The 57,671-nt window shown below is 63.6% G+C and carries 48 protein-coding genes and 1 pseudogene (1 of these 49 running past the window's edge); 22 read left to right on the forward strand and 27 right to left on the reverse strand.

Translation table 11 applies throughout. The annotated features are described in order from the left end of the window. The 3 genes and pseudogenes from ACP15K_RS00005 to ACP15K_RS00015 form a co-directional block, all read right to left on the reverse strand. A pseudogene (locus ACP15K_RS00005) lies at nucleotides 1-359 on the reverse strand (IS5 family transposase); the annotation flags it as partial. A 121-nt stretch (nucleotides 360-480) separates the two neighbouring features. Further along, nucleotides 481-1,740 carry an agmatinase family protein gene (locus ACP15K_RS00010; protein WP_424989507.1) on the reverse strand — a complete coding sequence of 420 codons (1,260 nt, stop codon included), beginning with the start codon at nucleotides 1,738-1,740 and terminating at the stop codon, nucleotides 481-483. Nucleotides 1,741-1,773: 33 nt separating this feature from the next. After that, nucleotides 1,774-3,003, reverse strand: coding sequence for a carbohydrate porin (locus tag ACP15K_RS00015; RefSeq protein ID WP_424989508.1), 1,230 nt, complete (start codon nucleotides 3,001-3,003; stop codon nucleotides 1,774-1,776). A 118-nt stretch (nucleotides 3,004-3,121) separates the two neighbouring features. Between ACP15K_RS00015 and ACP15K_RS00020 the strand changes: the two genes are divergently transcribed. Next, on the forward strand, nucleotides 3,122-4,645 hold the full coding sequence (locus ACP15K_RS00020; RefSeq protein WP_424989509.1) for a hypothetical protein: 1,524 nt from the start codon (nucleotides 3,122-3,124) through the stop codon (nucleotides 4,643-4,645). Nucleotides 4,646-4,842: 197 nt separating this feature from the next. Here the strand turns inward: ACP15K_RS00020 and ACP15K_RS00025 are convergent, their stop codons facing one another. Beyond that, on the reverse strand, nucleotides 4,843-5,853 hold the full coding sequence (locus ACP15K_RS00025; RefSeq protein ID WP_424989510.1) for a helix-turn-helix domain-containing protein: 1,011 nt from the start codon (nucleotides 5,851-5,853) through the stop codon (nucleotides 4,843-4,845). 200 nt (nucleotides 5,854-6,053) lie between these two features. Between ACP15K_RS00025 and ACP15K_RS00030 the strand changes: the two genes are divergently transcribed. From ACP15K_RS00030 to ACP15K_RS00040, 3 genes are all read left to right on the forward strand, one after another. Then, nucleotides 6,054-7,457: a metal-dependent hydrolase family protein gene (locus ACP15K_RS00030; RefSeq protein ID WP_193139043.1), complete on the forward strand. Its 1,404-nt coding sequence runs from the start codon at nucleotides 6,054-6,056 to the stop codon at nucleotides 7,455-7,457. 228 nt (nucleotides 7,458-7,685) lie between these two features. After that, nucleotides 7,686-8,879 (forward strand): carbohydrate porin, encoded by a 1,194-nt coding sequence (locus ACP15K_RS00035; protein WP_424989511.1) that lies wholly within the window; start codon nucleotides 7,686-7,688, stop codon nucleotides 8,877-8,879. Nucleotides 8,880-8,889: 10 nt separating this feature from the next. Further along, nucleotides 8,890-9,900 carry a metallophosphoesterase family protein gene (locus ACP15K_RS00040; RefSeq protein WP_424989512.1) on the forward strand — a complete coding sequence of 337 codons (1,011 nt, stop codon included), beginning with the start codon at nucleotides 8,890-8,892 and terminating at the stop codon, nucleotides 9,898-9,900. A 303-nt stretch (nucleotides 9,901-10,203) separates the two neighbouring features. Here ACP15K_RS00040 and ACP15K_RS00045 read toward each other — a convergent pair whose 3' ends face one another. The 6 genes from ACP15K_RS00045 to ACP15K_RS00070 form a co-directional block, all read right to left on the reverse strand. Next, a complete protein-coding gene (locus ACP15K_RS00045; protein WP_193139047.1) occupies nucleotides 10,204-11,040 on the reverse strand; it encodes a DUF2189 domain-containing protein in 837 nt (278 codons plus the stop codon). 289 nt (nucleotides 11,041-11,329) lie between these two features. Next, a complete protein-coding gene (locus tag ACP15K_RS00050; protein ID WP_424989513.1) occupies nucleotides 11,330-12,415 on the reverse strand; it encodes a hypothetical protein in 1,086 nt (361 codons plus the stop codon). Nucleotides 12,416-12,573: 158 nt separating this feature from the next. Further along, nucleotides 12,574-12,864: a hypothetical protein gene (locus tag ACP15K_RS00055; protein WP_193139051.1), complete on the reverse strand. Its 291-nt coding sequence runs from the start codon at nucleotides 12,862-12,864 to the stop codon at nucleotides 12,574-12,576. Nucleotides 12,865-12,993: 129 nt separating this feature from the next. Continuing rightward, nucleotides 12,994-15,381: a zinc-dependent metalloprotease gene (locus ACP15K_RS00060; RefSeq protein WP_424989514.1), complete on the reverse strand. Its 2,388-nt coding sequence runs from the start codon at nucleotides 15,379-15,381 to the stop codon at nucleotides 12,994-12,996. Nucleotides 15,382-15,602: 221 nt separating this feature from the next. After that, complete coding sequence (locus ACP15K_RS00065; protein ID WP_193139055.1) at nucleotides 15,603-16,397, reverse strand: patatin-like phospholipase family protein; 795 nt, start codon at nucleotides 16,395-16,397, stop codon at nucleotides 15,603-15,605. Between the two features lie 263 nt (nucleotides 16,398-16,660). Beyond that, nucleotides 16,661-18,022, reverse strand: coding sequence for an arylsulfotransferase family protein (locus ACP15K_RS00070; RefSeq protein WP_424989515.1), 1,362 nt, complete (start codon nucleotides 18,020-18,022; stop codon nucleotides 16,661-16,663). 294 nt (nucleotides 18,023-18,316) lie between these two features. On the opposite strand from ACP15K_RS00070, the gene ACP15K_RS00075 reads away from it, so the two are divergent. The 3 genes from ACP15K_RS00075 to ACP15K_RS00085 are packed head-to-tail and all read left to right on the forward strand — an operon-like array spanning nucleotide 18,317 to nucleotide 23,471. Continuing rightward, the gene (locus tag ACP15K_RS00075; RefSeq protein WP_424989516.1) at nucleotides 18,317-21,823 is read left to right on the forward strand and encodes an AMP-binding protein; all 3,507 of its coding nucleotides are present in this window, start codon (nucleotides 18,317-18,319) and stop codon (nucleotides 21,821-21,823) included. Nucleotides 21,824-21,865: 42 nt separating this feature from the next. Beyond that, on the forward strand, nucleotides 21,866-22,387 hold the full coding sequence (locus tag ACP15K_RS00080; RefSeq protein WP_424989517.1) for a hypothetical protein: 522 nt from the start codon (nucleotides 21,866-21,868) through the stop codon (nucleotides 22,385-22,387). 13 nt (nucleotides 22,388-22,400) lie between these two features. Then, nucleotides 22,401-23,471 (forward strand): ketopantoate reductase family protein, encoded by a 1,071-nt coding sequence (locus ACP15K_RS00085; RefSeq protein WP_424989518.1) that lies wholly within the window; start codon nucleotides 22,401-22,403, stop codon nucleotides 23,469-23,471. Here ACP15K_RS00085 and ACP15K_RS00090 read toward each other — a convergent pair. Together ACP15K_RS00090 and ACP15K_RS00095 are read right to left on the reverse strand one after the other, a co-directional pair. Then, nucleotides 23,468-25,513 carry an FAD-dependent oxidoreductase gene (locus ACP15K_RS00090; protein ID WP_424989519.1) on the reverse strand — a complete coding sequence of 682 codons (2,046 nt, stop codon included), beginning with the start codon at nucleotides 25,511-25,513 and terminating at the stop codon, nucleotides 23,468-23,470. The genes ACP15K_RS00085 and ACP15K_RS00090 overlap by 4 nt on opposite strands. A gap of 8 nt (nucleotides 25,514-25,521) precedes the next feature. Continuing rightward, the gene (locus ACP15K_RS00095; RefSeq protein WP_193139067.1) at nucleotides 25,522-27,096 is read right to left on the reverse strand and encodes a trimethylamine methyltransferase family protein; all 1,575 of its coding nucleotides are present in this window, start codon (nucleotides 27,094-27,096) and stop codon (nucleotides 25,522-25,524) included. Between the two features lie 81 nt (nucleotides 27,097-27,177). On the opposite strand from ACP15K_RS00095, the gene ACP15K_RS00100 reads away from it, so the two are divergent. Next, nucleotides 27,178-27,804 carry a TetR/AcrR family transcriptional regulator gene (locus ACP15K_RS00100; RefSeq protein ID WP_424989520.1) on the forward strand — a complete coding sequence of 209 codons (627 nt, stop codon included), beginning with the start codon at nucleotides 27,178-27,180 and terminating at the stop codon, nucleotides 27,802-27,804. 84 nt (nucleotides 27,805-27,888) lie between these two features. Here the strand turns inward: ACP15K_RS00100 and ACP15K_RS00105 are convergent, their stop codons facing one another. The 10 genes from ACP15K_RS00105 to ACP15K_RS00150 all read right to left on the reverse strand — a co-directional run bounded on the left by ACP15K_RS00105 (nucleotide 27,889) and on the right by ACP15K_RS00150 (nucleotide 37,179). Beyond that, nucleotides 27,889-28,197 carry a hypothetical protein gene (locus tag ACP15K_RS00105; protein ID WP_193139071.1) on the reverse strand — a complete coding sequence of 103 codons (309 nt, stop codon included), beginning with the start codon at nucleotides 28,195-28,197 and terminating at the stop codon, nucleotides 27,889-27,891. A gap of 69 nt (nucleotides 28,198-28,266) precedes the next feature. Then, nucleotides 28,267-29,208 (reverse strand): SH3 domain-containing protein, encoded by a 942-nt coding sequence (locus ACP15K_RS00110; protein ID WP_424989521.1) that lies wholly within the window; start codon nucleotides 29,206-29,208, stop codon nucleotides 28,267-28,269. Nucleotides 29,209-29,677: 469 nt separating this feature from the next. Then, a complete protein-coding gene (otnK, locus tag ACP15K_RS00115; protein ID WP_424989522.1) occupies nucleotides 29,678-30,949 on the reverse strand; it encodes a 3-oxo-tetronate kinase in 1,272 nt (423 codons plus the stop codon). Nucleotides 30,950-30,975: 26 nt separating this feature from the next. Then, nucleotides 30,976-32,097, reverse strand: coding sequence for an isocitrate/isopropylmalate dehydrogenase family protein (locus ACP15K_RS00120; RefSeq protein ID WP_193139077.1), 1,122 nt, complete (start codon nucleotides 32,095-32,097; stop codon nucleotides 30,976-30,978). A 13-nt stretch (nucleotides 32,098-32,110) separates the two neighbouring features. Then, nucleotides 32,111-32,758 (reverse strand): aldolase, encoded by a 648-nt coding sequence (locus ACP15K_RS00125; protein WP_193139079.1) that lies wholly within the window; start codon nucleotides 32,756-32,758, stop codon nucleotides 32,111-32,113. Next, nucleotides 32,755-33,552, reverse strand: coding sequence for an N-acyl homoserine lactonase family protein (locus ACP15K_RS00130; protein ID WP_424989523.1), 798 nt, complete (start codon nucleotides 33,550-33,552; stop codon nucleotides 32,755-32,757). The genes ACP15K_RS00125 and ACP15K_RS00130 overlap by 4 nt, the downstream gene beginning before the upstream one ends. Next, nucleotides 33,549-33,839: a putative quinol monooxygenase gene (locus ACP15K_RS00135; RefSeq protein ID WP_193139084.1), complete on the reverse strand. Its 291-nt coding sequence runs from the start codon at nucleotides 33,837-33,839 to the stop codon at nucleotides 33,549-33,551. The genes ACP15K_RS00130 and ACP15K_RS00135 overlap by 4 nt, the downstream gene beginning before the upstream one ends. Continuing rightward, entirely contained in the window at nucleotides 33,839-35,350 is a 1,512-nt protein-coding gene (locus ACP15K_RS00140; RefSeq protein WP_424989524.1) for a tripartite tricarboxylate transporter permease, read from the reverse strand. The genes ACP15K_RS00135 and ACP15K_RS00140 overlap by 1 nt, the downstream gene beginning before the upstream one ends. A gap of 1 nt (nucleotide 35,351) precedes the next feature. Next, nucleotides 35,352-36,101 carry a hypothetical protein gene (locus tag ACP15K_RS00145; protein ID WP_226925623.1) on the reverse strand — a complete coding sequence of 250 codons (750 nt, stop codon included), beginning with the start codon at nucleotides 36,099-36,101 and terminating at the stop codon, nucleotides 35,352-35,354. Between the two features lie 70 nt (nucleotides 36,102-36,171). After that, entirely contained in the window at nucleotides 36,172-37,179 is a 1,008-nt protein-coding gene (locus tag ACP15K_RS00150) for a Bug family tripartite tricarboxylate transporter substrate binding protein (protein WP_424989525.1), read from the reverse strand. 170 nt (nucleotides 37,180-37,349) lie between these two features. Here ACP15K_RS00150 and ACP15K_RS00155 point away from each other — a divergent pair, with 170 nt between their 5' ends. The 8 genes from ACP15K_RS00155 (at nucleotide 37,350) to ACP15K_RS00190 (ending at nucleotide 45,092) form a co-directional block, all read left to right on the forward strand. Then, nucleotides 37,350-38,381, forward strand: coding sequence for a Gfo/Idh/MocA family protein (locus tag ACP15K_RS00155; protein ID WP_193139090.1), 1,032 nt, complete (start codon nucleotides 37,350-37,352; stop codon nucleotides 38,379-38,381). Next, the gene (locus ACP15K_RS00160; RefSeq protein WP_424989526.1) at nucleotides 38,378-39,055 is read left to right on the forward strand and encodes a GntR family transcriptional regulator; all 678 of its coding nucleotides are present in this window, start codon (nucleotides 38,378-38,380) and stop codon (nucleotides 39,053-39,055) included. Before ACP15K_RS00155 ends, ACP15K_RS00160 begins: the two co-directional genes overlap by 4 nt. Before the next feature lie 55 nt (nucleotides 39,056-39,110). Further along, entirely contained in the window at nucleotides 39,111-40,049 is a 939-nt protein-coding gene (locus tag ACP15K_RS00165; RefSeq protein WP_424989527.1) for an aldo/keto reductase, read from the forward strand. Nucleotides 40,050-40,158: 109 nt separating this feature from the next. After that, nucleotides 40,159-41,175 (forward strand): helix-turn-helix transcriptional regulator, encoded by a 1,017-nt coding sequence (locus tag ACP15K_RS00170; protein ID WP_424989528.1) that lies wholly within the window; start codon nucleotides 40,159-40,161, stop codon nucleotides 41,173-41,175. 161 nt (nucleotides 41,176-41,336) lie between these two features. Beyond that, nucleotides 41,337-42,896 (forward strand): hypothetical protein, encoded by a 1,560-nt coding sequence (locus ACP15K_RS00175; protein WP_424989529.1) that lies wholly within the window; start codon nucleotides 41,337-41,339, stop codon nucleotides 42,894-42,896. 35 nt (nucleotides 42,897-42,931) lie between these two features. Next, on the forward strand, nucleotides 42,932-43,456 hold the full coding sequence (locus ACP15K_RS00180) for a hypothetical protein (protein ID WP_193139099.1): 525 nt from the start codon (nucleotides 42,932-42,934) through the stop codon (nucleotides 43,454-43,456). Between the two features lie 158 nt (nucleotides 43,457-43,614). Next, nucleotides 43,615-43,767 (forward strand): hypothetical protein, encoded by a 153-nt coding sequence (locus ACP15K_RS00185; RefSeq protein WP_193139101.1) that lies wholly within the window; start codon nucleotides 43,615-43,617, stop codon nucleotides 43,765-43,767. After that, nucleotides 43,764-45,092, forward strand: a complete 1,329-nt coding sequence (locus ACP15K_RS00190) for a carbohydrate porin (protein WP_424989530.1) — start codon at nucleotides 43,764-43,766, stop codon at nucleotides 45,090-45,092. Before ACP15K_RS00185 ends, ACP15K_RS00190 begins: the two co-directional genes overlap by 4 nt. Nucleotides 45,093-45,101: 9 nt before the next feature. On the opposite strand, the gene ACP15K_RS00195 is transcribed toward ACP15K_RS00190, so the two are convergent. Genes ACP15K_RS00195 through ACP15K_RS00205 form a run of 3 tightly spaced genes read right to left on the reverse strand, consistent with a single transcriptional unit; the run spans nucleotide 45,102 to nucleotide 48,174 of the window. Next, a complete protein-coding gene (locus ACP15K_RS00195; RefSeq protein ID WP_193139104.1) occupies nucleotides 45,102-46,244 on the reverse strand; it encodes an ABC transporter permease in 1,143 nt (380 codons plus the stop codon). Next, entirely contained in the window at nucleotides 46,241-47,209 is a 969-nt protein-coding gene (locus ACP15K_RS00200; protein WP_424989531.1) for an ABC transporter ATP-binding protein, read from the reverse strand. Before ACP15K_RS00200 ends, ACP15K_RS00195 begins: the two co-directional genes overlap by 4 nt. Beyond that, entirely contained in the window at nucleotides 47,206-48,174 is a 969-nt protein-coding gene (locus ACP15K_RS00205; RefSeq protein WP_424989532.1) for an HlyD family secretion protein, read from the reverse strand. The genes ACP15K_RS00200 and ACP15K_RS00205 overlap by 4 nt, the downstream gene beginning before the upstream one ends. A gap of 220 nt (nucleotides 48,175-48,394) precedes the next feature. On the opposite strand from ACP15K_RS00205, the gene ACP15K_RS00210 reads away from it, so the two are divergent. The 3 genes from ACP15K_RS00210 to ACP15K_RS00220 all read left to right on the forward strand — a co-directional run bounded on the left by ACP15K_RS00210 (nucleotide 48,395) and on the right by ACP15K_RS00220 (nucleotide 51,581). Continuing rightward, nucleotides 48,395-49,399 (forward strand): Bug family tripartite tricarboxylate transporter substrate binding protein, encoded by a 1,005-nt coding sequence (locus tag ACP15K_RS00210; RefSeq protein ID WP_424989533.1) that lies wholly within the window; start codon nucleotides 48,395-48,397, stop codon nucleotides 49,397-49,399. A 110-nt stretch (nucleotides 49,400-49,509) separates the two neighbouring features. Next, entirely contained in the window at nucleotides 49,510-50,073 is a 564-nt protein-coding gene (locus ACP15K_RS00215; RefSeq protein ID WP_424989534.1) for a tripartite tricarboxylate transporter TctB family protein, read from the forward strand. Beyond that, nucleotides 50,073-51,581 carry a tripartite tricarboxylate transporter permease gene (locus tag ACP15K_RS00220; protein ID WP_424989535.1) on the forward strand — a complete coding sequence of 503 codons (1,509 nt, stop codon included), beginning with the start codon at nucleotides 50,073-50,075 and terminating at the stop codon, nucleotides 51,579-51,581. Before ACP15K_RS00215 ends, ACP15K_RS00220 begins: the two co-directional genes overlap by 1 nt. A 67-nt stretch (nucleotides 51,582-51,648) precedes the next feature. Here the strand turns inward: ACP15K_RS00220 and ACP15K_RS00225 are convergent, their stop codons facing one another. Both ACP15K_RS00225 and ACP15K_RS00230 read right to left on the reverse strand, forming a co-directional pair. Next, on the reverse strand, nucleotides 51,649-52,893 hold the full coding sequence (locus ACP15K_RS00225) for an L-rhamnose isomerase (RefSeq protein WP_424989536.1): 1,245 nt from the start codon (nucleotides 52,891-52,893) through the stop codon (nucleotides 51,649-51,651). A gap of 28 nt (nucleotides 52,894-52,921) precedes the next feature. Next, the gene (locus tag ACP15K_RS00230) at nucleotides 52,922-55,024 is read right to left on the reverse strand and encodes a bifunctional rhamnulose-1-phosphate aldolase/short-chain dehydrogenase (protein WP_424989537.1); all 2,103 of its coding nucleotides are present in this window, start codon (nucleotides 55,022-55,024) and stop codon (nucleotides 52,922-52,924) included. 187 nt (nucleotides 55,025-55,211) lie between these two features. Here ACP15K_RS00230 and ACP15K_RS00235 point away from each other — a divergent pair, with 187 nt between their 5' ends. From ACP15K_RS00235 to ACP15K_RS00245, 3 genes are all read left to right on the forward strand, one after another. Then, entirely contained in the window at nucleotides 55,212-56,015 is an 804-nt protein-coding gene (locus ACP15K_RS00235) for a DeoR/GlpR family DNA-binding transcription regulator (protein WP_193139116.1), read from the forward strand. Between the two features lie 38 nt (nucleotides 56,016-56,053). Further along, entirely contained in the window at nucleotides 56,054-57,055 is a 1,002-nt protein-coding gene (gene rhaS, locus ACP15K_RS00240; RefSeq protein ID WP_424989538.1) for a rhamnose ABC transporter substrate-binding protein, read from the forward strand. Nucleotides 57,056-57,139: 84 nt separating this feature from the next. After that, nucleotides 57,140-57,671: the start of a sugar ABC transporter ATP-binding protein gene (locus ACP15K_RS00245; protein ID WP_424989539.1), read on the forward strand. It continues 995 nt past the right edge of the window; the window shows 532 of its 1,527 coding nt (coding positions 1-532); its start codon is at nucleotides 57,140-57,142; its stop codon lies off the right edge, out of view.

Consider the following 57,671-nt stretch of genomic DNA (forward strand, 5'->3'; position numbering starts at 1 on the left):
GGTTCGGCCGATCAGGCGGCCACGCCCCCCTTTTTAACGCCCAGGCTGGACGCGGTGCGGTGTGCCTTCAGATACGTCGCGTCGATCATCACGGTCTTTTCTTCACTGTGTTCGGCGGCCAGCCCAGCCATCATCCTCGCGAAAACACCTTTGTCACTCCACCGCTTCCAGCGGTTGTACAAGGTCTTGTGCGGACCGTATGCGGCGGGCGCATCCCGCCAACGTAAGCCATTGCGGTTGATGAAGATAATTCCGCTCAACACGCGCCGATCATCGACGCGGGGCTTGCCGTGAGACTTGGGAAAGAAAGGCGCAAGCCGCGCCATCTGCGCGTCGCTAAGCCAGAAGAGATCAGACATGTCACCGCTCGTTTTTCGAACGGTGAATCACGCTGATCGCCGGAAATCAATGGGTCCTGAGCCTAGCCGCCGCATCCAGCCGGTCAGGCGCCACGGGCGCCCGCCCCGGCGTAGCGTGGTTTCACTTGCCGTCATCGACCAGATCCGGGTGCAGATAGTTGTCGGGCAAACCGTTCTTGGCCATGGCAATGCCGTTCAGGCACTGGCGCAGGACCGCTTTGGAGTTGAGAACGCTCGTGTAGCCTGGATCGCGCTCGGGGCGGAGTTCGACGATTTCCATGCCCACCAGATTGTTTTCGGCGCAGATCCGACGCACCAGCGGCAGCACTTCGCGCATGTAGAGCCCGCCCGGCTCGGGCGTCGAGGTGCCGGGAATGAACGCCGGGTCCACCACGTCGATGTCGAAAGACAGAAACAGCGGCTTGCCGTTGGCGCGGGCTTCGGCAAGCACATCATCGACCACAGGTTGCCAGCCGCGGCGTTCGATCTCGGCCATCATGTGATAGCGCAGGCCCGCGGACCGATTCCAGGCGACACCGTTCATGTCGGTCGAATTCGGACCACGCAAACCGATCTGGATGATGTCCTCACCATTGACCAACCCTTCTTCCACAAGTTTCCGGACAGGGTTTCCGTGCGTGTTGAAAACCCCGAATCCCACCGGTGCCTGATCGGCATGAGCATCGAAGTGAACGATCGTCAGGTTACCCTTGCCATAGACGTCAGCAAGCCCCGCAGCGTCCGGATACATCAGCACGTGTCCGCCACCGATGATGATCGGAATGGTTCGCTTTCCATTTTCCAGTTCAACCCCCGCCACCTCGGCGACCATCCTGCGCACCTCGGGGATGGATTTCTCCATGCTGAGCGGATGAACCGGAGCGTCGCCGTAGTCGACAACGGTCAGTTCTTCGAGGGCCGCAAGCCCGGAGTCGAGCTCCGGCATCGTGAAGGCCCCCCACATGTGGTAGATCTCGGACTTCATCGGCGCGCGCATTTCCATCGGGCCGTAGGATTGCACTCGCATCCCGTTGTACATTTCGGCACCGAAAATCGCGACTTCCACCTCTCCGGCCTTCAGGTCTGCCGGGGTCAGGGCAACGGGCAGATGGAAGAACGTGGGAATACCGACCCAAGGGAACCCGCCGACGTATCGCTGCACGTTGATTGGGCCCGGCTCGCGCCCGCTGGACAGGTCGTCTCGCATCTTGCGCCAGACATCATAGCTGGGGTCGTCCTTGTTCAATCGGATCAACGGCTCTTCGCCCTCGTTGATCGGATCTATTTCCGCGGGTGTGTCGGCAGCTCCCATCATCTGGGCGAACGCCGTTTCCGGCAGCAGAAGTCCGGCAAGCAGAAGGACTGTCAGGGGGTGTTTCATTGCGTTTCCTTGTTCGAATTCGAAGACTGAAAGTTAAAGCACGAGCCGGAAGCGCAGGCCGAAGACGACCTCGCTGTCGGCGCCGGACAGGGCGGGGTTGGCAATGTACTGAATGTCCGGGGTGATCTCGAAGGCACGTGAGACCTGGGCGCGGTAGTAGGCCTCGAAGCCGCGCTCCATGCCGAGGTTTTCGTCCGTGGGATCGCCCTGCCAGACCCCGACGCCGATCCGGTCATAGCGGAACCCGAAAGGTGTCTTGACCTGGAAACCGATGGCGGTGCGTTCCCGAAAGGCGCGGAAGGTATCCTCGGCCACCGAATACCGGAAGAAGGCACCCAGCCGATCGCCGATGTCCTGATCGAAACTGGCGGACAGGCTGCGGACTTCGGACTGGGTGTCGGTGGCCGTGTCCAGCGACCAGGTCAGGCGGTATTCGCCATAGCCGAGCCCGGGAATGGCAGGTTGCAGCGCCGCCTCGATCACGTACTCCCGATTGCCGTCCTGCAAGGCTTCAAGGCTGAGACCCGTCTCCACATCCGGCGCCCGCACCACGCCGGAGAGATACCAGGTCTCGGCCTTCCACTGCGCGAAGATGCCGTTTCCAAGCAAGGCGGTGTAAGGCACCACCGGGTTGTTGCCGAGCATGGGAGAGAAGAACATCTCGCTGTCGCCATGCGCATAGCGGTTCAGGTTGACCAATGTCCGCATGGCCAACTTGCCAATCTGAAACCGAAAGCGCTCGTCCGCCGTGATGTGTTCCAGCGCCAGCATCTGCAGGATCTCGACGGAATTGTCCGGCCCGCCGTTTCCGCCATTCAACGGCGACAGGATTCCGAGATCGGACTGGAACTGGCCAGCCGTGTTGCCCCCCAGGCTGTTGGCGAACTGCCCCCAGATGTTGAGCGAAGTGTGCCCCGGGGCGTCGCCGGCGAAATCAAGTCGGGCGATCACGTTCAACTCGTTGTCATTGATCCTGGATCCGTCAGCCCATTGGTTGATCAGGCGATCCTCGATCACCCAGTAGAACCCTGCCTCGTCCTGTACGCGCTCCTTGAACTCGAAATATTGCAGCCCTGCCCGACCGACCGCCCCGAACGAAAGATAGCCGTCGCGCGCGACCGGGTTCTCGAACACCACGCCAAACTCGCCGTAGTCGAAATCCGGTGCATCGGTCTGCTCTTGGGACGTTGCTGCAAAGGGAAAGGCGACGCAGGTCAGGCATGCGAGCAAACGCAGATCTGCCGGGCAGTCGATGCCTTTCATCGCTGGTCCTTCCCATTGTTTGCGCAATCGTCCCAAACGCGTAGCACCGGCGCCGAACAGGTGGTAAGTAACTAACGTAACGGAAATCCTGAGCCGCACCGGGGGAGGACACCGCTGGATGAACGGACCCGACGGCCTGATCGAAACCGAAGGCGTGAAGGCGCTTGCGCGACGTGTCGCCCGAGATCCGGTGTTTCAGGCGTCCGACCGATTGCGCAGGCTGCTGCTTTTCATTGCCGACACGTCGGATGATCCGGAAGGGGCTGGCACCACCCAACAGCAGATTGCATGCAAGATCCTCGGCAAGGGCCCCGATTTCGATCCGGCAATCGACCCCCATGCGCGTATCGAAGTAGGTCGCCTGCGGACCGCCCTGAAGCTTTATTTCGCCGACCAGCCCGCCGGCGCACAACGGCTGGAGATTCCCAAGGGAAAGTACCTGCTTTGTCTGGCTGCATCCCGGCAATCACTGGCAGCAGTTGAACCCAGACCTGGTGGTTTGAGGGTTCAGTTCAGTCTTTCGGGATCCGGACAGCCGGATCGTGAAGACGCGCTGCTTGCCGCGATCCTGTGCCGATCTGCCAGGTCTCCGCTTTTGCTGGACGGTGCCCTCGTGCTGTGCCCGGCAACTGCGACGAGCGCGGCGCAAGCCTGCCATGAGGCCCGGAAAAATGCCTGCCATATCTCGGCACATCTGCATCTTTCACCGTCCGACCCCGGGCCCTCCAGAGCTTGGCTGACGCTCTGCCGGACAGATCGTGAGGCGCTTGTTGCCGGAATCGAACTGCCCATGACGGTTGGTCATTCCCCCGGACAGCCCGAGGACCCTCTCGTGCAACTGGTTGCGGACGCTTTGGCCGATCCGGCAAGCGGTCTGGTTCCGAACCAGGCCGCGCGGATCTGGCCGAGTTCCCGCCTTGCGCTGATCCTGCTGGCCTACCGCTTCATGTGCACCCAGTCCTCTGTCTGGGCGGAACGGGCGATGAATGCCTTTGCGGCGCTGGAAGGCACCGGATACCGGTCCGCGACCACCCTGGCGTTGAAGGCGGACATGTGCCGGATCAGCGAGGTCTTTGCGATCGGCCCGGAAAGCGGAGGATGCAGTCGCGCCCTGGAGATGGCCGCGGCTGCCGTTGAATGGGAACCGTACAACGCAGCCGCGGTGCTGTCGCTGGGATACGCCTGCCTTGCCACAGATCAAAAGACAGCGGCCCGACAGGCAGCCTGCAGTATTCCGGCAGCGGTCAGCCTGTCGGGAATCGATGCGGATGTCGTGCTACTTCGATCCTTGTGTCGCCTTCCGATGCGGAACAGGGATGTCCTTGATCCGGAAAAATCCTTCTTTGCCACGGCGTCCGAAATCGTGTCCCTGTTTGATGCCGCTGATTGGGAAGCACTGGCCGTCCGAACCCGCTCTTCCGCGTTCCGATCGAACTTCTGGCTTCCGTTGTTCGACAGTGTTGCAAGCGTGGCGCTCGGGGACCGGCCCGGATTGGACGCCTGCGCGGACGAAATCCGGTGCGCCTTGCCAAATTCCAAGGTCGTCCTGCCACGAGCCGTCCACGCAATGTTTGTCGCCGATACGGACCGGGGCGTTTTCGGTGACGCCCTTTCGCGAATGGGCTATCAGCCGAGCATCTGACCCATGCGCAGTGTCCCGGCTTGAGTGCGCGCGCGTGAACGGCCCGATCCCGACCTCGGGCACCCTTTCATATTGCTGCGGTGCGGCCCGTCGAAGGCGCCCTTCGCAGCACGCGCAAACCCGGATGGGGTCGACCGCACAGATCGCGGAGCTCTGCGGTCGATGCATGTGAGGCGATGCATGCAAGGTTCGGTGACCTATTCAGCGGATCCGTCCTTCTGGGTTCTTTGCAGGCTTCGGTACGTGGTTGGTGTCATGTCGTTTGCGCGGCGAAAGGCTCGGGTGAAATTGGCAACGTCCGTGAAGCCCAATGCAGTGGCGATGTCAGAGATGGACCGGTTGGTCTCGAAAAGGGCGGCACGGGCATATTCTTGCCGGACAAAGTCGATCTCCTTGCTGATCCCGGTTCCTTCGGCAGCAAGGCGGCGTTTCAGTTTCTGCTGGCTCATCGATGCGAGGACGGCACAATCCGCGGCGCTCAGGGCGCCTTGCCCAATGTAGGCGCGCACCACTTGCCGAAAGGAATGCACGAATTCGCCGACATCGGCGTCGCGCCGCTGCATCGGGGTCAGATCGGGAGAACGTGCATCGAACGATGACGACAACCACGCAGTCGGAAAACGAATGCTGAACCCCATCCGGTTGCCTTTCACCAGGTGCATCAGGTCGAACTCCGGGGGAAGGACCGATGGATCGCTGACAACAACGGTCACTTTCGAGGGGTCGATCCCGTCCCGAAGTGCCCGCTGGAGGATGGCCCAGCCCAGCGCCAGCATGAACACGTCGTTCTGTGCCGGCAGGATCGTCGGCTTGAAGGTTCGTCTTTCGCCCAAGGTCGCAGTTTGACCGGAAATATTGAGATACTCAGTGGCCGAACTTGAAACCTCGTTGGCGCCCGCGATGAAGATCGAAAGGTAGTCTCCGGCGGTGGTCGCCCGGGCTTCCGCATCTGCAAGAATTGGCCAGCCGCCGAGATCAAGCTTGGCGCCCACGCGCGCGCCGAGAAACCGATCGTTGGCCACGTCCGCCGCGTTCTCGACAAACTGGGTGGCAACCATGACATGAACGGACAGATCCGGGTCAAGGGTTGCTTCTTCGGTCAGGCCTACGCTGTCGAAGACCGGTTCCGGGTCGATGCCGCGCGCATGGAATTCACCCACAAACGGACGAAGAAGGCTCAGTTTGACGAGTGGCAGTCTGTGTGTCATTGGCTTGATATCCGCACGCCCCTTGTCACGCAGCGTAGCGTCTGACAGCCGCGGGAATAGGAAAAACTCTCAAGAACAGTCTGGATGGGTAAAAAACCCGTTCCTCGTGACCCTGAAAGACAAGAGAAGCAATATTCTAGCGCTATAGTGTTTCCCACTCAAACGCCCCGCATCGGGGTCTGATCCAATGGGAGATATATATGATGAGATTCCTTGCCTCGGCTGCAAGCATTGCGCTGGCCGCTGGGTTTGCGACCGCCGCCTTCGCGCAGGACAACGCCCCGCGCCAGGTGCTCTTCACCAACGTCAATATTTTCGATGGAATGAGCGATGCCCTGATCGAGAACGGCTCGGTCCTGGTCGAAGGCAATCTCATCTCGCAGGTGTCCGCCGATGCCATCGACGCCCCGGATGCCGTCATGGTGGATGGCGAAGGGCGCACGCTGATGCCCGGCCTGATCGACATGCATTCGCACTTGTGCATCCGGAACGGCATGCTGGAGTTTCGCGACAATTACGACCAGATGGCCAACGGCGCCTACACCGGGCTGGTCCTGCAAGACTATCTCGACCAGGGCTTCACCACCGCGCGCGACGCGGGCTGCAACATCCTTGGCATTGCGAAGGCGGTGAACAACGACATCATCCCCGGACCGCGCCTTTACCCCAGCGGAGGCTTCCTGAGCCAGACCGGCGGCCACGCCGACACCGGATCGTTCAACGATGTTCCCGGCGACGTGGATGACCTGGAAGCCCATATGTTCGGCTTCATCGCCGATGGCGTTCCCGAGGTGATCCGCGCGGCGCGTCACAACCTGCGCGCCGGGGCCACCCAGATCAAGGTCATGGCGGGCGGCGGCGTTGCCAGCGAATTCGATCCCCTGCACACGACCCAGTACTCGCCAGAAGAGCTTGAGGCGATCGTTGGCGTTGCCGAAGACTACGGCACCTACGTGCTGGTGCACGCCTATCACGACCGGTCGGTCAACCGCGCGATTGACGCCGGTGTCCGCGTGATCGAACACAACTTCCTCGTCTCGGAAGATACCATCATCCGCATGAAGGAAGAGGGCGTCGCCCTTTCCGTTCAAGCGGTCCAGTCGCTGGAAGCTTTCGGCGATCCCGAGAGCATCACCTTCTTTAACGCCGACCAGAAAACCAAGGCCGCCCAGGTCAATGCAGGCGCACAGCAGATGATGGAATGGGCGGTCAAGCATGACCTGCTGATGGTCACCGGCGGCGACATGTTCGGACCCGACGTGGTGCGTCAGGCCGACAACATCATCTGGTTCAACGACAAGGTTGTAAACAACACGCTTCTGTCCCTGAAAACCGCAACCAGCAATGCCGCCGAAGTGCTGTCCTGGTCGGGCGGCATGAACCCCTACAAGGAGGGCACCCTGGGCACGATCGTCGAAGGGGGCTACGCCGACATCATTCTGGTCGATGGCAACCCGCTGGAGGACATCAATGCCATCTCGCGCGACCGGGTGGATTTCGTGATGAAGGATGGGGACGTCTACAAGAACTGGCTGCCCGGCAAAAACGCCCCGGCCTTCAAACCCGCCGAACCAAGCCGCGACGCATATTTCGGAAACCTCTGAGCGCAGGGCCGCACCCCGGTTGATCCGACCGGGGTGCGTGCACCTTGGCTTTGGCAGACACTGTCGGGGACCGGTCAAAGGCGATGCGGTTTTCGGCACTGAATGTCACGGCACTGTCGGCGACCGACTGTTCGGTTGCGATCGACCAGACCGATCTGGCACGCACGCTTGTGACCGATGCGCAAAGCTGAAAGCGAACCAAGCCAAAACCGGCAAGCGGGAGACCCCATGTCGAGATTCATTTACGCGGGGGCAATGCTGCTGGCCCTGACGCTTCTACCGCATGCCGCATGGGCCCAACAGGGCCTTTCTGGCCCGTCATCCGTCGAGGCGGACCTGACACCCGGCGACGGGCTCACCGATCCGCAGCCGCGCACAGACTTTCCACGCAACGTGCTGCCGGGGTACTTTGCCTGGAAAGACGGGCTGGCCGACAATGGCTTGCGGTTCAACATCGACTACCTTGCGCTCGGCCAGAGGAGCGACAGCGACCTGGGCGAAGGACAGGCCGGCGGTGGCATCCTCCGATTCTATGGCAATTGGCAGGCCACCGAAAACGGGTCGCTGACCTTCAAGGTCGAAAACCGGCACGCCTACGGCACTGTCGCGCCCCAGTTCTTTGGCTTTGATTCCGGCGCAATGTCGATCACCGGCACTGGCTTCAACGACAACGGCACGATGCTGACGAACCTTTTCTGGTCCCAGCGGGATGCAAAGGGGCGATGGACATTGCAGTTCGGTCAACTTGACCTGACCGATTTCGTGGATGTCTATGGCCTTGTCAGTCCCTGGACCTCGTTCCAGAACCTGGCATTCAACACCAATCCCACGATCAACGCGCCCAATCCCGGCCTGGGGATTGCGGGCGGTGCGAAGTTGGGAGAGAACTTCTATGTTGTGGGTGCGGTGGCCGATGCGAACGGGGACCCGACCAAGCCGAGTTTCGATGTGTTCGAAACCGGTGAAACGTTCAAATCCATCGAGATCGGCTATACCAGCGGCATCGACCGGATCTATTTCGACAATGTCCACCTGACCGTCTGGCAATCGGACGAGGCCGAGGATGGCAGCCGGGCCGAAGACAAGGGTGCCGCCTTCTCTGCCGCCTGGTTCTTCGAAAATACATGGATGCCGTTCTTGCGGGCCGGCGTTGCCGATGGCACCGCCTCGCTTTACCAACGGTCTCTTTCCACCGGTCTGGGCTGGTACCGACGGAACACTGACCTTGCGGGTATCGGCCTCAACTGGGCCGAGGCGAAAGATATCGATGACACCCAGTTCACCACCGAAGTCTTCTACCGCTTCAATATCTCACCGGATCTCCAGATCACGCCCTCGATCCAGTATATCAACAACCCGCTGCTTGATCCCGGTCAGGACGACCTGACCATCCTCAGCCTGCGGGCACGGATCGTGTTCTGAGGACACAAGTATGAAACACCTGGTCGCCGCAACAGCCACTCTCCTCCTTTCGGCCGTGTCCATTGTCGCCCAGCCGTTTTCGCACGGCATCGCGGATGGCCCCACCCCATGGACCGACAAGGTCTTTGACGTTGGAGAAGACCGGTTCATGTTCGCAATCCATTCCGACCTGACAGGCGGCGAGCGACCCCAAGTGTTCGAAATCGCCATGGCGCAGTTGAATCTGCTGCGCCCCGAATTTGTAATCAGCGTCGGCGACCTGATCGAAGGCGGTGACGTGGACCGCGACCAGCATCTGCGTGAATGGGAGGACTACGACCGCAGAGTGGAGGCGTTGAAAGCACCGATCTTCTACGTGGGGGGCAATCACGACCTGTCGACGCAACTGTCGCAGGACATCTGGCAGGCACGGCTCGGGCCAAGCTTTTACCATTTCCGCTACAAGGATGTCCTGTTTCTGGTACTCGACACCGAAGACAACACCCCGTCCCGGATAGACGAGATCGCGGCCGCCCGTGCACAAGCGGTTGAAATCTACAAGACAGAAGGGCCCAAAGCCTTCGCGGCGACCGAATACAACCAGATGCCGGAACGCGCTTCGGGCACGATCAGCGCCGGACAGGCCGCGTATTTTCGGGCGGTCATTGCAGACAATCCAGATGTCCGTTGGACCTTCCTGTTCGTTCACAAACCGGCCTGGAAACGGGAGGGAGATGTGGCTTTCTCGTCCATCGAAGCCGCTTTGTCCGACCGGTCTTACACTGTTTTCAACGGCCACGAGCATGTCTACGACTATAGACAAAGACACGGGCGGGATTACATCCAACTCGCCACAACAAGTGGCGAGCAATTTCCGGATCTCGGGATGTCGGAAGACCATGTAACCCTGGTGACCGTATCTGGCGAGGAGGTCGATATCGCTACGCTGATGCTTTCAGGAATCCGGGACAGGACCGGATCCATTCCCTTGGGTGGAGACGAGGTGTGCTTTGCCGCAGTCGAGTGCGCAGCAGAGCAGTAGATCGTTTCGCCTGACACCTCGGTGGGCAGTTGCAAACCCGGACTATCGCGACCGTCGAAAGATCTGATCACAACCGGCTCCAAGTCGGCTTTTGGCGGTGCCGAGATCATCTTGGATTCACGCGCATATGGCTGTCGGCCTGCCTTGGAAACGTACAGCCGATTGTTCCGGCCGCTTTCAGGACAGGCGAACTACGCGTTCACAGTTTGCTGTACTTGCACAATTCCGGCGGTCCGGGGACGCGCTCCCCAATGACCTTTTTTCGGACTTTTCTTCCCGTCACTCGAAAAGGCACCTAGCCAGTCAGAGGGATGGCTGCACGGACTCCCCCTCCGCCGGGGCCACCGCCCGCTGATAAAGATGCCAGGTGGTGTGGCCCAGGATCGGCAGGGTGAAGATCAGGCCCAGAAACGCCGGAACCAGCGATAACAGCATGGTCACGGTGATGATTGCCGCCCAGGTGAGCATGACCGCCGGGTTTTCCACGACGACGCGAACGGAAGTGATCATGGCGGAAACGAAATCCATGTCCCGGTCGAGCAGCATGGGCATGGCCACAACGGTCACCGAGAACAGGACCGCAGACAGCAATGCCCCAACGCAGGCCCCGATCGCAAGAAAGGTCCAGCCCTGCGGCGTGAACAACACGGTGTGCAGGAACCCGTCCAGATCCGAAAAGGATGAATCCTTCAGGACAATCACCAACACGGTGCGGAACTGGTAAAACCAGACCCACAGGATGAACAGGGTGACGAAGGCCATCCAGCCCATCTCGCGCTTGCGCTGATTGGCCATGACGGTGAGGATTTCAGACCAGCCGAAGCTCTCCCCTGCCTCCAGCCGGCGGGACATTTCATACAGCCCGGCAGCCGCGAAAGGCGCGACCAGCGGAAAGGCGACCACCGCGGGAACGATCATCCAGAGCATGTCGAGCCAGACCAGGCACCAGACCAGCAGCAGTCCAAACACCGCGTAGAACAGGCCGAAGAAGCCGCTCATGACGGGGCGCGCCAGAAAGTCGGAAAACCCTTCTTTCAGCGACGCGGTGATATCATCCGCCGTCACCTTGTTCACCTTGGGCAGGCCCCGTTGCGGCGCCTGATTGTCCGGTGGTGTGGACCCTTCGATCTTTGATGTCATGACACACTCCTCCCAAAGCAGGGTTCCGCGCATGTCCGGTGTCCTACAGACCCAGCAGCAATACAGACATCCCGGCCCCGCCTATAAATCTGTATCAGGTAAGGACCAAAGGCAAGGAATGGGATCATGGCCGTCAGATCCGCCGACTTGCTCGTGGTGCCCGCCGCTGGTTCGCACGCGCAACGCCGCGCCCCTGCAAGCGGCACACCCGTGAGAACGCGTCTGTGGCAGGCGGCGTTCCCACAACCATCTGTTATGGAATTTAACCCACGCGCGGGAATGGCAGCCACTAGCGCGCGCGCAATTGCCGACGCAGCGCGGCAACCGCCGACGGAAGATCGTCCTCGAAACCGGGAAGGAACGCCTGCTGGATTGCAGCATTCAACGCGTCGTCGGCAGCGGCCTCGCCTGCGGATGACGACCCCACAAGGGCTTCGATCTCCTCGAAGGCTTCAAGGAGCAGAAGCGGCTCGCGCAGGATGCCCTGAACCGTCATGCTGATCGACATATGCTCGATCTGGTTGTTGTTCTCGGGCGGGCCTACGAACACGGGCGCAAAGCCGGAAACGCCCCAGATCGTAGAGTTGTCCTGAGCAATCCCGGTGTCGTATTGCCAGATCGTTCCGACGTGGAACCGCGTGGTGAAGCCATGGTTGAACAACTTGATATGTGTCAGCGGGTTGCGGCGCGACGAGCCCACGACCAGTTGCTGCCAAAGGTAAAGGGCCGCCTGTTCCTTTCCGCCAATGAACTCAGACGTTTCCAGCATATGCTCCGGCGGCACCGCATCAATCAGGTCGTTGGCGGGCTCGAACAGGTCCAGCGCCGTGTCGAGCGCCGTATCATCGGTGTCGGCCCCCGACAGATCAGCCAGCTTGAAGGCGTGAAACCGGGTGTAGGCCGCGCCAAGCGCCGCAAGATAGGGTTCGCCCTCTGCCGAGGCAAGCGCTTCGACAACGCCATAGGCGTCCCAACCATCTGCGCGCAACTGGTCGGTATCCACGTCCCAGAACGCGGATGGAATCTGGCGGCCGGCGTCGCCGGTTCGAAGCGCGAGAACCCTGAGCCCATCCGCATATTCCATCAGTTGCGCGGATGTGACCGCACCCTCATCAAGCCGGGCGAGATGGCCGGCGATGGAAATGTCCCCCAGAAGCGGCTGTTCGCTCAGCCCCGCGTCCCGCAACGCCTGGTGCACTTCATTTCGGGACACCTCGGCCACCGGCGCCGGGCCTGTTTTCCCCTCGGAAATCGGACTTCCTTCCAGCCGTTTTTCCGGAAGCCCGAAGAACAGGAACCGAACCTGTGGAACCGCCAAAACGACGACCACAAGCACCATGCAGGAAAGCAAGCCGAACCATGCCACCCGTCTCATGCCTCATCCGCTTCATGTGAGACGTGATTGTCCAGCAAGCACTGCCGAAGCGCCAAGGGTTGTTGCCATTGGCACGTCATCTGCGCTGGCACCCTTTCCAGCGCGTGCCTTCAGCCCGTGGGTTGGTGCTGCGGTCGGTGTCTGTCATTTGCGAGACGTCACTTCGTGTAGTCTTCGAAACCTTCGACATTCCCGTCGATGACGGTGCAGTTTCCAGCCGCCCGCACGGTCGGCTCGTCCCAGTTCACATTCCAGTTCACGATGATGGTGTCGCCATTCTGAGATGCAGGAAAGACCGAAATCGCTGCATTGGGCATATCCATGAACTCGGGAACTTGCCAAAGGTAGTCGTGACAGGTCTTCAGGGCGTTTGTTGTCTGCCTGTCAAAGGCTTGGGCAGCACTGGCCGCACCGACCAGGACCAGGCAAAGACCGACAACTTTGTGCATTGAGAACCTCTTTCAGATGTCCGTATCTGTCCATTCCTGTCCAAGGTTAGCGCGCCACCAGGCTGCGTCCAACAGGAAAGGAATTGCTCCGTCCATCATTTCCAGCGCCGCTCTGTCAGCCCCCCCGCCCTATTCTTCCCCTTCGCCGGATTCGGACGACCCCGCACCCAGCAACGCGATCATGCGCTCAAGCTCCGCGGTCGCAATCTCGCCAATGGACGTCCCTTTCAATTCGCCCGTCGCAACCATGGCGACTTCCATGGGGAACCCGGCGTCGACCAGCGCAGCCAGATCCTCGCCATTGCCGTCCTCGGCGGTCAGGTCCGTCAGGATGTCGATATAGGCCAGAATTGCGCCCTGCCGTGCTGGCGAAACAAGGCCCTTTGACGGAAGGTCGGCCAACAGGGTCTCTGTGATCTGTCCGATGTAGTCCTGCAAAGACATGAACGCGTCGCCATGCAATTTCCGCTGCATGTAAACCATCCTGACGCGCTCGCGGTTCAGGACCTCGCTCATGATCTCCGCCGCCGCGCTTTCGACAGTGATCAGCCCGCCGATGGGTCGGAAGCGGGCCAGCAACCCCGGTTCGGCGAAGGCATCGAGACCTAGAATGGCTTCCCCTGCAAGAAACTCAACCGCCTGCCGTTGCTCCTGCGGGTCGACATAGGCAAACGGCCTGTCACCACCAAGCGTCTGAGAAACGCCGCCGATCAGTTTGCCGACACTTCCCGCGATCCCGACGTACCGGCTGAGCGCCTCGTCGTAGGTGACAACCAGCAGCGCCTCTGGATTGCGCGCCTCTTCAACAGCCGTAGGCAGCGCCGCCAGACTGGCGTGTAACGCATCGATCCCGGCGCGCGTCGCCGATATCCGGTCCGCCCCGATATTCTCGGTCTGAACCCGAGGATCGAACCGGGCAAGATATTCTTCGCCAAGCTCGCCGGCGCCCCACCTGAGTTCCGGGCGATCCTCCGCCTCTGCTGCGATGGCCGCAAGTTCCTCTGCGTTCAGTCCGGTGGAATAGCCCCATCGGATGGCGTGCCGGTCGTAGGGTCCGATGATTGGAATGAACCGAGACACGCCATCATCCGGGGCCGCCACGTAGTTGAAGCGCCCATAGGCCATGATCGAAGACGTGCTGCCGTTCCGCGCAGTGAATTCAGGGTCTTTCAGCTGTGCCGTTGTCCAGGCCGTCGAGGCGCGATGATTGTGCCGCAGGCCAAGCGTATGGCCGACCTCATGGGACACTACATAGCGCAGGATGCGCCCTTGCAACGCCTCCGGCAGCGGTAATTTGGCCGCGGCGGGGTCGGTCCGATGCATCAGCATATAGTAGTAGCGGCTGAAAAGGTTCACCACGTCGGGCCACACCAGGATATGGGCGGAAAGAATTTCGCCGGAACGCGGGTCGTGAATGTTCGGACCCATGGCGTTCTGCACCGGTTGCGCAACCCAGCGGATCACGCTGTGACGGACATCTTCCGGGGACCAGTCAGGATCCTCTTCATGGCTTGGCGCATCGCGGGCAATGATCGCGTTGGTGAAGCCCGCGGCCTCGAATGCGGTCTGCCAGTCCTCGACCGCCTGGCGAATGTAGGGACGCCACCGTTCGGGGATTTCACGCGAGAGATAGAAAACGATGGGTTCAACCGGGTCCGACGGACGCGGCGCATCCGGTTCGGCGTGCTCAAGACGAAAGCGAAGGGCGGCACGGTCGCGCGATTGCACATCGCCGAACGCGCTTTCATAAACCAGATACTCGGTGAAGAAGAAGCCGACCCGGTCGTCATGGGCGCGACGCTCCATCGGGGTTTCCGGCAGCACGGCAATCGAATGCGCCGTTTCCACGGAAACCGGCTGTGCCAGCCCGGACTGATCGGTCGCTTCGAAGGTCAGTTGCGACCGGACAAAGAGGTTGTCGGGAAAAACCGACGCCTCGACAACGTAGGACCGGTCAGGGTCGTTCGGCCCGGGCGCGAGACCGGTGGAGGCCAGCAGCGCGGCGACCGAATAGCCGACGATATCGCCCCCGAACGCATCGCGCAAATCCACAAGTACGGCCCCGGTGTCGTCTTCCGCAAGGATCGGGAAATCGACGATGATGGGACCAAGATTGGCGCGCTCCACGGCGAGGTTCACCGGGCGCAGCTTGTCGCGACCGCCGGTGTAATGCGGATCACCCGAGACCTTTTCGAACGCGGTGCCAGACAGGGACCGCACCATGACGCGATCCGGGCGCCGTTCCAACTGGATCAGTCGTGCGCCCAGGGCGTTTCCGCCCAAAGCCACCGCATCGGTGGGATACCCGGACACTTCGGCGTACCAGATCAGTCTGCGTTCAAACATGTCGCGCGGGATCGCAAGCAACAGCTCGCCGTCTTTCTGGTACAGGTCGAATGCCCCTGACCGCAGCTCGGCACCTGCAACGCGATCCTGGAAAGTCTCTGTTTGCGCCGTGGCATCTGTCGTCGAAAGCGGGATCGCAAGGGCAATGCAAAGGGCAAATGCGAGGCGCATGGCGGTTCTCCTTGTCGACGGTCTTTTGGGCAGGCACGCGCCGCCCGGTTGTCGTGTATGTGTTCGAAGTTCCAGAATACGTAGACTGAACGGGGCATTGGAGAAAGCGCGATGCCCACGAATTCACCGGAAACAGAGAGGATGGGAGCGCCCCTGAAGCGTGACATAGATGAAGACACGGTTTGGCGGCCGCTGGATCGCGCCGCCGCTTCCGTGCCGTGTCAGGCCAGCGCCCGTTCCAGCTTGCGCTTCATGGCGTCCTTGTCGGCCGTCGCCACCTCAAGGATCTCGGCGGCCTTGAGGAATGCCAATGCCGGGAAGGCGCTGGCCTTCGGAGCGATCAGAACCGCCCCGGGCCGATCTTCAAGCTGCTGCCTCAGCATCCGGTGCATCATGATCCGCATCGCCCCGACTGCGGCCTCCATCGGGCCAGGCACCTCGCTGCTGTCCTGCGCTGTAACACTGGCCACATCCACCGCGAGCACCAGATCCGCATCCGGCAGCGCATCGAGCGGAAGATTGTTGGTCACGCCCCCGTCCATAAGCACCCGCCCGTCCAGAAGCGTGGGCCGAAACACGCCCGGAATCGCGATCGACGCCGCCAGCGCGGGTTTGAGAAGCCCCTCGCGCAGAAACACCGTTTCGCGCGCGTGGAAATCCGTCGCAACTGCCGTGAAGGGGATCCCCAGCATGTCGAACCGGTCGGGCATGGTCGGTGGCAAGGCAATCTGAACGGCGTGATGCGCGTTGAGAGATCCCGGCATGATCGGGAACCGGCCCGGTCTGGACGCCAGGAACCGCTTCATCTCGCGGGCTGGATTGTCGGCAATGCTCAGGATCCACTCCCGAATGTCCCGGCCCGACATGCCCGCGGAATACGCCGCACCAATCATTGCCCCCATCGAGGTGCCCGATATTGCCATCGGGTGAAGCCCCAACTCGTCCACGACCTCCAGCACCGGCACATGCCCGATCCCGGCAGCGCCGCCCCCGCTGAGGGCAATCGCAAGCCTCATGGCCGCAGACCGCGCCTTGGATGCCTGCCCGTGGGCGTCCCGATAAATCCCATGCCCTGAAAATCCCCTGCGCATTTCGTTGACGCAACCTAGAGCGGTCGCAGGCCGGTCTTCAATGGCGTGCGGCGCAAACACTGGCCATGGCGGCCTATTTAGGTGACCGGCGGCCAGCGGCAGGCCCACCCATCAAAGACGTCCCGCACCGCCCAGCGGCTGGAACCGAAACCGGCAGAAGCGGCCTGTCTTCCCCGCGATCCCTTGTGTCAGCTTTCGCAGTTGGCCGCCTTGATGGCTTCGACGGCCCGCGCACCATCGGCGCGGCTCATGTACCGGGTCCAGCCGAGAAAATAGACCAGACCGTCCTCGGCGCGATTGACATATTCGACCACCGCCTGACCCTCGGAATCAAGGATCACAAGCCGCCCCTGCGAGGTTTCCTCTACCATCACGAAGCCGCCCGGCAGACGTTCGAACAGCCCGCCAAACAGGGCCTTCACCTCGAGTTCCGCCAGCGCATCGTCTTGCGGGCCACTGACGCTGTCGGTCTGGAAATCGTAATAGCTGATCTTGTTGGCATCGCGCACATAGGCGCGGCCCGAGGTGTTGATCACGTCGTTGTTGAAGATGGCAATGGTGTGGTCGTCGACGATATCGACATCATGCTGTGCCCGCCACGGCCCCCGACGCATCCAGATGATCTCGTCGGTTTCGGGGCGGAATTGCAGCACCATCGAGGAGTCCCGGAAGCTGAGAAACACATCGCCGCGTTTCCAATAGGGACCGTCTTCGAAAACCGGCTGCACATCGTTCAGGTGCATCGGGTTGTTGTTGTATTCGCTCGAGTTGAAAACAAGGTACTCGTATCCGTGTTCGATCAGGACATCACCGATGGACCGACTGTACAGGACCTCTCCGTCTTCGCTGATCTGCGCGATGGCCACATTTCCGAAGTTGTCATTGACCGTGTAGTCAGCTTCCAGCGGCAGCTTGTCGGGCAGCCAGAAATGCCCGTCCGGTCCACGCTCAAGGGCGTGATGATAGTAGCCGCGCTTGCTGCGCCAGACCAGATCGCCGCAGGGGGTCAGGCGCACCAGCGGAGAGTGATGGTCCTTGATTAGCAGATCGCCGTTATCGAGCAAATAGGGATGGATGGCGCGAAAGCGCTTGGGGATATGCGCCGTTGCGATGTCGTTCTCGATTTCCGGGGTCCAGCCGGCGAAGAACTCTTCCGGGCGGGTCACCAGCCGGTGTTCGGTCGCGCCAGACTTCAGGTCGACCAGTTCCACCACATGACGTTCGACCGCACGGTCATAGCGGCTGAGCAGGATGAACCCGTCAGGACGCTCCTCAGGGGTAGATTGGTCAAAGTTCCAGCCCGAGAGACCGGGAAAGCGATGCGGATCCCGGACCGACATCCAGTTGTCGTCCTTTGCACTCAATGCGTCCTGTAGGTCTGCGGGGGCCGCAGCAAGCTTGTAGGCAAAGGTTCCGAACGCCCCGAAGCGACTGTGGCCCAGCGTCTCGTTGCGGACCGCGGCTCCGAACAGGATCGCGCCGATCGCGGCAAGGAGAAGCAGGAGGAGAACAAACCAAAGCTCAATCTTCTTGAAGAAAAATCGTTCCATCAGGGCAGCAACTCACACGATCAAAAGGTCCCGGCATGGGAAACGGGCGCTTGCCTGCCACAGTTTGGTTTGGTGATTTTCAAGCAACGTCTCCCCCACACCGAACGCTACGGGGCAAGATTGGACTTGGCAACGGTTTTGCTACCACGACAAAAACCCGGCCGAAGGGCACGTTTCCTGAATTCCCGGAAAAGTAGAGTTGCAACACATTCAAACAACCCATAGCTTAATTGTGAGTGAAGCGGCTGCCTGACTTCACAACTCTCGCGCAGCATCAGGAGTATACGATACGACATGTCCGGTGCTGCTCAGCGCATTGCTGCGTTCAATTTCAGAACCGTCACGGCCACGCCCAACCAGACCCGCTATGTGAGGTCCGAACTCGCCGAGGCGGGGTCGTACATGATTTCCATGGGCCATCTCGTGCAGGGCCAACTGGACGAGACAAGGTTTCGGGCAGCGGCAACGCAACTGGTTCTGCGTCATGACGCGTTGCGCACCTCTTTTGACATCATTCAAGGGGCTGTTCAGGCGCGTATTTCCGAAGAACCGCAGTTTCAGTACCACAGCTGCAGGCTTGCAGATGACAGCCTCTCTGCGTTCCGGTCCTGGGCATTGCCGCTGGTTTTCGAAGACGTGGATCCAAGGGTGCCAGGATCGCTGATCCGTGTTCTCGTCGCCAACCTTGGCGAGCAATGGCGGTTTACCATTGCGGCCCATCACGCCACCACCGATGGATTTTCTCGCGGCGTGATGACACGGGAATTGCTCAAGCTCTATGCCGGGGAGGATCTGCCGTCGGCGCCCTCCTACTACGACATCGATATCAAAGCGGCCCAGGACCCGTCCGAGCTGCGCGCTGTCAATGATCTGGTGACGGCGCTACCACAACCCGTGCGCCTGATCGGAGACGGGTTCGAAACCGGCGAAGAATCCTCGGCAGGCCATTTCGTCGAGCGGTCCTTTGACGATCTGTCTCGCTCGGTGCGGATGACCGCCAAGTCGATCGGCACAACGAAATTCGGTCTGTTCTCGGCCGTCTACGCGTTGGGGCTGCACGGCTATTCCGGTGAAACACAGGTGTCGAGCTTTTTTCAGACCTCAGGGCGCAAGGTGTTCGGGGCTTCCAATTCCATCGTCGGGCCCTATTCCAACACCCTGCCCCTTGATCTGAGCTTTGATCCGGGCCGTGCGTTTGGCAGCTTCGCACGGGATCTTGCCAAGCAGGTGGGAAACACCGTCGCGCTGGAGCGTGCGCCGATCCTTGATGCCGTTCTGGCCGCCCAGAAAGGACCGAGCGTTTCGATCAACATGTTCCCACCGGCGGCGCGCATCAAGGCTGGCGCGCTGGAAGTCGGCCCGCGCGAGTTTCTGGATCGCCGGACGGAATTCGATTTGAACCTTGTCTGGGCCGAGGATGGCGGCGTTCTGACCGCGCGGGCGTTCTATGACAAGGCGCATTTGTCCGACACCCGCGCGCGGCTTTTTCTGGATCAGCAAGCCCGATTGCTGCGCGCCGTTCTGGCGGATCCTGCGGCCTCCTGCCGGGACATTCTCAAGCAAGCCCGCTCCGGTGCCGAAGCATTGCTGCCGCAAGGCACAACGGTCCCCACCCCCAGGCATCGCCTGCACAACGCGTTCTTGGAATGGGCAGCGCGGACCCCGGATGCCGTGGCACTTGTCACTTCGAAGGACCGCCTGACCTACAAGGCATTGGCAGACCGTCTTCGGGCCAGAGTGGCAGGCCTGCAGGACGCAGGAGCCGGGCCCGGCAATTGCGTGGTGATATTCGCCCAACGCGATCCCGCATTGGTCGAAGCCCTGTTGGCGGTATCCGCCAGCGGGGCGTCCTTTGCGATCATTGATGCCAGTTATCCGCCGGCGCGCATCTCCCAAATGTTCGACCGGCTTGAGGCGCGCTTCGTCATCGAGGCCGGGGCGGAATTGCCGCCGGACCTGCGCAGCGGGCGGACGCTGGTTGCGTGTGGCGATCCAGCCAGGGCCAGGGTGATCGACGGACCACCCCGAGACGCGGCCTGCCACATGTTCACATCGGGCACGACGGGTCAGCCGAAACTGATCAGCCATCCCGATCAGACTGTTCAGAGATTTGTCGCCTGGCAGGCCGCGACACTGGCGCTGGACACCCCCGTTGTGACCATGATGATGGCGGGCCTGGCCCATGATCCAACCCTGCGCGACGTGCTTCTGCCCCTGTCGCATGGTGGCACCGTGGCGGTTCCGACACCCTGCGAAATGGCAACGCCCGAGCGGCTGCGCGCACTCATGGCCACGGCACAATGCAACGTCGTGCGGTTCAGCCCTGCCTCCGCAAGGCTGCTGACAACGGGCGCTTCCCAGGACCACCGCTTCGACCATCTGTGCGCCATTTTCTGGGGCGGAGAGCGCCTGCCCCGGTCCGTGGTCGCGGAATGGCAGTCGCGCGTGCCCAAAGCCCGCCAGTTCAACGTGTTCGGCACCACCGAAACGCCACAAGCCTTCCTGATCCACGAGATCCAGCGAAACGCGCCGCCCGCCGGGGAAATTCCCTTGGGGCGAACACTGCCATGGACAGGGGCGGCGGTTTTGGCAGAAGACGCAACACCGGTGGCGATCGGCGAGGTCGGCGAACTGACGGCCATGCTGGCCGACCCGATCATCGGGGCCAACGACAAGCTGTCAGAGACAAAGGGCGCGGGCGCGCTGCGCCATTTCACCGGCGATTTGGCCTACATGATGCCGGGCGGCGAGATCACCTTTGCCGGACGACGGGACGGTCAGGTCAAGATCAACGGGTTCCGGGTGGAACTGGGCGAGATCGAGGCGTTTGCCGAGGGGATTTCCGGGGTGAAGCAGGCGACGGCCCTGGTTGCGGACGATCGCATCCTTCTGTTCGTGCTGGCGCCCGGCACCTCCGTCGCCGAAGGGACCGTGAAGGCGCGACTGGCCCAAAACGTGCCCGCCTACATGGTGCCTGCGCAGATCTTGGTGCTTGATGGATTCCCGGCCACGCCCAATGGCAAGGTCGACAAGCCTGCGCTGGTGGCTTTGGCGGCAAAAGCGGCCAGAGCCGAGACTGGCAAGCCCGATGCCCAGCCGAAAGGTGCGGAAGAGATCGCGATTTCGAAGCTGCTGGCCCGAAACACAAACCGCACCTTTGTCGCACGCAACCAGTCGCTGGCCGATCTGGGCATCGACAGCATTGGCACTATCGAGGCGCGACTGGATCTGGAAGGCGCGGGCTTCACCCTGCCAGACGGCTGGCAATGGCTGACCGTTTCGGAACTGGCCGCCCAACAACCGGCGGCCAAATCCAGCGGGTCGGCGTCGAAACGCTGGATCGCCATGGGCCGGATGGACAGTTTCATCCTGATCCGGGCCCTTGCCATTGCGGTGATCGTGGCCTTCCACACCGGGTTGAAGCTGCCGGTCGGAGCCTCGATCATCCTGTTTGTTCTGACCGGCTTTGCCTTCGTACGCATGCAGTTGCCCGCCATTCTGCGGGACGACCATGCCGGACGGATTCTGACGCTGATGGCGCGGCTCATAGTGCCCATGGCCGCGATTTCGCTGGTCTACTATCTGAAACACACGGTGATGGACAACGACGCCCATCTGTCCACGTTGCTGCCCTATCGCAATCTGGCACCCTTTTTCGAATTCATGGTGCTTGGCCGGGATCACTACCAGATCCAGTTGGAATTTCTGTGGTTCCTGCACAGCTATTTGCAGATGTTCCTGGTGATCGGTGTCTTGCTGGCCGTGCCCCGCATCCGTGCACTGCTGCGGCGGGATCTGTGACGCAGCCTGGTCGGGTTGTTCTGCATCTCTGAATTGGCAGGGGTGGGCACCATCGCGGCGCTGGCCCAGTGGACCGGCGACTTCGAAAAGACCTCGTTCTACCTGCTCTCATGGCCGACCACGACGATGCCGTTCCTGGTCATTGGCGCCGTGGTTGCCGCTGCCGACACGCAGCGCCGGGTGGTGGCCAGCTTCGCCTTCGTGCTGCTGCATTTTGCGGTCAGCGCCCTGTTCTACAGATCTCACGCCGAAGGCTGGTGGGTCATTGCACTGTTGTTCTGCGTGCTGATGCCTCAGATCACACTGCCGCGGATCGTAACCAGCGTCGTGATGCTCTTGGCGGCACATTCGCTGATCATCTACCTGTCCCACCATGCGACCGGATCGGTGTTCTCGGACATCTTCGGACGTGGCGAGTTGCGAGGGGCCAGCGTGGTATTCCAACTGGCTTTCGGTGTGCTGCTGGGCATTGCCCTGCGCCCGCTGCTGACGCGGTTGGGCATCTATCGGCTGGCCGACATCCCGCTGTCCTTCCAAAGCAAGTTGGCCAAGAAACAAGTATGAAGAGGAGCCAGACATGTCCAAGATGAACATCCTGATGCTGGGGGCGGCCTATGGGCTGCTGCCCGCGGTTCGCATCCTGTTGGCCGGCCATCGTGTGACTGTGGTGTGCCGCGCCTCGGAACAATCCAGTATTGCCAGCGACGGCGCGCAGATCTCGTTCCTGAAGCGGGACGGCACGCCCAACACCACGATGTCAGCGCCGGGCACCATCGGAACGGTCAAGGACAACGCGCTGTGCCTTGCCGGGGTCGATGTGGATCTGTCGCCCTTCGACATGGTGTTCCTTGCCATGAGCGAGCCGCAATACGCGTCCGAGGATGTGGCCGGGCTTGTACGCCGGATCGGCGCATCCGGCCTGCCGGTTGTATCGCTGATGAATGCCCTGCCGCCGCCCTTCCTGGCGCGCCTGAACGCATTCGACACCGTACAGCTGCGCCCGGCCTACACCGCGTGGTCGGTGTGGCAGCATCTTGACCCGGCGCTGATCTCGGCCGCCAGTCCCGACGCCCAGGCCGTGCGCATGGATCCCGAAAGGACCAACGAACTGTCGGTCACGCTGGCGTCGAATTTCAAGGTGGCTCCGTTCGAACAGGCTGCACATCAAGAACTGCTGGAAACGCTCTCGCGCGATGTGTCTGCCTATCGTCAGGATGGTCGACCGCTGCCAGTGCGCCTGCTTGCGCATGACGCACTGCATGTTCCGATGGCCAAATGGCCCATGCTGATGGCCGGCAACTGCCGTTGTGTCGGCCCGGATGGAAGCATCGTGTCCATTGCCGAAGCCGTTGGCGCGGATCCCGAAGCCAGCCAGAGGATCTATGACCAGACGCTGGAGGTCGTGCGCGCTGCCGGTGCGGGTGACGGCGATATCGTTCCGTTTTCGCACTATGCACGTGCCGCGCGTGGCCTGGTCCGGCCTTCCTCTTTCGCCCGTGCCATCGCAGCGGGTGCTCCGAACATCGAACGCGTTGACAAGATCATCCAACTCAGTGGCCGTGCACTGGGTCAGACCATACCCGAAATCGATCGGATCGTCGCGCAGGTGGATGTCCTGATGGCCCGCCCCCTGGCAGCCAGCGCCTAGATGTCCTTGACCAGCCGCAGCGCGTCATAGATCGCGGCATGGGTGTTGCGGGCGCTGACCGCGTCGCCGATGCGGAACAATTGGAACCGGCCGTCCGGGTTGCGGCACAGGGTCTGGGGCCGACCTTCCAGAAGCGCATCGTGATCCACCGCCCCGCCGTTTGACGACAGCGGCTTGAGGTCGAAATACAGGTCCTCCAGCGGCAGGGTGCCATAGTTCACCACCACCTGATCGTATTGCGCATCGAAGCGGTGATCGCTGTAGTCGGTGCCGATGGTGGCGGTCAGCTTGTTGCCGTCGCGCCGCACGTCCAGCAGCCGCCGTGTCACGGTAAAGGTCACGTCCTTGTCCTGCAGCGCCCGCATGTAAGGCACCAGGTTCATCGCCATGATGTCTGGGGCAAACACCCGGTCGGGGGTCATCACCTCGACCGTCGATCCGGCCAGGGCCGCCATTTCGGCGGCCTGGAGCCCCGGATGATCACCGCTTTCATCATAAATCAGCACGGACCCGGCGGGCTTCACATCGCCCGACAGGATGTCCCACGTGCTGACCACATGGGCCGGTTCCCCCCGCGTTTCGAACAGCCCGGTGTTGGGCACACCACCGGTGGCCACGATCACCACGTCTGGATGCATCGCGGCCACATCCGCGGCCTCGGCCCAGGTGTTGAAACGGAAGTCCACGTCCCGCGCGGCGCATTGCGCCATGCGCCAGTCGATGATCGAGATCATCTCGCGCCGGCGCGGCGATTGCGCGGTCAGCCGCACCTGTCCGCCCGGATCGGCGGCGGCTTCCAGAACCACCACCTCATGGCCCCGCTCGGCGGCGACACGGGCCGCTTCCAGCCCACCCGGACCGGCGCCGACCACGACGACCTTGCGGCGGGTTGCCGCCCGCGCGATCTCATGCGGCATGGTCAGTTCCCGCCCGGTCGCGGCGTTGTGCATGCACAGGGCATCGCCCGCCTGATAGATCCGGTCCAGGCAGTAGGTGGCACCGACACAGGGGCGGATGTCCTCTTCGCGGCCTTCGACGATCTTGCGGACGATATGCGGGTCGGCCATATGCGCCCGCGTCATGCCGACCATATCCAGCAGGCCCGCCGCCACCGCGTGGCGTGCGGTCGCCACATCGGGGATCTTCGCGGCATGGAAGGTCGGCATGCCTGTGGCCTTGCGCACGGCACCCGCGAAATCCAGATGCGGCGCGTTCTTCATGCCCTGCACCGGGATCACGTCGGTCATCGCCGGATCGGTGTGGATGCGGCCCCGGATCACGTTGAGGAAATCCACCTGCCCGGTGTCGGCCAGCCGTCTGGAGATCTCGATCCCCTCCTCGGCCGTGATGCCGCCCTTCTGCACCTCGTCCGCCGTATAGCGGAAGCCGACGATGAACTCGGGCCCCACCCGCTTGCGCACCGCCGCCAGCACATCCAGCGGAAACCGCAGCCGGTTTTCCAGCGTATCCGCCCCGTAGGGGCCGGTCAGATCATTGGTCAGCGGCGACCAGAACTGGTCCAGCAGATGGCCATAGGCCTGCAATTCGATCCCGTCCATGCCGCCCGCCTGCATGCGCTCCGCGGCATCGGCGAAGTCGCCAAGAATACGGTCAATGTCCCAATCCTCGATCAGTTTGGGAAAGGAACGGTGCGCGGGTTCGCGATGCCGCGACGACGACACCGACGGCAGCCAGTCGCCCTTGTTCCAGCCGGTGCGCCGGCCAAGGTGCGTCAGCTGGATCATCACCGCGCAGCCGTGGTCGTGGCAGGCGTCGGTCAGGTTGCGGATCCACGGCACCACCTCGTCCTTGTAGGCAAGGATGTTGTTGAACACCGGCGGGCTGTCCTTTGACACCGCCGCCGATCCGGCGGTCATGGTCAGCGCGACACCGGCCCTGGCCCGTTCTTCGTGATAGGCCCGGTAGCGGTCCTTGGGCATCCCGTCCTCGGGGTAGGCCGGTTCGTGACTGGTGGTCATGATCCGGTTTCTCAGGGTCAGATGCTTGAGCTGATAGGGTTGAAGCAAGGGATCCTTGGACATGGGCAACCTCAGTACCACGCGTCGGCCATCGACGCCTTTTTCCTAGCCATGAAGTCCTGTAACCCGTCGTCGATGCCGGGATCCAGCGCGGGCGGGACATAGTCGGCCAGCACCGCCTTCCAGCGCCGGTTGGCCCGTGTCGCCGCGTCGGCGCCGCCCTGTTCATCCCAGGTTTCCCAGGGCTGGGCGTCGTCCAGCGCGCTGTCCCAATAGGCCGTCTTGTAGTGGCGCAGGGTGTGGGCGGTGGAAAACAGATGCTCGCCGGGGCCGTGTTCGGCCAGTGCGTCGAAGGCCAGCGTGTCGTCGCTGACCTCGACCCCCTTCAGATAGGCGTGCAAGGCCCCGCACAGATCCGCGTCCAGCATGAATTTCTCGTAGGACATGCTGAGCAACCCATCCAGAAACCCCGCCGAATGCAGTATGTAGTTGGCCCCGCATTGCACCGCCGACAGCATCGACATCATCGCCTGCTGCATCGCCTGCGCATCGGGCAGTTTCGAGGTGCTGAAATTGCCCGCACAGCGCAGCGGCAGGTTCAGACGCCGCGCCAACTGCCCCATGACCAGCGATCCCAGCGCCGGTTCCGGCGTGCCGAAGGTGGGTGAGCCCGAGCGCAGCGACATGGAACTGAGGAAACTGGCCAGTACCGCCGGCGCGCCGGGGCGCACCAGTTGCGTCAGCGCACAGGAGGTCATGCTTTCCGCCAGACATTGCGCCACCGATCCGGCCATGGTCAGCGGCGACACCGCCCCGCCCAGAAGGAACGGCAGATGGATCGAGCCCTGCCCGGCCGCCGCATAGGCCCGGATGCCGCGCGTCGTGACCCCGTCCAGCACCAGCGGCGAGGTGGTGTTGAAATTTCCCATGATGACGCAATGGCGGTCCACGAACTCTGCGCCAAACAGGATGCGGCACATCTCGATGCTGTCCTCGGCCCGCTCGGGCGCTGTGATCGAGCCCAGGAAAGCCCGGTCCGAATAGCGGATATGGGCATAGACCATGTCCAGATGCCGCTTGTTCACGGCGATGTCCGTCGGCTCGCAGATGGTGCCGCCGGAATGATGCAGCCACGGGCTGGACTGCGCCAGTTTCACGAAGTTGCGAAAGTCTTCGATCGTGCCATAGCGGCGGCCGCGATCCAGATCCATGACAAAGGGCGACCCATAGGAGGGCGCAAAGACCACCGCGTCGCCGCCGATCTCGACCGAGTGCGCCGGGTTGCGGGCGTGCTGGGTGAAGCGCGCGGGCGCGCTGCGCAGGATCTCGCGGATCAGGCCCGGTTCGAACCGGATATTGCTGCGCCCCGCGCCCAGATCCGTCACCTGCCCGCCCGCGTCGCGGAACAACTGCACGGTTTCGGGATCATCCCGAAACTCAACACCGATCTCGGCCAGAATACGGTCGGCGGTTGCCTCGATCCGAACCAGCCCGTCTTCGCCCAGAAGATCATAGGGCGGGATGCCACGGGTGATGAAAGGCACTTCCAGATGCGGGTTCTGGCCCGGAACACCGCTGCGGGGGGCGCCACCGGCACCCCGCGTGCGCCGCCGTGATCTGCGTTTCTCCGCCACCCCTTCACGCATCGCCGGTGCCTTTCGACTCGAATTGTTGACATAAGTGTTGGGCTGTTTGACATACCTGTCAAGTAAATCCACACTCCCAACATGACCCCGACCGACACCGCCCGTCCTCGTGCCACCGAAGAAATCTGGCTGAAGGCTGCCTACGATGTGCTGACCGAAAGCGGCGTCGAGGCGGTCAAGATCATGCCGCTGGCCAAGCGGCTGGGCCTGACCCGCACCGGGTTCTACTGGCATTTCAAGGATCGCGAGGCGCTGCTGGAGGCGATGATCCGGCATTGGGAAGACACCAACACCGGCAATCTGGTCGCACGTTGCGATGCCTATGCCGCCAGCATCTGCGAGGCTGTGTTCAACCTGTTCGATTGCTGGCTGGACGACAGCCTGTTCGACTCGCGGCTGGATCTGGCGATCCGCAACTGGGCGCGCAATGATCCTGATCTGCAACAGCGGCTTGATCAGGCCGACGCGCGCCGCAAAGAGGCGATGGTGGGGATGTTCCTGCGGTTCGGCTATGACCGCACCGAGGCGGAACTGCGCGCGCTCACCATGATCTACACCCAGATCGGCTATATCTCGCTGCAGGTGACCGAGGATCTGGACCAGCGCCTTGCGTTGATGCCCGGCTATGTCGAGATCTTCACGGGGCGCCAACCGGATGCGGCCAGCATCCGGCGGTTCATGGCGCGCCATCCCACCGGGGCGCCTTGAGCTGCGCAAACCGGGGGAAGAAATACCGGGACCGCGGGTCTCGCGGTCCCGGCCTTGGTCTTGGATGTCCAGCGCGCAGTGTGCCTATTTGGCGGCGGCTTCCTTCAGATTGGCCAGAACCTCTTCGCACTGGGCCGCACTTCCGACGATTTCACCGTCGTAGCTGCCGTCAGTATCAAGGTTGCGGCTGGCGCGGGTCAGCACCTGGTCAACCTGCTCGGCGCTCAGCAGGCCTTCATCCTGTGCGGCCTGAACGGTGGTGCAGATCCCGGCGCCAAGCCCGGTGGCAATGCCCACACCTGCGGCCGTACCAATCATCATCGGCGCGCCGACGAAGGCGCCGATCAACAGGCCGACGACCAGCATGATTACGCCAATCAAGAGTTTTCCCATGGAAGTATTCCTTTCTAAGGGGTCAAGAGTTTGCAGCGATGGGCCCATTTGTCAGGCCCGCGCCGCCCGTCATTCGATGCCGAAGGTCACGGTGTAGCTTGCGGTGTCATTGCCGCGATTGATGACCTCGACCACGTGATCGCCCGACTGCCAAAGCTGGCCGCGATAGTCCTGTTCCCGAGACATCTGATCCAGCAGGAAACTGCGATCGGGATTGAAGATCTGATACGACAGGCCCGGCCCCTGCCCGGCCACCCGCACGGTCAGAAACTGTCCGTCCTTCGCCCCCAGGACATAGCGGTGCGAAGCACCGGGGGGCAGCGTGCCGGTCAATTCCGCACCCGATGCGCCCGGATCAAAGTGCACGCGCTGTTCATCGGTTCCCCCGACAGCGGCATCCGATGCGGGCGTCGGGGCGGGCGCGGGCGTCCCGCTGCCCTCGATCAGGAAATCGCCTGCGGCCCAGCCCTCGTCACCGGGATCAGCCAGCGTTGCCACCCGGCACCAGCGGCGGCCCTCGGCCATTCGGCAGCCCAGGTTGCGCAGGTTGGTCCCGTTCGCCAGTGCGATCACGACGGCGGCTCCTTGTGACGGCCCTGCACGCAGGTTCAATGGCCCGCCTGCCGAGGTGGCCACCTGATAGAAATCCGGTCCGCCCGCCAGACCATCGGCAAAGTCGCCCTGCACCACCTCGCCGGTTGCACCTGTCACGGCAACATCCAGGGTATAGTCCGCAACCTCTCCCCGCCGCGCCGCCGCACGGTACAAATAGACCGAGATCGTGTAGGTGCCAGAGGTCGGCAAGATGCCTTCGAACCGGTTGAGGTCAGGCATCATCGGCCCGATCAGAGAGCCCACGGCAAGGGCTGCGTCGCCCGGCCCCGCGCCCGGCGCATAGACGTTGAAATAGCCCGCCGTGTTGTTGACGGTCAAAGACACGGTCATCGTCTGCCCGGCTTCGGCGCCGACCATGTACAGAACCGTTTCGCGGCCGGTCAGGCTGTCGCTCACCTGTGTGCCCGTTGTCCCCGCTGCAAACACAAGCTGCTTGGACCGCATGTCATCGGCACCGGCGGCCGTTGCGAGGCTTGCAGTCAAGAGAGATGAAATCAGAATTCGGCGAATGGATTTCACGGGTGCTCCCTTCCAGAACTGGATCCCACGCGAGGTTTTCTGCGCAGGCCCCGGATGCCGCAGCCTAGGCCGAGCGCAACGGCGCTGTCCAAAGGACCAAACCCAGATTATCGCGATCCGGCACCCGTAGCGAGACCTGACGTAACGACCCCCCAGGCCGCGTTGGCCGCCTCTGGTTGTTGGTGCGACTTGTCAGGGGCAACCGGGCGCTGGCGCGTGCGGTGTGTTGGGCGATCCGTCGCTGGCACACGCTGCTTTCAGTCTGACGGGCGCAACTGTACCCGCCACGGGGACGACGGCCATGGCATCTTTGCCGCCATGTGACCGCTGCCGTCAGGCCACAGTGTCAGCCCTGATCCAGAACCGCGAAAGCCTCTTGAAAGAACGCCGGGCCGCCGAAATTGCCCGACTTCAGGGCCAGTGCCAACGGCGTACCCCCCACGGCTTCGGTCCACGGCACACCCGTGGCGATCTCGGGCCCGATGCGCAGCGCGGTGACGCCAAGCGCGGATACCACCGCGCCCGAGGTTTCCCCCCCGGCCACCACCATGCGCGCAAACCCCGACGCGTGCAGCCCGGTGGCGATGCGCCCGAGGGCATCCTCGACCATCTGGCCCGCGCGCGCGACGCCGTGTTTTTCCTGCGTGCGCCGGACTTCTTCGGGATCGGCAGAGCCATAGATCAGGATCGGGGCGATGCTTGGCTGCGCGCCCGCCCAGTCCAGCATCTCGCCCACCACGTCCTGCCCCGCGGCTATCCGGTCCAAGTCCAGCTTCCGCACCGGCCACAGGTCACGGACCGCCGCGATCTGACCGCGCGTCGCCTCGGAACAACTGCCTGCAAAGACGACCGACCGGCCCGCGACCTTTGGCGTGACCGTAGGTGTTGCCGGATCCAGCCGCCCCTGTGCCCGCAGGTTGTCGGGCAGACCCATGGCGATGCCCGAGCCGCCGGTGACCAGCACATGCCGCGCCGCCGCGCGGCCGATATGGCGCAGATCCTCGTCCCGCACCGCGTCGGGAATGCCGTGGTTGATACCGGCCTGCCGCAATGCCGCGATCCGCGCCAGGATCGCCTCGGGCCCGGCCATGACATCGCCCAGCCCGATCAGCCCGGCGCGGCCTTCGCTTTGCGCATCCATCAGCCGCAACAGGTTGGCATCCTGCATCGGCGTCAGCGGGTGGTTCTTCATCGGGCTGTCCGACAGCAGTTGATCGCCGACGAACAGATGCCCCTGATAGATCGTGCGCCCGTTGGCCGGAAAAGCCGGGCAGACCAGCGCGAAATCGGTGTCCAGTGCCGCCCGCAGGGCATCGGTGACCGGACCGATGTTGCCGCGTTCGGTGGAATCGAAGGTCGAGCAGTATTTGAACAGGATCTGTTCGGCCCCCTGAGCACGCAGCCAGTCCAGCGCTTGCAGCGACTGGCCAACCGCCTGGTCCACCGGCGCCGTGCGGGACTTCAGCGCCACCACCACGGCCTGCGCATCGCCCACATCGGTGTCCGCATCCGGCACACCGATGACCTGCACCACCCGCATGCCTTCCTTGACCAGCGTGTTGGCCAGATCGGTGGCCCCGGTGAAATCATCGGCGATGGCGCCCAGAACTACGGTCATGACGTCTCCTGCGGTTCAAGGGGCATTCAGCCCGCCGCCTGTGTTTCGGTTGCGGCGGCAATCTGCGAAATAATCTCGGCGGTAACGGCAAGTGTGCCCATGTCACCGCCAAACTCCATCGGGCGCAGCCGGTTCCGGGCAAACCCCGCATCCACCGCCCGGTCCACCAGTTCTGCGGCCCGCCCATAGGCGGCCACTCCGGTCTTATCGGCCAGATAGTCCAGCATCAGCCCGGCGCTGAGGATCGCCGCCAGCGGGTTGGCCTTGTCCTGCCCCATGATGTCGGGGGCGCTGCCATGGGCGGGCTGGAACAACCCGGTGCTGTCGCCGATCTCGGCGCAGGCGGCCATGCCCATGCCGCCGACCAGACCCCCGGCCAGATCCGACAGGATGTCGCCGAACATGTTCTCCATCACCAGGATGTCGAACTCCCACGGCCGCCGCACCAGATCCAGCGCCTGCGCATCGACATAGTTGTAGCCGATCTCGGTGTCGGGATGGTCGCGGGCGATCTCGTCGAAGATCTTGCGGAAGAAGGCCATCGAGGTGAAGACATTGGCCTTGTCCACGCAGGTCAGCCGCGCCCGTTTTCCGCGCGCGCGGCGTTTCTCGGCCAGACGGAAGGCGAAGCGGTGCAGCTTCTCGGTGGTGGCGCGGGTGATCCGCAGGGTCTCGCGCACCTCGCTGTCGCCGATCACTTCGGCGCGCTTGTGGGCGGCTGCCGAATAAAACAGCCCTTCGGTGCTTTCGCGCAGGATGATCAGATCCAGCCCGGCGGCTCGCGGATCGGCCAGACGCTGCGGCGCATTTGGATAGGCGCGCACCGGGCGGATGCCTGCATACAGGCCATAGCGATCCCGAAGGCGCAGATGCGGCGAGATTTCGGTGCCGTCCTCGTGACGGATGGCGGGCAGACCAATAGCGCCCAGGAAGATCGCATCGGCCTCGCCGGCGCGCTGCTCTCCCCCCGGTTCGATGTCCTGCCCGGTTTCGGCGAAATACCCGGCCCCGGCGCGGATCTCGTCAAAAACCAGCTCCGGCGCTCCGGCCTGTTCGCAGGCGGCAAGCGCCACCTGCATGGCGGCCTCGGCCACGTCGATGCCGATCCCGTCCCCCTTGATCAGCGCAATCCGAGCCTTCGTGGTCATGCGGCCGTTCCTTTCATTCCCAGTCAATGTCGAACCTGCGGACGACGGTTTGGATCTGAGCGTCTGTCAGCCCGACCGCTCCGCAGCCGCGCGTCAGCAACGCCAGCCGCGCGGTTTCTTCCAGTTCCTCGATGGCATAGGTCGCGGCCCAGACATCCTTGCCGGCCACCACCGGCCCGTGATTGGCCAGCACCACCGCCGAGCGTTTGCCCGCCAGCCCGCGCACGGCCTCCGCCATCGCGGGATCGCCGGGCAGGATGAAGGGCAGTCGGCGCACCTTGCCCAACCGCATGATCCCATAGGGCGTCAGCGCGGGCAGCATGTTGTCGGCGTCGGTGTCGGGCAGCATCGACAGGGCCACCGAATGGGTGGAATGCAGATGCACCACCGCCCCGGTTTGCTGCCGCGTCTCGTAAAAGGCGCTGTGCAGCGGAATTTCCTTGGTCGGCGGGTCGCCCGACAGCAACCGCATGTCTGCATCCAGCCGACTGATCCGCGCCGGGTCCAGAAACCCCATCGAGCTTCCGGTGGGCGTCATCAGCAGGCTGCCATCCGACAACCGGGCCGAAATGTTGCCCGAAGCGCCGCAGGTCAGGCCGCGGTCGAACAGCGACTTGGCGATGCGGCAGATGTCCTCGCGCAGGCGGGTCTCTTCGGTCATCGCGGCACCTCGGCGATTGGGCCGGGATCGAGACGGCGTATGTGATCGGCCACGCCGGGGGCAAACAGCTTGCACACCAGCGGGTCATGGCCGGGGATGATCAGTTCGGGACGGCTGGCCAGCCCCAGCAGCCGGTCGAACCCGTCCAGCATGTCCTGCACGTCCACCACGATCGGGAACGGCTTGCGGGCGAACAGGTTTTCGTAGAAATGCGCCGCGTCCGAGGCCAGCACCATCCAGCCGCTTTCGGTCCGCACCCGCACTGCCTGAAGCCCCCGGCTGTGACCGCCGATGCGATGCACCGTGACGCCTTCGGCCACCTGCCCATCGCCGTCGTGGAACACCACCTGCCCCGAGAACAGCCGCGTGACCGCCTCGCAGACATGGCCTGCTGTGAAGGGCATCCGCAGCGTGTCGTGACACATGCAGGGCCCCGTGGCATAGGCCATTTCGGCGGCCTGCATGTGCAGCGTCGCATTGGGAAACAGTCGCAGCCCGCCCGCATGGTCATAGTGCAGATGCGTCACGATCACCTTGGTGATCTGATCGGGACGCACGCCCAGCGGGGCCAGGGCGGCCACCGGGTCCAGCCGGATCGGACGGGCGCGGGCCGCAGCCTCGGCATCGTCATAGCCGGTGTCGACGAGAATGACCTCGTCGCCGCGCCGCAGCAGCCACATGAAGTAATCCATCGGATGCGGCGCGTCGTGGTTGTCGTCGAAGACGAAGCTGTCGCCGCGCACCCGCGCATTGCGGTCGGCGTATTTAATGGCATGGATTTCCCAGCTGCTCATGAGCGCACCTCGGCGAAGCAGCGCACCTGCTTGTCTGTGACCATCTCGGCCACCGCGGCATCGAAGGCCTTGAAGTGGGCGCTGTGCAGATGCGCGTCAAAGGCCGCGCGATCGTCGTAAAGCTCGTACAGGAACACCGTGTCGGGCAGGTCGGGATCGGTGCAGACGTCGAACAACTGGCACCCCGGTTCGTCGTTCAGGGAGGTTCGCGCGTTGGCAATCATCCGCGGCAGGAATTCGGACATCCGTCCGGCTGCGATGGTGAAGGTGACGGTTACGGCGTACATCAGGCGGTCCTCCGCTTCAGCCGCCCGAAGGCGCGCTGCACAAATGGGATATGGCTCAGGATCAGCGCGACGTTCAGCGCCAGCAGGATCGCCGCACCGGGCCGGGACACGAAGACCGACAGATCCCCGTCCGACAGGAACAGCGACCTGCGGAAGGTCTCGTCGAACAGCCCGCCCAGGATCACGCCTATCACAAGCGGGGCGATGGGAAAGGCCAGCATGTTCATGAAATAGGCCACGAATCCGACGCCCAGCATCAGGTAGAGATCATTGATGCCGCCGCCGACGCTGAAGGATCCGATGGTGGTCAGCACCATGACGACCGGCAGGAACACGGTCTGCGGGATGCGCAGGATTCGGATGAAGACCCGCGCCGTGAACAGCCCCATCAGGAACATGGTGAAAGACGCCAGCACCAGGATCGCCACCACGCGCAGGATGATCGCCGGGTCGATGGTCGGGCCGGGAATGACGTTGTTGATCTTGAACGCGCCCATCAGGGCTGCGGCGGGCGGCGAGCCGGGAATGCCCAGCACCAGCAGCGGGATCAACGCACCGCCGATGCAGGCGTTGTTGGCGGTTTCCGCCGACAGAAGCCCTTCAACCGAGCCCTTGCCGAAGTTCTTGCCATCCTTCGAGACGGTCTTGCCGACGCCATAGCTGACCCAGCCCGCCACATCCTCGCCCACGCCGGGCAATGCGCCGACGCCGGTGCCGATCACGCCCGACCGGGTGATCGTCGGCAGGTAGCGGCGCACGGTTGCCAGATTGGGCACGATCCGGTCGCGGAACTGCACCAGCTTGCCCACGTCGGCATGGCGTAGCCCTTCGATGATCTGCGGCACCGCGAAGGCCCCCATCAGCACCGGCACCACCTGGAAGCCCGACATCATGTAGGACCAGCCGAAGGTATAGCGCGGCTCGGACAGCAGCGGATCCATGCCGACCATGGCCATGGCCAGACCGATCAGCCCGGCGATCCAGCCCTTGATCACCAGATCCTCGCTCATCAACGTGCCCGACAACAGGATGCCAAACAGGGCCAGCAGGGCCTTTTCCGGGCTGGCGATGTTCTTGGACACCAGCAGCAGCGCCCAGACAAAGACCAGCAGCGCGAAGGTGCCGATCAGCGTGCCGATGAAGCTGGCCGTGGTGGTCAGGCCCAATGCCTCGCCGCCCCGGCCCGCCTTGGCCAGCGGGTGCCCGTCCATGGCGGTGGCCGCACTGGCCGCCGTGCCGGGAATGTTCAGCAGGATCGACGGGTACGAGCCGCCGTAGATCGCCCCGACATAGGCCCCCAGCAGGGCAATCAGGGAATAGTCCAGCGGGATCTTGTTGCCGAAAAAGCCGGTCAGAATGGTCACCGCCAGCGTCGCCGTCAGCCCCGGCAGCGCGCCGAAGGTGATCCCCAGAAACACCGAAGTCACCAGATAGACATAGGTCAGCGGATCGACCACCAGTGCCGCAAAGGCCCCGCCGAAGCCTGCAAGTTGGGACAGGACAAATTCCACCTCAGGTCCTCCAGAGCGGTCGCAGGGTCACGTAGTAGTGGTATTCGATCTTCGAAAAGATCAGCCCGCCTCGGTTCGGCACGTTCTGGCGAAAGCCGAAGGCCATGGCGCAGACAAGGATCAGCGGCGCGCCGACAGCGATCCATGGGGTGATGCGGAACACTCTCGACCTATGGCCGTTCCAGAGCATCCAGCAGGTCAGCCCGATCCACAGCACCAGCGCGATCCAGTCATCGCCGTGAGCGCTCCATTCGGATTGCGGGAAATGCAGGACCATCGCGGCGGCCCCGGCCAGGGCCATGATCCCGGCGGCCAGCGTCATGCGCCCGGTGCGCCCTTCGTGATAGCCATAGATCAGCGCGGTGATCAGCAACCCCGAACAGATGATGAAATCCACGCGCGGCACCAAGGCCGCGATATAGGACAGGAAGATCACCGCCAGCGTCGCAAAGCGCAGCGCCTCGTCCCGGTCCCAGCCCAGCCCGACGGCGGTCAGCGCCCGCTGCGCGCCGCCCGCCCGAATGGCCACCACCAGCAGCACCACCGACAGCACCAGCATGGCCAGGAAGATGCCCAGCGGCACGATGGCAGCAGAATTGTACCAGGCCACCCCGGCCACCCCGCCCTGCGTGGTGTTGAACAGCGGAATATCCGCCGTGCGCCACAGGAAGAAGACCGAAACGGCCATCAGGATCAGGGCCGCCCAGAAGTCGCGGGCGCGCATGATGCTCTTGTCTTCGCTGGGTTCCAAACCTAGCCCCTCCCGGCCTGTCAGAGGGGGCGCACATCGGCGCCCCCACATCGTTGCGATTGCGCGTCGATCAGGGCTTCTCGATACCCAGCGAGGCCGGGTCCACGGTTGCCACGCCAAGATCCTGCAGCGTATAGGCAAAATTGGCTTCCAGCGTCTCGAACAGCGCCTGCGCCTCGGGCCCGGACTGGCCGCCGATGTCATAGTTGTTGGCCGCAGCCCATTCGGCGACAGCCTCGCCGGCCATGGCAGCGTTGAAAGCCTCGGTCAGCGTGGCCTTGACGTCATCCGACGCCGAGTTGTGCACGGCAAATCCGATGGCCTGCTTCAGCGGCAAGTAGGCGTCCAACCCGTCGTAGAGGTCGAAGGCCGACGGTACGGTCATGCCCGCGATCTCGGCGGTTTCAGGGGTCAGCATGGCCAACGGCTTCAACTCTCCGCCTGCGATCAGCGGTGCCTGTTCGGCCAGCGAGGTCACGACCAGCGCGACTTCGCCGGCAATGGCAGCTTCCTGACCCGGCGCGGAGCCCTTGTAGGGGACGAACTTGAAGGTCACGCCCGCGCCCTTCTCGATGGCCAGCAGGTTCAGATGGTGGATCGATCCGGCACCCGAGGCGGCGGCAGGGATGGACCCCGGCGCGGCCTTGGCGGCCTCGACCAGGTCTGCCAGCGTCGAATAAGGGCTGTTGGCCGGCACCGAGATCAGATCGGGCGAGCCGCCGACGATGAACGGATACCAATAGTCGAACTTCTTGTCCCAGCCCCCCTGCACGGCGGCGGTCACATTGGATTCCGACAGGCCGACCAGCGTATAGCCATCGTCGGGCTGGTTCATCACGTAGACCATTCCGTTCGATCCGGCGACGCCACCGGTCTGGTTGATCACGTTGATCGACACCGGCAGATGCTTTTCCATCTCGGCCATGATCATGCGGTTGATGGTGTCGGTGCCGCCACCGGCCCCCCAGACCACCGCTGTGGTGATGTCACGATAGGGATAGTCCTGCGCGGCCGCCGGGGAAGTTCCCACTGCGGCCAGCAGGGCGGCCCCCGCCAACGTTCCAAACATCTTCTTCATCAACACGTCCTCCCGACAGTTGTGCGTTCTTTATTGCGTTTATTTGCGTATTCATTAAATTACACGTTGTCAAACACTGTTTGCGGCGGGCTGGCAATTGCCGCACAGAACCCTAAGGAACGAGGAATGATGCGACCGACCCGAACTCCCGCCCGCAAAGGCCGCACCGCATGAGTGCCCCCGCAACCCTGCGCGTCGCCTGCGCCGGTGCTGGCTATTTCAGCCAGTTCCAGTACGACAGTTGGGCGCGCCTGGATCGGGTGGCGCTGGTGGGGTCGTACAACCGGCACATCGACAAGGCGCGCAAGACCGGCCTGCCCGCCTTTGATGATCTGGCAAGGATGCTGGCCGAAACGCGGCCCGATGTGCTGGACATCATCCTGCCGCCCGTGGCCCATGCAGAGGCGATCCGAACCGCACTGGACGCCCGGATAAAAACCATCATCTGCCAGAAGCCCTTCTGCAACGATCTGGCCGAGGCCAAACAGGCCATCGCTGCGGCCGAGGCTGCCGGGGCCCGGATCATCGTGCACGAGAATTTCCGCTTCCAGCCGTGGTATCGCCGGATCAAGGCCGCGCTCGACGACGGCGCGGTGGGCGAGGTGCTGCAAGTGACTTTCCGCCTGCGCCCCGGCGACGGGCAGGGCCCGCGCGCCTATCTGGATCGTCAGCCCTATTTTCAGCAGATGAACCCCTTCCTGATCCGCGAAACCGGCGTTCATTGGGTCGATACCTTCCGGTATTTGTTGGGCGACCCCGTCTCGGTCTATGCCGATCTGCGCAAGGTCAATCCGGTCATCGCCGGCGAGGATGCGGGCCATGTCCTGTTCGAACATCCCGGCGGCGTGCGCGCCCTGTTCGACGGCAATCGCTGCCTGGACCACGCCGCCGACAACACCCGCCGCACCATGGGTGAGGCGCTGGTGGAAGGCACCGAAGGCACGCTGACGCTGACCGGCGACGGCGCCGTCACCCTGCGCCGTTTCGGCGGGTCCGACACCGAAACCCTGTTGCCGCCTGACAGTTGGGACGGTTTCGGCGGCGACTGCGTCCACGCCTTGCAGTCCCATGTGGTTTCTGGCCTTCTGGACGGTGCGCCGCTGGAGAACCTCGCCCCGGATTACCTGTCGGTCATGGAGATCGAAGCCGCGATCTACAAATCGGCGCAGGAGGGGCGCAAGATCATGTTGGAGGCAGAGTGAAAACACAGGTCGACAAGCCGGTTTCGAACACCGACCGCGCCATCACCGAATTGCGGCGTCTGGTGTTTTCGGGCGAACTGCCCGCCGGGTCCGACCATCTGGAAAGCGAGTTGGCAGAGCGCCTGGGCATGTCGCGCACGCCCATCCGCGAGGCCGCCCGCACGCTGGAAAGCCAGGGGCTTCTGGAACTGCGGGCACGCAAGGGCGTGCGCATCCTGCCGGTTTCTCCCGAGGACATGCGCGAGATTTATGACGTGCTGACCGAACTGGAAAGCCTGGCCGCCGAACGGGCCGCCGAACAGAGCTATTCCGCCACCCATCTGACCGATCTGGCGCGGGCCATCGCCGATATGGATGCCGCACTCGATGGCAAGGATCTGGACACATGGGCCGAGGCTGACGACCGGTTCCATACCGAACTGGTGCGTCTGGGCGGCAATGCCCGCGTCATGGCCATCACCGCGATGATGAGCGATCAGGTCCGCCGCGCCCGCGCCGTCACCCTGTTCATGCGCCCGCTGCCGGTGCAATCGAACGAGGATCACCGCGGCGTCTTCGAAGCCATTGCCAAGGCCGACCCGCAGCGCGCCCGTGATCTGCACCGCGCGCACCGCGAACGGGCCCGCGACATGATCCTTGGCCTGCTGGAACGGCATCGCCTGCGCCAGCTTTGATCACCGGCTTTTCTGCCCTAGACTTCGGCACACCCCTGACAACGGACGTCTCCACATGTCGCATGATCTGAAAACCCTCGATGGCACCCCCCTGTCCCGCTTCTGCTTCGGTGCCATGCAATTCGGCGTCGGGGCCGACCGGGCCGCATCCGAGGCCATGTATGCCGCCTGCCGGAAGGCCGGCATCAACTTCTTCGACACCGCGCACGTCTATACCGGCGGGCTGTCGGAAACCTGGCTGGGCGAGATGGTGCGGGACGAGCGCGAGGCGGTTTTCGTGGCCTCGAAGGTTGCCTCGACCGGTGGCTCGGGCCGCGACAACATCCTTGCGCAGTTCGACATCAGCCGCGCCCGCCACAAGCTGGACTGCGTCGACGGCCTGTATCTGCACCGTTTCGACCCGGACACGCCGCTGGAAGAGACCTTCGAAACCCTCGCCGGATTGCGCGATGCGGGCAAGATCCGCCAAGTGGGCGTGTCGAATTTCGCCGCATGGCAGACCATGAAGGCGGTGGCGGTGGCGCGCCGGTTCGACCTGAACATCTCGCTGATGCAGCCCATGTACAATCTGGTCAAACGACAGGTGGAGGTCGAGATCCTGCCCATGGCCGCCGATCAGGACATCGCGGTCGTGCCCTATTCGCCACTGGGCGGCGGCCTGCTGACTGGCAAGTATCTTGACGGCGCAAGCGGACGCTTGCAGACCGACGATCGTTACCGCGTGCGCTATGGCGATGCCTGGATGCAGGATGTGGCAGCGAACCTGAAGTCGCTGGCCGAGGACCTGGGGCAATCGCCCGCCACTTTGGCCGTGGCCTGGGCGGCCAGCCATCCCGGTGTCGCCGCGCCGATCATCAGCGCCCGCTCGGTCCCGCAACTCCAGCCTTCGCTGGACGCCATGGGCTTTGACATGGATGCCGAACTTCGCGCACGGCTCACCGCCCTGACACCCACACTGGAACCGGCAACCGGACGCTCCGAAGAAGCGGGCTGACCGCCTGCGCCCGATGCGGCAACGCCACGACCCCTTGATCCGCAGTGGCGTTGCACCCGGCCCCCGTCTGCCCCAAGGTCAGTGTGGTACCCCACCGCGAGCACATGTGATGGCCAAGACAATTCCCCTGATCCGCGCGGCAAATCTGCTGCCCCTTGTCCGGTTCACCGAAACCCACGGGCGCAACACCGCGCAGCTTCTGGACGAGGCTGATCTGGCCTATTGGTTTCACCTGTCACCCATCGACCCGATCCCGCTGCGCAACGGACTGGACGTGATGCGCGCGCTGTCGCGCACCTATGGCCCCGATATCGGACCGCAGATCGTGACCCAGGCCAGCCTTCCGGAACTGGGCTATATCGGGCAGGTGGCACTTGGTGCGCGCAGCCCGGCCGAGGCGCTGATGCGCGTGTCGCGCGCCCTGCCCTTTCATTCCAGCCATGAACACATCGGGCTGGACCAGAAAGACGGCATGTTCGTCCTGACCCAGCGCTTCGATTTCGACATCGATGACGAGGCGCTGCACGCGGTGCATGGGCTGTTCACGGCCCTGTTGCAGACCATTTGCGCCTTCAACGGCACCCGCCCGCCCGCACATGTCCGGGTTCAGATGGTGCCGCATCCGACCCACGGAATGGCGCATCTGCAACCCCATTTCGGCCCATCGTTGACGACCGCGCCCGACAAGGTGCTGCGCATCGAACTGACGCCGAATGTTCTGGGCGCGCCGTTCCGCAGCACCGCGCGGGATCGCCTGCCGCAACTGATGGCCTTGCAAGTGCCGCCACTGGCCGAGGATGCCAGCCTGGCGGCCTCGGTGCGCGCGGTCCTGGGGTCCATGATCCATGACGGCGCGCCGAAAATCGACCGCATGGCCCGAAGTGCCGGCACCAGCGTACGCAGCCTGCAACGCCGCCTGTCAGAGGAAGGCACCAGCTTTGGCACCGAACTGCAGACCGTGCGCCGCCGGATCGCCGAAGACCTGCTGACCCGTGGCGAAATACGGGTTGGGGACGTGGCCGAACGTCTGGGCTATGCCCAGCAATCCGCCTTTACCCGCGCCGTGCGCCGCTGGACCGGGAAACCGCCCAGTTTCGCTGAAAAGGCTGCGAAACGCGCCTCCTGAAAATATCTTGCGCCCACGTCTGAATTTTGGCGCGAAATGCTAAATCATCCGTTTTCCAGCCCGTTAGTCTGCAAGCCTGAAAGCCGTGCCGGCCCTTTGGTTCAGCGGACCAAAGGCAATGGCCACACCGCACATTGATGACGCGACCCGGAGACGATTTGATGAAATTCCTGTCCGCGCTGCTTTTGGCGACACTGTTGACCGCCCCCTTGCCGGGGATGGCCAAGGACAGCCCGCCGCCCGCGCCCGATGCAAACGGACCCTTTCCCGGCGATCTGGCCCGCATCCAGCAGGAATGGGACTGTGCGCAACAGCGCGAGACGCCGGGCTATTTCAAGTCGCTCAACGGCGCCGAGGTTGCGGATGCCACCCGCAGCCAGTTCTACCCCTGTGCCTCGTTCCTTGGATCCATGAAGGGCGACAACCAGGTGTTCATGTGGCGCAGCCCCGAAGACTATCAGGGCGTGCTGTTCATCAACAACCGCTACCCCGGAGAGCTGTACCTGACCGGCGGCAACCTGCCCCCGGCCAAGGGCCCGATGCCTGTGGGCCCCTGGGTTGCCAAGGTCGACGCCACCACCGGCAAGGAAATCTGGCGCACGATCCTTGAAAACGGCAATGTCTCGGGCGCCTGGGTCGGGGCGGCCAATCTGAACATCCTGCCCGATGGCAATATCCCCGTGGCCTTCGGCAACCATCTGGTGAAGCTGGACGGCGAGACCGGGCGCATCCTGCAGCATCTGTCGCTGCCCAGCGGGGTTGCCCCGCCCGAAGGCAGCAACTTCAAGCATCTGACCATTGCGCCTGACGGCACGCTGATCATCAAGAACCAGACCCGCGCCACGCCCTGCGATATCCAGGGCACGCTGGCAGCCTTCATGTGCCCCGGCGGCATCGCCGCGGCCCCCGGATCGACGATTCTGGCCGTGAACCCAGACACCTTCGAGATCTACGACCAGATCGGCGTTCCGGAAAACGCCGTGGTCCCGCATACCATCACCCAGCATGACGGGCAGATCGCCATCTATGCGCCGTCGGTCGCCAAGGCCTATCGCTTCTACTGGGATCCCGAGACGCGGAGGCTGTCGCAGGACACCGACTGGGTGATCGACACCTATCTTGATCCGGGCCAGACCACCGGCGACGCCCCCGGCATCCTGGGCGATTGGGTGGTGCTGCAGGTCAACGGCCTGCCCAGCAAGGTGGCCTCGGCCATCGTCGCGATCCACCAGAGCGACCCGACCCGCATCACCCGGCTGTACCCTTTCGGCACCGATCTGCCCACCGGCCAAAGCTGGGCGCCGCCCAAGGCCGCCATCGATCCCGAACTGAGCATGGTGTTCTCGGCCGACCAGAACATGATGCAGATTGCCGGGATCACCTTCGATCAGAACAGCGGCGCCATGACCACCGCCTGGACCCGCGACGGCGCCACCACCGCCCTGCAGGCGCTGTATGGCCCGGCCGACGCACGTGTGCTGGGCACCGCGCGGGCCGAACCCGGCACCACGCTGGAGGCGTTGAACCAGACCTCGGCACCAAGCTATCGCCAGCAGGCGATCTGGCTGGACGCCAGGACCGGCGACCTATTGGCGCAATCGCCCTTTTTCGAGCCCATGAGCTTCAATACGCTGCTTTCTCCGGGTTACGGCGGGCGATTCTATTATATGTGGGACAAGGGCTTTATCGTTTTGCAGCCCTTGCCCCTTCAGGCGAATTGATCGTCTGCAACAACCTTCTCAACACGGAGTTCACCATGTCCCTGAAACCTTTCACGCTGGCCGCCGCTGCCATGCTGCTGGCCACCGCGCCGGCATTTGCGTCCGACAGCCCGATCCCGTCCAGCAGCGACCAGTTTACGGTCTATGATACCGTCGAAGGCTGGACCGTCTATGCGGACGGCTCGACCAAGACCTGCCTGATCGAACGCACCGACGAGGCCGGCAATGCCATGCAGATGGGCCTGACCGCCGACCGCGACTTTGCCTATGTGGGCGTTTTCACCCAGGCCGACATTGAAGCGGCATCCGGTGACATCGCGCTTGGTGTCGGTGGCAAGGTCTTTGTCGGCGAAACCCACGCGATCAAAAGCGGCAAGCTCGCCGCCGACTACCGGGGCGGCTATGTCCTGACCAACAATCCCGACCTGGTCACCGCCATCGCCGAGAGCCAGACCATGATCGCCTTCCCCGACCAGCCGATCGCCTTCGTGATCGACCTGACCGGCACCAAGAAGGCCATCGAAGCCGCCCGCGCCTGCAACGCGTCGCTGGCCGGTTGATCTGTACCAACTGACAAACGGACGGGGCGGAAATGTCGCCGCCCCGCCAATTCCTGACCCGCGCATCCGGGCCTGTCCCATGCGCCCGTTCTCTCCCCTCAAGACCCCTGCCCGACTGGTCAGTTCAGCGGCAGCGGATGACGGCAAGGAGACATCCCATGACCAAAGCCCCCCGTCCCGTGCATTGCGCCACGCATGCGCTTGCCGCCGTGGATGCTTGCGAGGGTCAGGACCCGGCGGACGAGACCAACAAGGGGATCGGTGACGAAGTCCAACAATTTTCCGCGCGGAACCCGGCGTCCGGCGGATGAGGACAATTCCCCCTTCGCGACGGGCCTTCCGCCGATCCCTGGGCAGCGTTGCCGGTCTGGGGCTTCTGGCGCTGTCGGCCGGGACCGCAAACGCGCAATCCCAAGGCGCGCTGAGCGGCGTCGATCAGGGGGCTGGGACACATTCGGGGTACAACCTGACCTCGCCGCTGGAAGGCGGCGGCGGTGTGGCCGAGGATCTTTCGCAAGACGATATCCGGCGCGAAAGCCTGCTGGACTGGGCGCGCGCGCAAACCGCCCTGCAACCCTGGTTCGCCTGGAAAACGCGGCTCTACCAGAATACCGGCCTGCAACTGTCCTTCAGCTATCAGGCGCTGGGACAAGCGGCGAGCCAAAGCCTGGGCGAAACCCGTGCTGCAGCGGCCCGCGGGCAGATCCAGGGCGCCTGGGAACTGGTCGGACGCGGAACCAGGAACGTCGGCAAGTTCACCTTCCGCGTGGAACACCGCCAAACCGCCGGCACCGAGATTCCGCCGTCGCAACTGGCCTATCAGTTCGGCAGCTTCACCTCCTCCGGCACCGGGTTCAGCGACTTCGGCTTTGCCGTCACCGAATACGCCTGGCGGCAGGCGCTGCTGGAGGGCAAGTTCAAGTTCATCTTCGGCAAGATCAGCGCAATCTCGTGGTACAACACCCACGCCCTGTCGTCCTCGATGCGCGGGTTCCAGAACACGGCGATGCAAAGCAGCCTGTCGAAACCGGCACCGGGGCGGGCCTTTGGCGGCGGGATCGGTGCCCAGTTGGGGGAACATTTGGTGGTGGTGGCCGGGATCCACGATGCCAACGGCAAGACCACCGGCAACCCGTTCGACACCATCGGCGCGCATGAGTTCTACAAGTCGGTCGAGGTGCGCTATTATCCGACGACCCCGGACCGCTGGCGCTGGGATCAGATCAAGCTGCAACTCTGGCATCAGGACGCCCGCACCGACGCGGGCATTCCCGAAAGCAGCGGCGTCACCTTCGCCGCCAGCCATATGTTCAACGACCGCTGGATGCCCTTCGTGTTCGGCGGCCATTCCGATGGCAAGGCCAGCCTGCTGAAATCCGACCTCGTGGCCGGGCTGGGCGTCGGCTTCGACGTGAACGACCGCGCGGCGGGCGGCGTTCTGGGGGTTGCTGCCGGATGGGGGGATCCGTCGCAAGACGGGTTGCAGGATCAATACACCGGCGAGCTGTTCTACCGCTTCCAGTTGCTGGAGCATCTGGCGATCACGCCGTCAGTGCAAATGGTCATCCACCCTGCGGCCAACCCGACGCAGGACCGGGTCTATGTCGCCAGCCTGCGGGCGCGGGTCACCTTCTGAACGCGACGGCTACAACCGCTTGCGAAAGCGCAGGGTGGCGACGATCAGGCCGAAGACCATGAAACCCGCCATCCACAGCATCCCCCCCGCCATGTCGATCAGCGCCGCATCGCGCAACACCACGCCCCGGATCATCTGCATGAAATGGGTGGCTGGCAGCAGTTGCGCGATGGCCTGCGCCGGTCCGGGCATCCCGTCGAAGGGAAACATGAACCCCGACAGCAGGATCGACGGCAACAGGATGAACACGGTCATCTGCATGGCCTGAAGCTGGTTGGTGGCGATGGTGGACAGCACCAGCCCCAGCGACAGGCTGGCCCCGATGAACAGCAGCGTCACCACCAGCAGCACCCAAAGCGAGCCGTTTACCGGCACGTTGAACAAAAGGTAGCCAAGCCCAAGGATGATCGCCACCTGCACCAGCCCGATCACCATATAGGGGATGATCTTGCCGATCATCAGCTCGATCGGGCGCACCGGGGTGTTGATGAGCATCTCCATGTTGCCACGTTCGCTTTCGCGCACGATGGCCGCCGAGGTGAACATGATCATGGTCATGGTCAGGATGATCCCCACCAGCCCCGGCACGATGTTCACCGCCGAGCGTTGCTCGGGGTTGTAGAACAGCGCCACCTCGAAGGTCGGGACCACCCGGTTCGGCGGCTGCCGGAACAACTCGGTCAGGGGCATGGACCGCAGGCTCTTGATCCCGGCGGCGATCATCGTGTCCGAGCCGTCGACGATCCATTGCGCCACCGGGCGGGCACTGGCCATATCCGTCGCCGGCGGCGGCGCGGCACCGATGGCAGGGATGCGCACCAGCCGCGCGGGCAGATCCGGCGGGATGATCAGGACCGCGCGCACCTCGGCCGCCGTCAGGGCCTGCTGCGCCTGTTGTGGCGTGGCATAGGTCTGGGTGAAATCCACCACCTGCGTGGTGCCCACCATCTGCACCAGCATCCGGCTCAGCCCGCTCTGATCCTGATCGACCAGCCCCACGGGGATGTGGCGGATGTTGGTGTTGATGGCATAGCCGAACAGCACCAGCTGGATCAGCGGGATCATGATGACCATGCCGAAGGTCATCCGGTCACGGCGCAGTTGCAGCAATTCCTTTTTCAGGATCGCGCCGATGCGCCCGATCGAGATCACGCGGCCGCCTCGGCCGGGCGCGCGGCCCCGCCCCCGGTCGCGGCAACGAAGACGTCCTCAAGATTGGCGCGGGTCCGGTGGCAGGTGACCGGACCGGCGTCGTGCAGCAATGCGGCCACATGGGCCTCGGGGTCAGCCTGATCCTTGCGCACCAGCACCCGCAGCCGCGCGCCGATCTGGGCCGAGGACAACACCGCCGGGTCGGCGTCCAGCAGGTCCTTCGCATGGCGCAACTGGTCACCGGTCACCTCGATCACATTGGCCTTCAGCCCCGCCATCAGGTCGGGCGGCGCGCCTTCGATCCGCGTGATCCCGGTTTCCAGGATGGCGATGCGGTGGCAGCGCTCGGCTTCGTCCATGAAATGGGTCGACACGATGATTGTTGTGCCACCGTCCACCAGATCGAACAACCGCGCCCAGAACTGCCGCCGGGTTTCGGGATCGACGGCCGAGGTCGGCTCATCAAGAAACAGCAACAGCGGCTCGTGCAGCACCGCTGCGGCCAATGCCAGCTTCTGCCGCTGGCCACCGCTCATGCTGCCGGCGATCTGATGTGCTTGTGCTTCCAGATCATAGCGTTGCAGCAGGGTCTCGATGCGCGTCTTGCGGCGGCGGCGCGGCAGGCCGTAGATGCGCGCCGCGAAATCCAGGTTCTCGATCACCGTCAGATCGCGGTAGTGCGAAAAGCTCTGGGTCATGTAGCCGATCTTCTGTTTCAACGGCTCGGGTTTGCCCGGCAAATCGACGCCCAGCACCCGCGCCCGGCCTTCGCTCGGGATCAGCAGACCGGTGAGCATCCGCATCAGGGTGGTCTTGCCGCTGCCGTTGGGGCCCAGAAAGCCGAAGATCTCGCCCCGCGCGATGGTCAGATCCACCCCGTCGACAGCGGTCTTGGGCCCGAAGCGGCGGGTCAGCCCGGCGGTGGACACCACGACCTCGGGGTCGGTCTGTTGGGAAATGGTCACGGCAGATGCGCCTGCGCCGGCATGCCCACCGGAAGTGCTGCCGCCGCCGCGCCGGGCAGGTCAATCTCGGCCAGATACATCAGGCGGCTGCGATCTTCCTGGTTCAGGGCGTAATAGGGTGTGAAAGCAGCGTTGACGCTGATCCAGCGCACCACCCCGCGCATGGGTTCGTCCAGCCCATCGACACTGACCAGCAGTTCGTCGCCCTCGTTCACTTTCACCCGCGCCGGTTCCGGCACATAGACGCGGGCAAAGGGCCGGTCCCCGGCCAGCAGGATCGCCACCGGGCTGCCCATCGTCACCCGCTCGCCCAGGTTCCACGGCAGGCTGTCGAGCACGCCGTCGCGGGTGGCCGTGATCGCGAGGTTGTCCAGGTGCGTCTGTTCCACGTCAAGCCGCGCGCGCGCCGCCGCAAGCGTGGCCACGGCCATGGCGATGTCTTCGGGACGCGCGCCGTTTTCCAGCTCCAGCAGGCGCGCCTGCGTCGCCTCCAGCTTGGCGCGGGCGGCGTCGCGGACGGCCCGGTTGGCATCCAGCCGCGCCTGGGTGATGGCTTCGCGTTCCACCAGAATGCTGTTGCGTTCGAAGTTCGCCTCGGCCTCGGTCAGGCTGGCGCGGGCGCCGTCCACTTCGGCGCGCGCAATGGCGATCTCCTCGGCGCGCGGCCCGTCGCGCAGCTTGTCCAGATTGGCCTGTGCATTTGCCAGATCGGCCTTTGCCAGCGCCAGGTTGCCCAGCCGTATCGCGGGATCGAGCTGCACCAGAAGGTCACCGGCCTGCACCCGGCTGCCCTCGGCCACTGGCAACCCGACGATGATCTCGTTCGCGGTGGCGGTCAGCGCCACACGCTCGCGCGCCAGTTCTCCCAACGCCACGTTGCTTTCATGGGGGCTGCAGCGGTCCAGCAGGGCCGTGGGCAGGGTCAGGCTGACAAGCAGCCCGAGGGTAGAGAAAGACAGCTGCACGCGATCGGGCCATAAGGTTGTGTCGGGATGGTATCACCCTAGGGGTCGGCCTTGACGCCGGTCAAGCCGCCGCACTCCGCGCCTGCCGCCCCGCAGCGCCCGGCACGGCCTTGATTTCGCGGATTGATATTTGACCTTCCCGCCCGGTTGCGATGATAGTCGCAGGCGTCAGGCAGCCGGTGCTGCCCAAGAAGATCACCACGCATGGGGAGAAGACCACATGAAACACGTCATCCTGAGCGCCGTCTCGGTACTGGCAATCGGCCTGGGGGCCGCGCAGGCAGAAGACTATCCAACCAAGGAAATCCAGGGCATCATCCAATGGGGCGCCGGTGGTTCTACGGACACCGTGATGCGCTCGGTCACGCCGCATGCCGAAGAAGCCCTTGGTGGCACCATCGTGATGCAGAACATGACCGGCGCCGTGGGCGCCATCGCGCTGAACCATGTGGCCAGCTCCGACCCGGATGGCTACACCCTGCTGATGGGCGCTGAGAACCCGCTGCTCTACAAGGTGATGGGTCTGGGCGACAAGGATTACAACGACTTCGTCCCGGTTTCGATCCTGGCCCGCGGCACGCCGCTGGTGGTGGCCAATGTGGATGCCCCCTTTGACGACTACGCCGAAATGGTCGCCTATGTGAAGGCCAACCCCGGCGAGGTGCGCTTCGGCGCCACCGGGCCGGGCGGGCTGCCATCGGTCATCACCGCGATGATCAACACGGTCGAGGGAGAGCTGAACGTGATCGCCGTGCCCTATGACGGCGACGGCCCGGCGCTGACCGCCCTGCAGGGCGGGGCCGTGGACGTGATGCCGGCCGTTCTGGGCATCGCCATCGAAGGCATCCGCGCCGGCACCATGAAGCCGCTGGCGGTTTTCGATGTGGCCGAGACCGACAAGCTGCCCGGCGTGCCCCCGGTCACCGCCTTCAACCCGGCGTTTGAAACCTACCTGCCGTGGGGGCCGTTCTTCGGGGTCTTCGCCCCCAAGGGCACGCCCGATGAGGTCGTGGCGAAATTGTCAGACGCGTATGCCCAGGGCGTCGCGAACCCGGAGTTTGTCGAGTTGATGGAAAACCGCGGGTTCGAGCTGATGGGCATTTCCGGACAGGAGGCCACCGACTTCCTGACCAAATGGCAGCAGGGCACGACCTGGCTGCTGCAGGACGGCGGCCACACCAAGGCCTCGCCGGAAGAGTTCGGGATCGCGCGCCCCGGTGAATGATCGCAAGACCGGCGGCCCGACAGCCGCCGGCCCCTACCGGCGCCGCCCTTCCCCCGAAGCGCGGCGCCGTTTCTCTGCAGGCCGCCACCTGTCCGGCAGCAAGGACCCCCATGAGACGACCTGACCCCGACCATCACGACGGCACCGCGGATGCCACCCCCGGCGGCTGTGACGATGCCCGCCGGCCCGGAGAACTGGCCTTCGTGGTCCTGTTGCTGCTGGCCAGCCTCGGGCTGTTGTGGAGTGCCTATGGCATCTCCGGCTTCGAAGCGCTGTCGGCCCCCGGATCGGTGCCGATGGCGGCGACCACGGCGATGGTGGTAACTTCGATGATTGTGGTGCTGCGCACCGCCCGACTGCCCCGCAGCGCCGGGGAAACCCTGCGCCGTGACATCCTGCCGGGCGTGGTGGTGATCTTCGTGCTGCTGCTGATCGCCTATGCGCTGCTGCTCAAACCGCTGGGGTTTCTGCCGACCTCGGGCCTGTTCCTGATCGTGTCGATCCGCATCCTGTCCGGGCGCGGCTGGGGCTTTGCGCTGACGGTCTCAGCCGGTAGCCTGCTGGCGATCTGGCTGATCTTCCGCATTGTCTTTACCGTCCTGATGCCGCCGGGGATCGTGCCCGAGGCAGAGTTCATCCAGATCTTCCGCGATCTCGGCGCGGGGGACCGCTGATGGAGGTGCTGACGCCCCTGCTGACCGTCTTTGCCCAGCCGCAGCTTCTGGCGCTTGTTGCCCTTGGCACCTTTGCCGGGGTCTATGTCGGCGCCATTCCGGGTCTTTCGGTGACCATGGCGGTGTCGATCCTGATCTCCTTCACCTTCTCGTGGGATGTCTACCCGGCGATTTCACTGATGATCGGCATCTACATGGGCGGCGTCTATGGCGGCGCACGCACCGCGATCCTGCTGAACATCCCCGGCGCGCCCTCGGCCATTGCCACGGCGCTGGACGGCTATCCCATGGCCCGGCGCGGCGAGGCCGGCACCGCCATCGGCGTCACAACGGTGATGTCCTGCATCGGCGGCTTCGTCGGCATCGGCGTGCTGGCGCTGGCCGCCCCGCTGGTGTCGGATTTCGCGCTGCGGTTCCAGCCGCGCGACTACATGCTGCTGGCGCTGCTGGGCATCCTGCTGGTGGGGTCGCTGTCCACCGGCAGCCTTGTGAAGGGCATCTTCGCGGGAGCCCTGGGGATTGCCATCGGCGCGGTGGGGCGCGACCCGCTGACCTTCACCGAACGGTTCACCTTCGATCTGCAGATCCTTGAGGGCGGGATTTCCTTCATCGCGGTGATGATCGGCATGTTCGGCGTGTCCGAGGCGCTGTTGCAACTGCACCACGTGGACAAGCCCGCGATCCGCCAGAAGATCGACCGCATCGTGCCGTCGCTGGCCACGGTGCGAAAACACCTGCCGCTGTCGCTGCAAACCTCGACCATCGGGGTTGTCATCGGCGCCCTGCCCGGCACCGGCGGCGATATCGCCGCACTGATGGCCTATGACCATGCCAAACGCGTCACCAAACACCCCGAGCGGCCGTTTGGTGATGGCGCGATGGAGGGGCTGGTGGCCCCCGAGACCGCCAACAATGCCGCCGTGGGGGGCGCCTTCATCCCGATGATGACGCTGGGTATCCCCGGCGATGCGGTGACGGCGATCATGATCGGGGCGCTGTTCATTCACGGACTGAACCCCGGCCCGATGCTGATGATCGACCGGCCCGAGATGTTCTGGTTCATCGTCGGCGCGCTGCTGACGGCCAATGTCTTCATGCTGATCTTCGGCCTGACCGGCATCAAGCTGTTCACCCGGATCGTCGAGATGCCCCGGTCGGTGCTGATCCCGCTGATCCTGCTTCTGTCCATCGTCGGCGCCTACGCGGTGAACAACTCGATCGCGGATGTAAACTGGATGCTGGGCTTCGGCGTCTTCGGCTATTTCCTGCGTCACTACGGCTATCCGCTGGGGCCGGTGATCCTTGGGGTGATCCTGTCGCGGCTGCTGGACGACAACTGGCGCCGCGCGATCATTTCCGAGCGCGAGGATCTGGGCCGCTTCTTCGCGGGCATCTTCTCCAGCCCGCTGTCCACAGTGCTGTTCATCGGTGTGGTGCTGATCTTCGTGTCGCAAACACCGCTGTGGCGGCGACTGAAAGCGCGGGTGCTGCGCCCGTCCGGCACCTGACAGACACGAAAAAGCGCCGCGGATCGTCCTGCGATCCGCGACTCCGGCTTTTTTCTGAACCCCGGGTCTAGCCCCGGCTGGCGACTGCCGCCTGATAGGCATCCAGTTCGCGGATCAGGGGCAGGCCCGTGGGCACATCCTGACGGGCGCAGAACTCGTCCCAGACCGCCCCGAAGGGCAGATCCTTGAACTCTTCGGTCAGGGTCAGGCGGGTGGTGTAATCCAGCGCCGTCTCGGCCTTGGTCAGCTGGTCCAGCGGCAGCAGCAGCGCCCTGAGCAGCGCCTTTTGCATGTTGCGCGTGCCGATCACCCAGGCCGCCGTGCGGCTGATGGTGGCATCGAAGAAGTCCAGCCCGATCCGGGTCCGATCCAGCAGATCCGCCGTCACCAGTTCCTGCGCCATCGACAGGATGGAGTCGTCCAGCAAGATCACATGGTCGCTGTCCCAGCGCATCGGCCTAGAGACATGCAGCAGGATCTCGTCCAGTGACAGCGACACCGCGCTGAGCTTGTCCGCCACATTCTCGGTCGGATGGAAATGGCCCATGTCCAGGCACAGCAGCGTGCCCTTGCGGATCGCATAGCCCATGTAGAACTCATGGCTGCCCACGGTGCAGGCTTCCACACCGATGCCGAACAACTTGCTTTCCACCGCGTCGCGCATCTGGGCCGCGCCCAGCGGATCGGCCAGCATCTGGTCCAGCGAGGCTTCCAGCCGCGCCCGCGCCGCCATGCGGTCGATGGGCGTGTCCTTGTAGCCATCAGGAACCCAGATGTTGTTGACCGCCGCACTGCCGAGGGCCGCGCCCATCTGCGCCGCGATCTCGCGCGAGCGTTTGCCATGTTCGATCCAGAAGTCACGGATGCCCTTGTCGGGATGGCTCAGGGTCAGGTTGTCGTCTGCCCTGGCGTGGGCAAAGAAGGTCGGGTTGAAGTCCAGCCCGATCCCCTGCCCCTTGGCCCAGTCCACCCACGGCGCGAAATGCCGAAACTCGATCTCGTCACGATCAGGATTCTCATCGGTGTCCAGATACATCGCGTGCAGGTTCAGTCGATGGGTTCCGGGGATCTGCGCATAGGCGAATTCCAGATCCGCGCGCAATTCGTCCGGCGTGCGGGCCCGGCCGGGATGGTTGCCGGTGGCCTGAATGCCACCGCCGGAACTGCCGGTCCTGGCTTCGAACCCCACCACGTCATCGCCCTGCCAGCAATGCATCGAGATCGGGATGCTCGCGAGACGCTGCAGGGCGGTTTCGCTGTCGATCCCCCACTGCGCGAAGGTCTCGCGCGCCATGTCATAGGTCTTGCTCATGCTCATTCCTCCCGTTGGGGTCCCGCGCTCAGCGCGGGAACGCCTGCACGTTGCCGGCATCGACATTCAGGATGTTGCCGGTGGATTTGGACGAGGTGTCGGCGGCGAAGAAATAGGCGGCCTCGGCGATATCCTCGGGCAGGACCGACCGTTTCAGCATCGAACGCTGGCGATACATTTCCTCAAGCCCGTCCTTGTCGGTGCCATAGGTGCCCGCACGCTGTTCCAGCCATTCGCCTTCCCAGATCTTCGAGCCGCGCAGCACCGCGTCGGGATTGACCACATTGACCCGGATGCCGGCCCCTGCGCCTTCCAGCGCCAGGCAGCGGGCCAGATGAATTTCGCTGGCCTTGGCGGTGCAATAGGCCGCCGCGTTGGGCGAGGCCGCCAGACCATTTTTAGAGGCGATGAAGATCACCGCGCCGCCCATGTCCTGCACGCGCATCAGCTTGAAGGCTTCGCGGCTGACCAGGAAATAGCCGGTGGACAGGATGTCCATGTTCTTGTTCCACAGCGCCAGCGAGGTTTCCTCGATCGGCGCCGAAGAGGCGATGCCGGCGTTGGACACCAGAATGTCGATGCCGCCGAATTCGACCGCGGTTTCGGCAAAGGCCGCCGCGACGGCGTTCTCGTCGGTGACATTCATCGTGACGGTGCGCACCACGTCCTTGCCGAAGCGCGACGCGAGGGTCTGCGAGGTCGAGCCGAGCGCCTCTTCGTTGATGTCGGCCAGCATCACGCAGGCACCTTCCGCCAGATAACGTTCCGCCGTGGCCGCGCCAATGCCGCCTGCCCCGCCGGTGACCAGCGCCACCCGCCCCGCCAGCGATTTGGGCTTTGGCATGCGCTGCAACTTGGCCTCTTCCAGAAGCCAGTATTCGATGTCGAAGGCTTCCTGTTCGGGCAGTCCGACGTATTCACTGACCGACGAGGCACCGCGCATCACGTTGATGGCGTTGACGTAGAACTCGCCCGAGATGCGGGCCGTGGCCTTGTCCTTGGCAAAGGTGATCATGCCGACACCGGGCACCAGGTAAACCACCGCGTTGGGGTCGCGCAGCGCCGGGGAGTTGTCATGCTTGCAGCGGGCGTAATAGGCCGCATAGTCATCGCGATAAGCCGCAACCTGCGCCGGAAGGCCTTCCAACACAGCGTCCAGGTTGTTCTGCGCCGGATCGAACTTCACCACCAGCGGGCGGATCTTGGTGCGCAGGAAATGGTCCGGGCAGGAGGTGCCAAGGGCCGCCAGCGGCTCCAGATTGGCCGAGTTGACGAATTCCAGCACCGCATCGCTGTCGTTGAAATGGCCAACCATGTGCTGGTTGCCCGAGACGAACCCGCGAATGGCGGGCATCAGGCGGGCGGCCACGGCGCGGCGATCTGCAGCCGACAGACTTTGATGACGGGCCCCGCCAAAGGCTGCAACGCCCTCGGTCTTCTCGGCCAGCCATGCGGTGGCGGTGTTGATGACCTCGATGGTCTTGTCATAGCAATCGCGCGCGGTGTCGGCCCAGGTGAACAACCCGTGGCTTTCCAGAACCACGCCGTCGGCATCGGGATTCTCGACGCAGAAGTTTTCCAGCCACAGGCCCAACTCGTAGCCCGGCTTTTTCCACGGCAGCCAGCCGATCTTGTCACCGAAGATCTGCTGCGTCAGTTCGCGGGAGTTCTTCGAAGCGGCAATCGCGATGATCGCATCCGCATGCACGTGATCGACGTGTTTGCGCGGCACATAGGCGTGCAGGGGCGTGTCGATCGACGCCGCCCGCGGGTTCAGCTTGTAGGTACAATGCGGCAGGTAGCCGACCATCTCGTCCTCGAAATCGACACCGCGATACAGGCCCTTCAGCGCCTGCAGCTTGTCCATGTACAGCGTCGCGAAACCATCCATCTCGATCGACCCGATGTCGCCGCCCGAGCCCTTGACCCAAAGAACCTCGACCTCGTCGCCGGTCAGCGGGTCGGTTTCCATGACCTTCGCCGACGTGTTGCCGCCACCGTAATTGGTCACGCGCTTGTCGGCGCCAAGGATATTGGAACGGTAGAGCAGCAGCTCCGATTCGCTCATTCCATCCGCGACGCTCTCGTCCCAACGGCTCTCAAGTGTCTGTTTTTCTGCGGATTCAAGCATGTCTTCCTCCCGATGAGCGCGGCGCGCCCGGTGCGTAATGTCTCGCACAAGGTGAAATCTGGAAGCCCTGTTGTCAATCATAAACAATCATCTTTGGTCATACTGCAATGCAGCATGATTGATTATGACATTTTATGATTGACACAACGCCACGAATCCACGCAGGTTGTGCAACAGGGAGGACGCCATGCACGAGAAAGAACGCCACGGAATCATTCTGTCCGCCGTCCAGGATCGGCCGGTCGTGACCGTGGCCGAGCTGTGCGCGCTGACCGATGCTTCCGAAGCCACGATCCGGCGCGACATCTCGGCTCTGGATGCCAAGAAGCAGCTGCGCAAGGTGCGCGGCGGGGCCGAGGCCGTCACCCCGCCGCAATTCGTCGGCCTGTCGGGGCGCCCTTTCGAAGTCAGCGAAACCATGCATACGCAGGAAAAGCAGGCGATTGCCCGGGCTGCCGTGGACCTGTGCGCCGATGGCGAACCGATCATCATCAACGGCGGCACCACGACCTTCCAGATGGTGCATCCCCTGGCCTCGCGCCGCTGCCAGGTCTTCACCAACTCTTTCCCGATTGCCGAGCATCTGCTGAAGCATTCGAAGAACACCATCATGCTGTCGGGCGGGGCGATCTACCGCGAACAGAACATCATCCTGTCGCCCTTCGACAATGACGTGACCCGCAACTTCTATGCCCGCCGCATGTTCATGGGCGCGCAGGGGTTGGGGCCGGTGGGGCTGATGGAAACCGATCCGCTGCTGATCCAGGCCGAGCAGAAGCTCATCAACCAGGCCGACGAACTGGTGGTTCTGGTGGACAGCTCGAAATTCGAAAACCGGTCCAGCCTGGTGCTGTGCCCGCTGACCCGTATCGACACGGTGATCACCGACGAAGGCATCACCGACAAGACCGCCGCCATGCTTGAAGCGGCAGACATCCGACTGATCGTGGCCCACACGGGCCGCGGCCAGAAAGAAAGCGCAGCGTCCTAGGACGTTGTTTCCGTTGTGACCATAGGGAGGAACTCATCATGATCCGTCGCAACTTCACCAAACTTCTGGCCGGCGTCAGCCTGGCCACCAGCTTCATGGGCACCACGGCCATGGCCGATGACACCATGCGCATCGCGCTGGTGGTCAAGGCCCTGGGCATCGGCTTCTTCGAAGCGGCCGCCAAGGGCGCCGAGGAAGCCGCCGCCGAACTGGGCAACGTCGAGGTCATCTATACCGGTCCGACCGACACCACCGCCGAGGGCCAGATCGAGGTCATCAACTCGCTGATCGCGCAGGGCGTCGATGCCATCGCCGTGTCGTCGAATGACACGGACGCGCTGGTGCCGACCCTGAAGAAGGCCATGCAGCGCGGCATCACCGTGATTTCCTGGGACAGCGGCGTCGCGCCCGAGGGCCGTCAGGTCCACCTGAACCCGTCGTCGAACCCGCTGATCGGCAACATGATCATCAAGCTGGCCGCCGACCACCTGCCCGATGGCGGCGAGGTTGCCTTGCTATCGGCCACCACCACCTCGACCAACCAGAACGTCTGGATCGAGGAAATGAACAAGGTGATGGGCAACTATCCGAGCATCGAGGTCGTGGCGACCGTCTATGGCGATGACCTGGCCGACAAATCCTATCGCGAAGCCCAGGGTCTCATGCAGTCCTATCCGGATCTGGATGCGATCATCGCACCGACCTCGGTGGGTATCGTGGCTGCCGCTCAGGCCGTGGCCGATGCCGGCAAGATCGGTGAAGTCAACGTGACCGGTCTGGGTCTGCCGTCGGAAATGGCCGGTGCCATCGAAAGCGGCGCGTCCAAGTCTTTCGCCATCTGGAACCCGATCGACCTGGGCTATTCGGCAACGATGATCGCCTATCAGCTGGCCAGCGAAAACGCGGTTGCCGAGCCCGGCGCCACCATCGAGATCGGCCGCATGGGATCGATTACCCTGGACGACACCAACGCCGCTGCCATGGCCGATCCCTTCGTCTACGACAGCTCGAACATCGATCAGTTCAAGAGCATCTTCTGAGGCCCGCGCGCCCCGGCGCGTCACCTCGCGGGGGGCCCTGCCCCCCGCACCCCCAGATTTCTCCAGACAGAAGAAGAGGCAGAGATGGCCAGAAATGCTGCCGCACCGGTGTCCCCGGCGGGCGCCCCGGAACCGATCCTGGCGCTTGACGCGATCACCAAGACCTTTCCGGGCGTCAAGGCCCTGTCCGAGGTCAGGCTGGGCCTCTATCCCGGACAGGTCACCGCCCTGATCGGAGAGAATGGCGCGGGCAAATCGACGGTCGTCAAGATCCTCACCGGCATCTACCAGCCTGACGGCGGCGCGATCCGGGTCAACGGCCAGGCGGTGACCTTCGCCACCGCACAGGATGCCGCCGATGCCGGCGTCACCGCGATCCATCAGGAAACCGTGCTGTTCGACGAATTGTCGGTGGCCGAGAACATCTTCCTTGGCCACGCCCCGCGAAACCGTTTCGGCCTGATCGACTGGTCCACCATGGAACGCAAGGCGCGCGAGATCCTGCGCGGCGTCGGGGCCGAGATCGAGCCTTCGCACAAGCTGCGCGATCTTGGCATTGCCAACAAGCATCTGGTCGCCATCGCCCGCGCCCTGTCCATCGACGCCAGTGTCGTCA

This window comes from Fluviibacterium sp. S390 (assembly GCF_049800695.1).
GTDB lineage: Bacteria > Pseudomonadota > Alphaproteobacteria > Rhodobacterales > Rhodobacteraceae > Meridianimarinicoccus.

Coding starts and splice junctions, on each gene's coding strand:
- ACP15K_RS00070 (WP_424989515.1), bottom strand. CDS start 18,022: ATGGAACGATTTTTCTTCAAGAAGATTGAGCTTTGGTTTGTTCTCCTC.
- ACP15K_RS00175 (WP_424989529.1), top strand. CDS start 41,337: ATGAAATTCCTGTCCGCGCTGCTTTTGGCGACACTGTTGACCGCCCCC.
- ACP15K_RS00105 (WP_193139071.1), bottom strand. CDS start 28,197: ATGGGAAAACTCTTGATTGGCGTAATCATGCTGGTCGTCGGCCTGTTG.
- ACP15K_RS00020 (WP_424989509.1), top strand. CDS start 3,122: ATGAACGGACCCGACGGCCTGATCGAAACCGAAGGCGTGAAGGCGCTT.
- ACP15K_RS00135 (WP_193139084.1), bottom strand. CDS start 33,839: ATGTACGCCGTAACCGTCACCTTCACCATCGCAGCCGGACGGATGTCC.
- rhaS (WP_424989538.1), top strand. CDS start 56,054: ATGATCCGTCGCAACTTCACCAAACTTCTGGCCGGCGTCAGCCTGGCC.
- ACP15K_RS00230 (WP_424989537.1), bottom strand. CDS start 55,024: ATGCTTGAATCCGCAGAAAAACAGACACTTGAGAGCCGTTGGGACGAG.
- ACP15K_RS00120 (WP_193139077.1), bottom strand. CDS start 32,097: ATGACCACGAAGGCTCGGATTGCGCTGATCAAGGGGGACGGGATCGGC.
- ACP15K_RS00220 (WP_424989535.1), top strand. CDS start 50,073: ATGGAGGTGCTGACGCCCCTGCTGACCGTCTTTGCCCAGCCGCAGCTT.
- ACP15K_RS00155 (WP_193139090.1), top strand. CDS start 37,350: ATGAGTGCCCCCGCAACCCTGCGCGTCGCCTGCGCCGGTGCTGGCTAT.
- ACP15K_RS00055 (WP_193139051.1), bottom strand. CDS start 12,864: ATGCACAAAGTTGTCGGTCTTTGCCTGGTCCTGGTCGGTGCGGCCAGT.
- ACP15K_RS00050 (WP_424989513.1), bottom strand. CDS start 12,415: ATGAGACGGGTGGCATGGTTCGGCTTGCTTTCCTGCATGGTGCTTGTG.
- ACP15K_RS00040 (WP_424989512.1), top strand. CDS start 8,890: ATGAAACACCTGGTCGCCGCAACAGCCACTCTCCTCCTTTCGGCCGTG.
- ACP15K_RS00190 (WP_424989530.1), top strand. CDS start 43,764: ATGAGGACAATTCCCCCTTCGCGACGGGCCTTCCGCCGATCCCTGGGC.
- ACP15K_RS00165 (WP_424989527.1), top strand. CDS start 39,111: ATGTCGCATGATCTGAAAACCCTCGATGGCACCCCCCTGTCCCGCTTC.
- ACP15K_RS00090 (WP_424989519.1), bottom strand. CDS start 25,513: ATGTCCAAGGATCCCTTGCTTCAACCCTATCAGCTCAAGCATCTGACC.
- ACP15K_RS00075 (WP_424989516.1), top strand. CDS start 18,317: ATGTCCGGTGCTGCTCAGCGCATTGCTGCGTTCAATTTCAGAACCGTC.
- ACP15K_RS00035 (WP_424989511.1), top strand. CDS start 7,686: ATGTCGAGATTCATTTACGCGGGGGCAATGCTGCTGGCCCTGACGCTT.
- ACP15K_RS00100 (WP_424989520.1), top strand. CDS start 27,178: ATGACCCCGACCGACACCGCCCGTCCTCGTGCCACCGAAGAAATCTGG.
- ACP15K_RS00030 (WP_193139043.1), top strand. CDS start 6,054: ATGATGAGATTCCTTGCCTCGGCTGCAAGCATTGCGCTGGCCGCTGGG.
- ACP15K_RS00185 (WP_193139101.1), top strand. CDS start 43,615: ATGACCAAAGCCCCCCGTCCCGTGCATTGCGCCACGCATGCGCTTGCC.
- ACP15K_RS00060 (WP_424989514.1), bottom strand. CDS start 15,381: ATGCGCCTCGCATTTGCCCTTTGCATTGCCCTTGCGATCCCGCTTTCG.
- ACP15K_RS00235 (WP_193139116.1), top strand. CDS start 55,212: ATGCACGAGAAAGAACGCCACGGAATCATTCTGTCCGCCGTCCAGGAT.
- ACP15K_RS00085 (WP_424989518.1), top strand. CDS start 22,401: ATGTCCAAGATGAACATCCTGATGCTGGGGGCGGCCTATGGGCTGCTG.
- otnK (WP_424989522.1), bottom strand. CDS start 30,949: ATGACCGTAGTTCTGGGCGCCATCGCCGATGATTTCACCGGGGCCACC.
- ACP15K_RS00065 (WP_193139055.1), bottom strand. CDS start 16,397: ATGAGGCTTGCGATTGCCCTCAGCGGGGGCGGCGCTGCCGGGATCGGG.
- ACP15K_RS00215 (WP_424989534.1), top strand. CDS start 49,510: ATGAGACGACCTGACCCCGACCATCACGACGGCACCGCGGATGCCACC.
- ACP15K_RS00210 (WP_424989533.1), top strand. CDS start 48,395: ATGAAACACGTCATCCTGAGCGCCGTCTCGGTACTGGCAATCGGCCTG.
- ACP15K_RS00025 (WP_424989510.1), bottom strand. CDS start 5,853: ATGACACACAGACTGCCACTCGTCAAACTGAGCCTTCTTCGTCCGTTT.
- ACP15K_RS00225 (WP_424989536.1), bottom strand. CDS start 52,893: ATGAGCAAGACCTATGACATGGCGCGCGAGACCTTCGCGCAGTGGGGG.
- ACP15K_RS00125 (WP_193139079.1), bottom strand. CDS start 32,758: ATGACCGAAGAGACCCGCCTGCGCGAGGACATCTGCCGCATCGCCAAG.
- ACP15K_RS00015 (WP_424989508.1), bottom strand. CDS start 3,003: ATGAAAGGCATCGACTGCCCGGCAGATCTGCGTTTGCTCGCATGCCTG.
- ACP15K_RS00180 (WP_193139099.1), top strand. CDS start 42,932: ATGTCCCTGAAACCTTTCACGCTGGCCGCCGCTGCCATGCTGCTGGCC.
- ACP15K_RS00150 (WP_424989525.1), bottom strand. CDS start 37,179: ATGAAGAAGATGTTTGGAACGTTGGCGGGGGCCGCCCTGCTGGCCGCA.
- ACP15K_RS00130 (WP_424989523.1), bottom strand. CDS start 33,552: ATGAGCAGCTGGGAAATCCATGCCATTAAATACGCCGACCGCAATGCG.
- ACP15K_RS00095 (WP_193139067.1), bottom strand. CDS start 27,096: ATGCGTGAAGGGGTGGCGGAGAAACGCAGATCACGGCGGCGCACGCGG.
- ACP15K_RS00010 (WP_424989507.1), bottom strand. CDS start 1,740: ATGAAACACCCCCTGACAGTCCTTCTGCTTGCCGGACTTCTGCTGCCG.
- ACP15K_RS00045 (WP_193139047.1), bottom strand. CDS start 11,040: ATGACATCAAAGATCGAAGGGTCCACACCACCGGACAATCAGGCGCCG.
- ACP15K_RS00170 (WP_424989528.1), top strand. CDS start 40,159: ATGGCCAAGACAATTCCCCTGATCCGCGCGGCAAATCTGCTGCCCCTT.